This is a genomic window from Streptomyces sp. NPDC059917 (assembly GCF_042730635.1).
Lineage (GTDB): Bacteria > Actinomycetota > Actinomycetes > Streptomycetales > Streptomycetaceae > Streptomyces.
This window is the reverse complement of record NZ_JBHWLC010000012.1, coordinates 57,672-115,204: the sequence shown is the minus strand read 5'-3', so window position 1 is coordinate 115,204 and position 57,533 is coordinate 57,672. Positions and strand designations below refer to the sequence as shown.

The window sequence follows — 57,533 nt, the reverse complement described above, 5'->3', positions numbered from 1 at the left end:
CGCGCCTGCGAACCGGCCGTGCTGACGTACGCCGCCTCGGGGCGGGAGTTCCAGCGTGCGGTGGGGACCCGCAGGCTCCCGCTCGCCCGGGGGCAGGCCCTGGTCTGCGTGCCCGCGGGTCTCGACATGGCCGAGGACGAGGTGCTGGCGGTGCACGACGCGTACTACCCGCGGGCGGTCCTGTTCGGGGAGTTCGACACCCGCGCCTTCGAGCCGCCGCTGCCCGAGGGCACTCCGGCCGAGGTGCTGGGGCTGCTGGGCGCGCGCGAGCCCGGGGGGAGCCCGGTGGCCGTCGTCCACCTCGTCTGCCACGGTACGGCCGGCGCGGACCCGGGCTCCTCGGTGCTCGAACTGGGCCGTCCCGCGGGCGCCGCTCCGGAGGCCGGTCGGCTGTCCGTGACGCAGCTGCTCGACACCCCGGCCGGTCCGAGCGTCGACGCACGGCCGCTGGTCGTCCTCAGCGCCTGCGAGACCGACCTGAGCACCCGCGACCACGACGAGGCGCTGACCGTCACCACCGCGTTCGTACACGACCTGGCGGCGGACGCCGTGGGCTCGCGCTGGAAGGTCAGCGACGACGCCTCGGCCGTGCTGATGACCGTGTTCCACCACCACGTGGCGGCCGGGCTGGCCCCGCCCGACGCCCTGCGGGCGGCGCAGCGCTGGATGCTGGCCCCGGCCCCGGTCCGGCCCCCCGTACCGGGCCTGACCGCACACCTGCGGCGGACGGCGGCCCGGCCGGAACTGTCCGGCCCGGCCTTCTGGGGCGCCTTCATCCACCAGGGGAACCCGGCCCCCCGCCCGGGCGGGCCGCAGGAGCAAGCGGAAGGAGAACCAGCCGCATGACACCCGACGCCTTCGTCGCCCTGCTCGACGAGCACTGGCCGCGGATCCTCTCGGCGCTCGAACCGGCCGACCGGGAGGAACTGGCCGCCCTCCTGCAGGGCCTGGCCGACGCCGTGGACCCGCAGGCCGTACAGGCCTCGCTGCGCCGCATGCGGCGGCTGCTGCGCGTCCTGCCCGACGAGCACGCCGTGACCGCGGCCCTGCGGGACGGGGTCCGCTTCGTCGGCGCTCCGGCCGCCGCGCGGGTGGACCGCGTACCGGTGCTGGCCCTGCTGGCGACGCTGCGCGGTGCGCCGGATCCGCACCCGGTGCGCACCCGGCTGCTGGCGGCCCCCGCCCTGGCCGCCGGCGAGATCGCGGCCGCGCCCGGCGATCCCGGGCTGATCCGGCTGCGCCACCCGGAACTCGGCGACCGCTACCCGCGGTTCCAGTTCGCGTCGGGCACCACCCGGCCGCTGCCCGTGGTGGGCCTGATCAACCGCCTGCTCATGGCCGACCGGGACCCCTGGGGCGCGGCCGACTGGTGGCTGGGCGAGAACCGCTGGCTGCGCGGGGTACCGGCCGAGCTGCTGGGCTCCGTACCCGACGAGGAACTGACCCGGGCCGCGCGCGAACTGGTGGAGGGCGACGAATGACCCGCCAGATCCCGCCCACCGGAGTGCCGATGGAACCGCTGACGCGCACCCTCCCGGCGGGCACCCGCCTGTGGCGGCTGCACCTGGAGCGCTACGAGGCCGCCGCGTTCAACCCGAAGCTCGCCCACGAGTTCTTCCGCGGCAGCCGGTTCGACGCCACGGAGAAGGACCCGTACCCCTACCTCTACGCCGCCCTGGATCCGGTGACCGCGCTGTCCGAAGTGCTGCTGCGCTCCCTCGAGTTCGACGACGCCTCGGGCGTCCGCCTCGTGCCCTGGGCGCAGGCGTCCCGTTACCGCCTGTCGGTGCTGCGCACGACCACGGAACTGTCCCTGGTCGACCTCACCACCGCCGAGGGCCTGGCCTCGGTCTGGCAGGACACCTGGCTGGTGGACTGCGAGGAGGAGGACTACGCCAAGACCCGCTACTGGGCCCGGCTGATCCGGCAGCACTGCGCACCGGCGGACGGCCTGCTGTGGCAGTCCAAGCGCTGCCGCCCCCGCGCCGCCCTCCAGCTGTTCGGCGACCGCCGCGCGGGCGGCCCGCTCGTCACCGAACCCGACACGGCCCTGCGCCTGGACTCGGCGGACGGCGTGCGCGAGGTGAACGCCCTGCTGGAGCCGCTGCGCGCCCGCATCTCGGTACCGGAGGGCTGAGGCGTGGTGAGGATCAGGCCCGGCGGCCCAGTTGGACCGTGCAGCTGACCCGGGGACCCAGGCGCAGCCGGTCCCCGTCGGTCAGCGGGTAGGGCCGACCGGCCATCAGGTCGTTCCCGTTCAGCCGGGTGCCGTTGACCGCGCCCGGCAGTTCCTCGGTGACGGTCGCGGACCCGTCCGGCGCGACGGCCACCTCCGCGTGGCGTCCCGAGACGGTGCGGTGGTGGGCGAGCGCGGCGGCGGTGTCCGGCGCCCAGTTCGGGTCACGGCCCAGCCCGGCCGCCGTACCGGGCACGACGGTCACGGTCAGCGGGACCTCCAGGAAGCGCAGTACGGCGGGCAGGGCGGCCGAGGGGGCGTGCGGCCGCGGTTCCACCACGACCGGACCCGCGACGGGAGGGGTCCGCACCGGGATGATCGGCGACACCTCTTCCCAGTCGTCCCCGTCGTCGTCCCACGCGTCCTCCCCGTCAGCGGAGCCGGGTCGGCTCATCCTTCTCCCGCCAGGGTCTCGATGTCGATCTCCACCTGTCCGTCCTCGCTCTCGCGGACCCCGCGCACCCGCACCGTCGCCCCCGCGCCCGCCCCGGGCCGGTCGAACAACGCGCAGGCCAGCGGGTTGAGCAGGTGCGTCTCCAGCACCATCCCCACGCCCCGGCCGCCGTTCCACAGGTCCCGGGTGCAGTACGTGGCCAGCTGGGCCCGGGCCTCGGGCGCGAGCTCCAGGCGCAGGCCGTGTTCGGCGGCCAACTGGCGCCGGATGTTGCCGATCTGGAGGTCGAGGATCCGACCGGCCGTCTCCTCGGTGATGAAGCCGAACACCACGACGTTGCCGCCGATGCGGTTCATCAGCTCGGGTCGGCCCACGACCGCCTCGAAGTGGTGCTTGACGTTCTTCTTCACCTGCCGCGCCAGTTCCCGGTAGGGGGTGCCGGGTTCGACGATCCACTTCCGCTCCTCGGTCACCGGATCCGTCCGCTGGACCCCGAGGTTCGAGGTGAAGATCAGGACGCACTCGCTGAAGTACGTCGTGACTCCTTGGCCGTCGGTGAGGCGCCCGTCCTCCAGCACCTGGAGGAACTTGTCCAGGACGCCCTTGTCCGCCTTGTCGATCTCGTCGAAGAGGATCACCCGGAACGGGTTCGCGCGCACCGCCGTGGTCAGTTCGCCGCCCGCCTCGAAGCCGACGTATCCGGGCGGCGCTCCGACGAGCCGGTCGGCGGAGTGCGCCGCGGAGAACTCGCTCATGTCGAAGCGCAGGTAGGCCTGGTCGCTGTCGAAGAGCACCGCGGCGACCGCTTTGGCCAGCTCGGTCTTGCCCGTGCCGGTCGGTCCGGCGAAGAACAGGGTGCCGCGGGGGCGGTGTCCGGGGGTGCTCGCCTGGGCTCCGGACAGGCCGAGCGCAGCCCGCTTGAGGATGGCGAGCGTCATCGAGACGGCCGCTTCCTGGCCCAGGACCCGGGCGGGGATCTGCCGCTCCCCCGCGCTGATCCGTTGCCGGATCTCCTCGCGCCGCCACGGGTTCTTCTCCACGCCGAGCCGGTAGACGCGCACCGCGTCGGGCATCGCCGTGAACGGCATGCGGCGGGCCAGCGCCAGGCGGGAGCTCTCCCGCATCGCCCGCAGGCTCAGACCGGCGGCGGCCCGTGCGAAGGCGTCGGCGGCCGAGGCATCCCGCTGCCCGCTCTCCCCGGGGCCCTCCCCCGTACCGAGGCCCTCTACCGCGGCCTCGGCGTGCTCCCGCTCCAACAGCACCGCCATGCGGCGCCGTTCGTCGGCGTCGGGCTCGGGGACGGCGATGGTGCGGATCCGTTCGCTGCCGGAGACCAGCCAGTTCGGCAGGTCCCGTTCGCCGTCGGCGAGCCAGATGATCGGGTTGAACAGCTCGGGCCCGGTGGGGGCGGCGGTGCGCAGCGCGGTGAGCGGGTTCGGGGGGACGAGCGGGGCCGAGTCGGCCAGTTTGAGGCAGGCGACGAAGAAGTCCCGCTCCGCCTCGGTGAGTCGGCCCGGGTCGGCCGTCAGCCGTGCGGCGTGGTCGATGATCAGGGCGACCCGCAGCGGAGCCGGGTCGGTCCCGCCGTTCGACGCCGCTTTGCGCCGGTCGGCCCAGCCCGTCACGAGCTCCTGCAGGAGCGGTACGGCTTCCTGGAGTTGCGGCGGCCGGTGCGGGCGGCCGATCCGGGCCAGGGTGTCCGGTCCGCTCTCCGTCAGGAGGTGCTCGACCAGTTCCTGCTCCGTCGCCTTGAGCACCCAGAAACCCGAGATCTGGTCGTAGGCGACGAGCGCCTGGTAGCCCTGCCCGCGCAGGGAGTTCCACAGCATCTCGAACAGGGTGACGTGGCGGTCGCCCCTGGGCCTGCGCACCAGGTACTGGTCCCGGATGTTGCCGTGCAGGACGTACTGCGCGTGCACGCTGAGCGTGCCGGTCAGCTCCTCGACGAACAGCGGACCGCTCTGCTGCGGCGCGGCCGTCTTGACCATGCGGTCGGGGGTGGCCATCAGCCCGTCCTCCTGCGGTCGTCGCTCACGGATCGTGCCTTGGGCCCCGCGGGGCGGTGGGTCGCGGTCCCGGGTGCGGTCGTGCGCTCGCGCTCGTGCTCGCGGTCCTCGGGGTCCGCCATCTCCAGGACGACCGCGCCGTCGCCGCCCCGCACCCCGGGGACGGCCGATCCGCTCTCCGTGAAGGACACCGGCAGGTCGAGGCCCCACCGGCGCCCCGCCTCCCGCAGTTCCTCCAGGTGACCGCGCGCCTCGTGGCAACGCCGGGCGTCCAGGGCCAGGTCCGCGGGGCCGCGCGGGCCGGGGTGCTCCTCGTACATGGTGACCAGTTCGGTCCTGCCCTCGCGCACGGTGACCCGCAGCCAGTGGCCGGGCCACCAGCCGGCCGGGGTCAGGTCGAAGCACGCCGGTGCCTCGGCGCCGCCGCTCGCTCCGGCGTCGGCGGCCGCCGGGTCGGCGAACCGGGCGACGGCCCGGCGGAGCAGTTCCCGGGTGTAGCGGTCCTCCAGGTCCGTGAGCCGTCGCGTCACCTGCCGGTCCACCGCGCGCTGCTCGTCCGGGGTCAACGGCCGTCCCTGTTCGAGGGCCTTGCGCAGCAGGGCGATCTCCTCGGCGGCCGGGGTCAGCTCCGGTTCGCCCGGCGGTGCCTCGGTGAGGAGGAAGTCGAGTTGGACGGCTGCCTTCTCCTGCGCGGCGATCCGGTCGCGCACCGCGCGGTTGGCGTCCGTCACGAAGCGGCGCGCCTCCCGCAGGTGGCTGCGGGCCTTGGCGGGCCGCTCCGCGGCGCATTCGACGGCGTGCCGTACGGCGGCCACGGCCAGCTCGGCGTCCTTGGCATCGGCGCCCGGCTCCAGCAGGGCCAGCAGTTCGGCCCCCGATTCCTCGGCCTGCGTCCGGCCCAGCCCTTCGGCCCCGGGCGGCTGGGGCAAGGCGGCGGGCCCGGCTGCCGTCGGGTCCGCCTCGTGGGCTCGTACGGCGGCCTCGCGGCGGGCCAGCATGCGGCGGCGCCAGTCCTCGTCGTCCGGCGCGTTCGCGGCGTGCGTCGCCTGTTCCATGGTCCAGGACGCGTGGGCCGCCTCCGCATCGCACAACGCCTTTTCCATCACGGCGAGTTCCGCGCGCAGCTCGCCGAGTCGGGCGCCGTTGCAGTGGAGCGGCGGCGGCAGGTCCGGGAGCGGTGGCCGGGGTGTGTCGGGCAGGGCGGCGCCGGCCGTCCGGCGTATGCGGGCCAGCAGCGCGGCGCGGCGCCCGTTGGCCCGTACCGTCGCGAACACGGCCGCCTCCCACTGGGCGGTGGCGGCGGCGGCGATCCGCTGACCCCGCTCCAGGCACCGCTGCTCGTCGGCGGCCCGCACGGCTGCCGCGGCCAGTACGTGGGTGGTGACCATCGCGGCGCGTCCCACGAACAGGGCGCCGCTGAGCGCGCCCAGGGCGACGAGGGCCGGTTCCACGAGTTCCTGGAGGGCGTGGCCCGCGGCGTCGAGGGCGTGCGAGGCGGCCGCTTGGGCCCCGTCGACGGCGTGCGAGGCGCCGTGCTGGAGGAACGTGTCGTGGGGCAGGGAGCCGGCCGCGTGGTGCAGGACGTCGCTCGTTCCCGGCACGTCCGTGGCCGTGGGGAAGCCCGCCGAGGCGGGCGTCGGGTAGGCGATCGTCGGCAGGATCGCGGAGATCGAGGGGTAGGCCATGCCGTAGCTCATCGGTTCCTCCGGGTGGATGCGACGGGCGGAACGGGCGCGGCGGCCGGGTCGGCCCGCAGGCGCGCCCGGGCGTCGCGGGCGTCGCGGACGTGCCGGCGCCACTGCCACCAGCGCCGCACCGTCCACACCGTCAGGGCGGCGACGGTTGCGGCGGGCCAGGCCCAGGGGACCCGGGCGACGGCCCACAGGCCCAGTGCCCCGAGCGCGATCAGGACCGCCGCGCCCACCGCCTGGCTGCGTCGGCCGCGGGACCGGACGGCGCGGGCGGGGCGCTCGCCGGTGCGGATCAGCAGGCCCGCCAGGGACCGCGCCGGGTGGTAGGTGTGCGGGCCGATGTAGACGGCGATCCACAGCTCCAGCGCGAAGACGGCCGCGGCGGCGGGCAGCGCGAGCATCCAGGCGAGGACCACTTCCCGCTGGTCGGCCCGGCCGAGCAGGTCGGCCAGCCCGATGACGAAGGTCCACGGCGCGGTGACCGTGGTCGCCCCCAGCAGGGCCCAGCCCAGGGTCGGCGGCCGGTCGAGCCGCCGCAGGAACTCGGTGCGGGCGCCCAGCTCCTGGGCGAGGAGCCGGTCCAGTTCGCGGCGGCGCAGCTGTTCCTGCCGGTCATCGGCCTCCTGCCGGGCGAGCCCGGACAGCAGGAGGGCCGCCAGCAGCCGCAGCGGGTTCTCGTGGTCGGCGCGCAGCGCGCGGTACCACGGGGGCGGGGCGCCCCCGCCCCGCCGGTCCCAGACCGTGGCGCGCAGCAGCCGCCCGCTCATGCGCTCCGGTTCGCGGGCCAGGCGCAGCAGCCGGGCGTCCAGGTCCCCGGCGCGGTACAGCAGCCTCCCCGCGGCCCTCCGGTCGCTCGGGCCCCCGCGGAGGAACAGGTCCGCGGTCGCCTCCCGCCAGTTCTCCCGGTAGTACTGCCAGCGCCGCTGTACGTCGTCGAGCCCTTCGCCGCCGGGGCGGGCGCTCAGCAGGGGCAGCAGCGGGTGACGGACCAGGGCCGCCACCAGCTCCCGGCTGTGGTCGTCGCCCTTTGCCGCGTCCTTCTCCAGTTGCGCGATGCCGCCGGTGTCCAGCGGGACCCCGTGCCAGGAGGCGAGCCGCAGCGGACCCATCCAGTTGAGCAGGCGCAGGACGGTCGGCGGGTCCGGGGATTGGGCGAGCAGACCGCGCAGTGCGTTCAGCTCCTCGGTGTCCTGCGGGGACCGGCCGGGCCCGGCGGCGAACTGGCCGAGCCAGGCCACCAGCCGGTCGCGCCCGCGCCGGGTGCGCAGCAGCGCCTCGGCGGCGGGCCACTGGACGTCGAAGTGGCGGGCCAGTTCCTCGGTACTGGCGATCTCGCGGCCCTGGAAGGCGAAGGGTTCGACGGCGGGGCGCGGCGGCAGGTCCTCGGGCGCGGCGCCGGTGGTGCGCGGGGCCACCGGCGGGGAGTCGCCGTCGAGCCAGCGGGCCACCTGGTCGGCGCCCCAGCGGTGTTCGGGGGCGCGGGTGAGCAGGCCGTGGCAGAGCATCAGCAGCCGCGGGTCGCTCACCAGCGGGACTTCGGGGTCGTGGGTGGCGATCTCCGCGAGCGTCTCCTCGACACCGCGGAAGTCGATGGGGTGACGTCCTCCGGCGAGTTCGGCCACGATCATCCCCATGGACCACCAGTCGGCGGCGGGCGTGACGCTCTGGCGGTGCGTGATCGCCTCGGGGGCCAGGTAGTGGGCCTTGCCCTGCCAGGCCCGGCGGCGCGGGGAGTCCTCGTCCGTGCCGGTGTGCACGGCCGCGCCGAAGTCGATGAGGACCAGGTCGAGGCGGTCCTCGTTCTGGGTGCGCACCACGATGTTGTCCGGGGTGACGTCGCGATGGACGACGTCGTGCTCGTGGGCGGCGCACAGCGCCTCGTGCAGCTGGGCGACCACCGTGCGGACCAGGGGCGCGGGCAGGGCGCCGGGATGGTGTTCGTGGTACTGCACCAGTGTCGTCTCGCCGTAGGAGGGGAGCAGCTCGTACGGGTGGCCGTCGGCGCTCCCGTGCTCCAGGACGCGTACGACGTGGCGGCCGAGGTCTCCGCTCAGCACCCGGCGCACCTCGGGGTCGGGCGCGAACGCCCGGTGGTACCACTTCAGGACCAGCGACACCGCGGGATCCCGGTGGCGGGCCTCCCGGTCCTTGACCCGGGCGACGACCGCCTGGGACGGGCGCTGGACATCGCTGAGGACCTCGGTGAGGTCGAGTCGTTCGCTCAGCGAGGCGGGTACGCGGTCGAGTCCGCGGCGTGTTTCCTCGGGTCCGGAGGCGAAATCCTCGTGGAATCCCTCGGGGTCCACTTCCGTGGGCGGCAGCGTCGTCATGACGTCCGACTCCCCTCCAGAGAGCGAGTGCATAAATGCACGATATTTTCTGGAGCATTTGCGACATCCGACCCGAAGGGCCTCGATGCGAAGGCTCCCGATTCACCCAGTCCGGATTTATCGATTCCGGATTCACGGGCCTCCGGATCGAAGGGATTCCCTCGACCCGCCCCTCTCGTCCGACCGGCGCCGGACAATGAGAACCGATCGTTCCGGGCCATTCCCGGTACGGGCCGCTCCCCCGTCCGGCAACCGCGATTATCGTGTCGGCCATGAGCCCGCAGACCCCCGCGTCCGCGCCCGACCAGCGGTCCCCCACCGCCCCGGCAGACGCCGAACCGCCCTCCCACACCGACCTGGCGGAGGAACTGCGCGCCCTGCGCCGACCCGGCCTCGCCGCGCTCAGACGCATCCGGCCGCAGGCGCTGGGGCGGACCGCCGCCGCGGCCGGGTTCGCGGACGGGGCCGCGGACGAGGCCGCGGGCATCGAGGCCCTGCTCCAGGCCGCCGTACGACGGCTCTCCGCCGCACCCGGCCCGGCGTCCGAGGACGCCGACGCCCGGCGCGCCGATCCCCTGGGGCGGGCCGCCGCCCACACCTTCGGGCTGCTCCCCGGCCGACGCGGCGCCCCGGCCCAGGACCGCCGCAAGGCCGCGGCCGCCGTGTACGGCGTCACGCCGGAGCGGTTCCGCCGGGGCCAGGAGCAGGAGGTCATAGCCGAACTCGCGGGCGCCGCACTCGCGTTGGCCCGGGAGGCCGCGGCCGGACCGCCGCGCACCGAGGGCCCCGGCGCGCTGCCCGATCCGCCCGCCCGCGCGGCCGGGCCGGTCCTGCCCGCGGCCGCGCCGCGGCGCATCACCGTGCACGTGTCCTCCGTGGAACTGCTGCGGGACATCGACATCCTGGTGTCCTCCGAGAACACGCACATGGAGATGTCCAAGACCTTCCGCCCCACCGTCTCGGGCGCGCTGCGCCGGGCCGCCGCGGTGCGCAACGCGGGCGGGGAGATCACCGACGACGTGCTCACCAGGGAACTCGGCGACTGGATGCGCGCCCACGGCCGCACCGGCCTGCCGGTGCGGCCCGGGATCGTCGTCCCCACCTCCTCGGGCGCCCTCGCGGAGCGCGGGGTCCGCCGCATCTACCACGCGGCCGTCGTCCGGCCCCTGGGCAACGACGTCCGCTACCAGGTGGATCCGCAGACGCTGGCCGACGCCGTCGCGGCCGTCTTCGCGCGGGCCAACGCCGAACGCGACGCCTACGACCCGCCCCTGGCCTCGATCTGCTTCCCCCTGCTCGGCGCCGGCCAGGGCGGCCTTCCCCCCGTAAAGGCCGCCCGGTGGCTGCGCTGGGCCGTTCAGGAGGAGCTGAGCCGACACCCCGGCTGGACGGTGCACTTCGTCGCCCGCAGGCCCGAGGTCGCCCGGCTCCTCACGGACGCCAGCTCCGCCCCCTGAGTCGCAGCCCATTTTCCTCCAACCACCTTTCGTAGAAGAGCAGTTCCCCCCGGGCCGGCACGCCCAGGAGATGGGCGGCCGGGGTGTCACCGGGCTCCCGCCCCGGCTCCACCACGACCTGGACGGCCCGGCCCGTCGACCGCCGCCCCAGGTGGGGCGCGTACCGCTCCCGGCCCAGCGCGGTGCGCGGGAGCAGCCGCTGGTTCGCCGAACCGCGCCAGACGAGCCCGGTCGGCTCGGCGATCCGGAACCTCCCCGCGACCACCGCGTCCGCGTGCCGCAGCGCCCGTAGCCTGGGCGGGTCCCACTCCTCCTGTTCGTAGCCCGTGTAGACGAGGAAGTCGGGACGCGCCCCCTCCCGCTCCCCCGGGACACCCGCCGCCTCGCCGCGCAGCCGGTCCGCCCCGGCCAGGAACTCCGCCAGGGCCGGGGCCTGTTCCAGCGGCTCCCCACCGCTGACGGTCAGGCCCTGCGCGCCGCGCTCCAGCGCGTCGCGCCACAGGTCGAGCAGCTCGCGCACCGACGATCCGGTGCCGCCCCCCGGTGCCCAGGTGTGCCGCGACATGCACCCCGCGCAGGCCAGCGGGCAGCCCTGCAACCAGACCCCGAGACGTCGGCCGGGGCCGAGCGTCTCCAGCGGGAAATGCGTCCCGCTGATTTCGATGCGCACCGCACCCTCCCCCGGTGGACGGGAATCGAGTATCAACGGAATTACCCGCCCACCGCAAACCCTCGCCGCGAATAATCCGGTCGTTTTCCGGGTGACAACCAGTCGACTTCGGGTGGCGCACACCGGCGGCCCGGAACCCATCGAATTACGGCACTCTTTCTGCTTTCCTTCGGATACCCTCCTGCATCCGGAGCGAGGGCAGCGGAGAAGGGGGAATCCGTCACCATGATCGCCACGGACCAGATCCGAGGACCCGCGCGCCGGGCCCGGCTCGGGCGGGCAACCGCCTACCGGGCCCGGCGCCACGGCCGGCTCGACGCACCCGGCCTGCGCCCCCTCCTGCCGACGCTGCCTCCACCGGAACCCGGCGCGCTGCTGGAACTCCCGGACATCGTGACCCCGTTCGTGATGGAGGCCCAGGCGGGGGCCCTGCGCGCGGTCGGCCAGTTACGGTCGCGCCTGCTGCGCGACAAGCGGCGGTTGATCATCGCGATCCACGCGGAGTCGGTGCGCGTGGTGACCCAGTACGACGTGCGGGCCGAGCCGTCACCGGCCGCGCTCGCCCGCTACGGCGAGACGGTCGGGGGGTGGCGGGCCGACGCCGAGCTGTGCCGGGCCCGGGCCGCCGCCCTCACCCACGAGGCCAACCAGCGGCTGGCCTGCTACTGGGACGCGGTGTGGCTGACCGTCCAGACCGCGCGGGCCGAGGAGCGCCGACTGGCCGCGCAGGCACGGCGCGCACGAGAGCGGACCCGGACGCCGGGGGCGCCCCCGCCCGGGCCGACCGCGGGCCCGGCACCGGCAGGGGCACCAGCAGCAGCGGGGGAAGCGGGCGAAGCGGCCCGGCCGCACTTCACCCCCCGGCCCGCGCACTGGCTGCCGGGCCGCGTCACGCTCGACGCCACCTGGCAGGACGTGGACGCGTGGCTGCTCACCGGGGGCACCCCGGCACCGGCCCCGGCGGCGCACGCACGCACCCACGCCGTCGCCCGTGCGCTGGAGATCCTCGACACGCAGCCCAGGAGGGACGGGGCGCCCGCCCCGACCGGACACCGGCCGCGCCCGGCCGCCGACCAGCAGGAGGGAACCCGATGACGGCCCACCACGCGCGGCCGCGGTCGCGCCCGCTGCGCGCCGCCCTGCCGCTGGCCGCCCTCACGCTGGGCGCCCTGCTCGGCGCGGTCGGCTGCTCCGGCGAGAAGCCCGCCAAGGTCAGCACGCCGTGCGCGGTCGTCCTGGACGGCTCGGGCTCCGGCTCGCCGAAGGACGGCTTCGACGCGAAGGCCAAACTCGACGCGACGATCGTGCCGTTCATGAAGAAGCAGGGCTGCGCCACGATGGCCTTCGCGCCGATCACCCGCTCGTCGAAGGCCTCCCGCTGCCGGGTCAACGACGTCGACCTCGACCCCGCGGCCGAGAGCACCGACGACGTGGCGGCCGTCAGGCAGGAGGCCATGGCCCGGGCCGTGGTCGGCGCCCGCACGATGCTCAAGTGCGCGCAGGAGACCGAGAGCGGATCCGACGTCCTCGGCGGCATCGCGCGCGCCGCCGAGGCGATCCCTCCGGGCGGCGCTCGCGCGGCCCTGCTCGTGGTCAGCGACTTCGAACAGGCGGACCCGGAGTTCTACCTGGACTCCAAGACCATCACCACCCCCGAGGCCCGTACGGGCGCCGTCGAGAAGCTGGTCGGCCCCCGCGGGGTGCCGGAGCTCTCCCGCATGGACATCTACCCCGTCGGCTACGGCATGAGCCACGAGGCCAAGCCCAGCGAGTACGAACCGTTCGACGCCTTCTGGACGGAGATCCTGGAGAGGAGGGCCAAGGCCCGTGTCCACGACGACTACCGGCGCTGATCCCGGCCCCACACCCCGACGGGCCCGATTCGCCCGCCCCTTCCGGCGGCGGCCCGACGCGGCGGCGGGCGCCGCCCGGGGCGCCGCGGCGCCCACCCGGTCGCAGCGACGGCCCTACGTCGTCGAGGACCCGGACCAGCGCCGGTTGCTGAGCGAGGCCCGGCGCCGCGGCGCCAAGGTGGCCAAGGCGGGCGTGCTGGACCCGTGGGTCCTGGCCAGCGGGGACCGGGTGCCCTACTTCGCCCAGTTGGCCGCCGTGCGCGACCTCGTGCGCAGTCGGCTGCGCGCGGCCGCGGCGGAGGAGGCGGCCCGGGCGCGCTCCGAGGAGGCGAACGCCGTCTCGGCCGCCGCCGGTTACGAGCAGGAGGTGCGCAGGATCGAGGGGCAGCTGGCCGAGAGCGAGCGCTGGCTGAACAGGAACCGGTCCCAACTGGACCGGCTCGCCGCCCGGTCCGTGCGCTGGGAGCACTTCCGGGACGGTGTCCGGGAACAGTTGGAGGAACGCTGGCTGCGCGCCCGCTTCGGCGACCTCGATGCCGACCTCGACCTCGATCCGGACCGGGCCGAGGGTGCGGACGGCCGCGCGCGCGGGGACGCGGACGCGCCGGGCGCCGGGGCGCGCGGCGCCGGGTCCCGCAAGCCGGGGACGGTCCCCGGGGACGGGGCGGTCGGGGCGGACGACGGCCGGGAAGGACCGGACGCGCCGTCCCCCGGTCCCGAGGACGAGGACTGGCAGTCCGTGGATCCGAGTCCGACGGCCGGCCGGGCGGCCGCCGCCGACTCCGGCCGCGACCCGGCCGATCCGCGGCCGACGTACCGACTGGTGGACCAGGAACTGCGGGGCGAGAAGGCCCTCTTGTGGGAGGGGCTGTCCGGGCGGCCCGGTCTGCGGCGCTGGATGGTGTGGGCGCTGCTGCTGGTCATCGCGGCCGTGGAGGTGCCGATCTACTGGATCGCCTTCCAGCCCTTCCACGGGGCGGGCAGCACGGAGTCGGACGCCCTGTCGGGCACCCTGGCCGTCTCGGCGGCCATCGTCATGGTGGTCATCCCCCACCTCGCCGGGCGCGCCCTGCGCAGCCGTTCCGGCACCGCCTCGGCGCGGGGCGTCGGGGTGCCCGCGGTCGCCCTGCTCGCGGTGTGGGGATTCTCCACCTGGGCCCTCGGCCACCTGCGGTCCAAGCTGGTCTTCCGGCACCGCGTTCCGCAGCCGCTCTCCCCGGACCTCGAAGGCGTCGCCGGAATCGGGGACCTGCGGCCGACTCCGACGCTCGTGGACAGCCTGCACCTCGAACCGACCACCGTGACTTGGATGTTCGTCGCCCTGCTGCTGCTCTCGGGAGGCATCGGCCTGCTGCTCGGGCTGTTGCGGGAACACCCGTACCTCGACTCCTACCGCTCCCACGTGGAGCTGCGCGACCGCCTGCTGCACGCGAGGGAGGCCGCCACCGCGGCCGCGGGGCGGGCGCGGGCGCTGGAGTCGACGGCCGACGCACGCGCCGAGCTGCGCGGCCACGCCCTCAACGCCCGGCTGCGGTCCACGACCGAGCTCTACGAGGCCGCGGCGCACGCGTTCCTCCAGGAGGTGATGGAGAAGGCGGCCGATCCCGCGGTCACCGAGTCCGCCATGCGCCTCTCGTCGCGCACCTGGCCCCTGCTGCCCGCCCCGCCCGCCGGGCCCTGAGCCGACGGGCCCGGAGCACGCCGCGAGCCGTATCGGTTCCCTCCGATACGGCTCGCGGCGTCGCGGCGGAGCGCCACCCGCCCCGCGGCTCGCAGGGCCGCGCAGCGTAGTCTCCGGGCACCAGGATCCGGAGCGTTCCCGGTCCCGCACCGCTCCCTCACCCGCGACCGGAGGAAGACCTGATGAGTCGGGCCCTGCGACAGGCCGACGCCCTCTTCGACCTGGGGCGCCACGAGCAGGCCGCCGCACTCGCCGCCCGGCACCTCGCCGGCTCCCCCGACGACCCCACCGCGCTCACGCTGCTCGCCCGCTGCCGGCACCGGCTCGGCGACGACCAGGAGGCGCTCGCCGCCGTCGAGCACGCCCTGCGCGTCGCACCCGACTCGGTGAGCGCCTGGCTGCTGCGCACCCACGTCCTGCTCGCCCTCCAGCACCACGCGCGGGCCGAGGAATCCGCCCGGCGGGCCGTCGAACTCGCCCCGCAGCTCTGGGCGAGCCACTACACCCTCGGCAGCGTCCTGGACCGCGGCGCCCGCAGGAAGCACCGGCGGGCCGCACACGCGTCGGCCCGTACGGCCGTCGCGCTCGCCCCCGAGGAGAGCGACGCGCACGTCCTCCTCGGCCTGACCGCCCACCACACCCGCGACTTCCGCGTCGCCCGGCAGGCCTACGAGACGGCGCTGCGCCTCGATCCGGACAACAGCACGGCCCACAACAACCTCGCGCTGCTCCTGCTGCACCGCCGCTGGCTCCGTCCCGGCTCGTGGACCCGGGCCGCCCGGGGGTTCGTCCGGTCCGCCGCCCTCGACCGGGACGACCGCCACGGCCGCTTCAACCTGGAGCGGATGGCCTGGGGAACGCTCATGGGCTCCCGCTGGGTGGCCTTCGCCGGATCGATCGCGGTGGCACTGGGCTCGGCCCACCTGCGTGCGGGCGCCACCGGCGCCGACGCCCTCGCCACCTTCCTGACGTGCGCGGCCTTGCTCGTCGGCGGCTGGGGAGGCTGGCTGTGGTGGCAGGCCCGCCGGGTCCCGCCCGACCTGCGCCGCACCCTGCTGCTGGTGGCGCGCGGTTGTCGGCCGGTCGTCGGGATGACGGTCCCCCTCGTGCTGCTCGTCGTCCACGCGGCCGTGGCGCTGGCGCTGTGGCGCAGCGCGCTCTTCAGCGCGTTCGCGATTCCGCTGTCCTTCTTCGTGGTCGTCACGTCCGTGGCGGGCAGCACCGCCCTCCGCCAGCGCGCGCCCAAGGGGTAGGCGGGGGCACCGCCCGCGCCGACTCGCTCCGGGATCGGCCCGCTCGGTAGCGTGGCCCTTCGCCGCACGGGGTTCCCGTGCGTCCGGCCGGTCCGCGCGGGGACCGCCGACGGAGAGCGAGGAGGCTGCGATGAGTGAACCGACGAAGCCCGAGGTCGACGTTCCGCAGGGGGCCGCCCCCACGGAACTGACCGTCCGGGACCTGGTCGTCGGCGACGGCGCCGAGGTGAAGCCGGGGATGGTGGTCAGGGTCCACTACGTCGGGGTGACCTTCGAGTCCGGCAAGGAGTTCGACGCCTCCTGGGACCGGGGCGAGCCGTACAAGTTCGCCCTGGGCGGCGGCAAGGTCATCAAGGGCTGGGACCGGGGGGTGAAGGGCATGCGGGTCGGCGGTCGGCGCGAGATCATCGTTCCCCCGCGCCTCGGCTACGGCAAGCAGTCGCCCTCGCCGTTGATCCCGCCGGGCTCGACCCTGGTCTTCGTGGTGGACCTGATCGACTCGTATTCCGCCGCGGGCGGGTGGAGCGCCTCCCGCTGACCCGGGCCGCTCCCGCAGTGGAGCGGACTCAGGCTTCGTCGGGCACGGTGTCGCCGGCGGTCGCGGCGGCCTTCCGGCGGCGGTAGACCAGCGCCGCGCACACCGCGAGGAGGAGGACGGCCACGGCGGACACCCCGAGGGCCGTCCGCTCGGCGAAGAGCCTTCCCAGTGCCGCGAGTACGCCGATCCCCGCGGTCGCGTAGATCAGCGACCAGGCCGCTCCGCCCACGAAGAGGGCGGGGAGATAGCGGGACAGCGGCATGCGCATGGTGCCCGCGATGAAGTTGGCGGCGGTCTGGAATCCGACGGTCAGGAAGGAGACGGCCACCACCGGCGCGCCCCACCGCTGGATCGCCCGCTCGGCGCGCTGGAACTTCGCCGAGGAGGTCCGCCCGGCGAACCTGCTCCGGCGGGCACCGGCCGCGGCGAGCCGCCCGACGGCGAAGGTCCCGCCGGCGCGGAGCAGCACGATGACGTAGAGGGCTCCGGCGGTGAGCGCGATCTTATCCACGACGCCTCTTCGCGGGCTCCGCACCGGCCCGGTCACCGTCTCGCACCTGCACCTGCACCTTGTCCCTGCCCGTTCCGTCCCATCGGGCTGCCACCGGCGCACCGGAACCCGAACCTACATGCCCGCGCATCAGGCAAGGCAACCCTAACCGAAGGGGTGCGGCGCGTACCCCGTCAGGGGCGTTCCAGCATCCGACGGCGCAGGCTGTCGTAGATGGGCTCGCTCTCCCAGCGGTCCGCGCTCACGTGCGCGGCGAAGCACGCGGTGAGGAGCGGGAGGGCGAGCGAGCCGGCGTTCGTCATCTCCGCGACCAGGACGACGCCCGTGAGCGGGGCCCGTACGACCCCCGTGAACAGGGCGGCCATCCCCACCACCGCGAACGCCACCGGGCTCACCGCGTCGGCGGGCAGCAGCGGGGAGACGAGGGCCTCGGCCAGCGTCCCCCACAGTGCGCCCAGGGCCAGCAGCGGGGCGAAGAGCCCGCCGGGCGTCGCCGCCGCGTAGCTCAGGGGGCCCGCCACGAACCGGACGGCCAGGTAGGCCAGCAGCGCCGCCACCGTCATGCCGCCGCCCGCCAGCAGGCGCTCGCTCAGCGGATCGCCACCGCCCGCCAGCAGGGGGTCGACGGCCATCAGCGCTCCGACGACGGCCCCGATGGCAGCGGCCCGTGCCGTGAGCGGCACCCGGGTCAGGCGGTCGCACGCGGCCAGCGTCCCGACGACCAGCGCGCTGTAGGCGGCTCCCAGCGCCCCCGCCGTCACGCCGAAGACCAGGAACACCCCGAGCATCCACACCGGCGGGGCCACGAGGTCCGGCACCGGGAACGCGGCGCCGTCGCCCACGATGAACCGCGAGCAGGCCACCGCGCTGACGGTGCCGACGAGCGTCAGCAGCACCAGGCGCGGCCTGATCGAGCGGGTCACCTCCTCGCAGACGAACAGCAACCCGCCCAGCGGGGCCGTGAACGCCGCCGCCAGACCGGCTCCGCCGAGCGCGGTGTACAGCAGGCGGGCGTCCTCGGGGTCCAGTCGGGCCCGGCGGCCGGCCACGGACCCGATCGCCGCGCCCATGTGGACGACCGGCCCCTCGCGCCCCAGGACCAGGCCCGAGCCGATCGCGACCAGACCGCCGAAGAACTTGGCCGGCAGCAGCCACAGCGGGTGGGCCTCGGACTCGCGGCGCCACACCGCCTCCACGTGCTGGATCCCGCTGCCCGCCGCGTGCGGAACGCGCTGGGCGATCGCGCACGCCAGCGCCGCCCCCAGCGCGGTGAGCGCCACCGGTACGAGGACGCCCGCGGGGCCCGGACCGGCGGCTTCCAGGATCGAGGCGCGCAGGTCCTCTGCGTGCGCGAGGCACCAGCGGAAGCCGCCGCCGACCAGGCCGACCAGGGAACCGGCCGCCGCCGCCACCGCGAAGGCCCGGCCGGTGTGACGGCGGGTGGGACGGGCAAGGGACATGGAGCCTCCACCGAGCCGCACGAGGACGTCCGCCGAGCCTGCGTGCCGCGCCCGGCCGTGGCGGGGCGCCTCGCCGTGGCGGGGCCCGCGCCGACCCGACCGGGCGAGCGGACGGGCCTCCTCGACCGGTCGCTCAGCCCTCGCTCAGCCCTCGCTCAGTGGGCGCTCAGCCGAGCGGCCGGTCGGATCGGACACCGGCGTCGACGAGCGCGGCGAGACCGTCGAGGACGCGTGCGAGGCCGAATGCGTAGGCGTGCTCGGGGCTGTAGGCGCCGCCCTGCGCGGCGCCCGCGGCGGAGCCGACGCGCGAGGCGAGCGGGTAGGCGCGCTCGTCGAGGACGCGCGCGAGCAGGGGGGCGTGGGCGGCCCACCACTGCTCGTCGTCCATCGCGCTGTCCCGCCGCGCCGCGCGGGCGTCCGCGGCCGTGCGGGCCCAGCCCTGCACGAAGCCGAGCAGGTAGGTCAGCGCCGCGTCCATGGTGACGTCGGCCAGCCCCAGGCCGTCCAGTGCCGACAGCTCGTGCTCGTACTTGGCCATCTGGCCGGGGCCCAGCGGGGGGCGGGCCGTGGAGGCGGTGGCCGCCCACGGGTGGGACTCGAACAGCTGCCGGTTCGCCCCGGCGACGGCCGACAGCCGTTCCCGCCACGGTCGGCCCGAGGTGTCCGTGCGGGGCATGCGGGCGTATGCCGCGTCGAGCATGAGGTCGAGCAGCTCCTCCTTGCCCGGCACGTAGGTGTACAGCGTCATCGCGGCCACGCCGAGCGCCTTCGCCACGCTGCGCATGGTCACCGCCGCGAGTCCCTCGGCGTCGGCGAGGGCGGTCGCCGCGGACACGACGGCGTCGACGGTCAGCCTCTGGCGGGGGCCGCGCCGGGAGACCGTCGCCTCGTCGCGCCAGAGCAGTTGCAGCGTGCGGGCCGGGTCGCCGGCGCCGGTGCGTTCAGTGGTCACGCGCAAAAGTACCTCGCGCTCGGACTTCGTACGTCGTACAGTGTACGGAGTACGAAGAAAAGGGGTGCCGGTCCGGCCGCACCCCTCCCCCTGCCGCGCCACTTCCGCCCCAAGGAGCATCGATGAAGATCACCTCTTCGGCCGTCTCGCTGAACGTCGACGACGTCGCGGCGTCCAGCGCCTTCCTGGCCGCGCACTTCGGATTCCACGAGGAGATGGCGGCCGACGGCTTCGCGTCCCTGACCCGCGAGGACGTCGGCATGAACGTCATCTTCCTGCGCCGCGGCCTGCCGTCACTGCCCGCGGACCAGCGCGACGACCGCGCCCGGGGCATGATCCTGGCCTTCGTCGTCGACGACCTCGAAGGCGAGTTGGCCCGCCTGCGCGCCGAGGGCGTCACCATCACCATGCCGCTGACCGAGGAGGAGTGGGGGGAGCGCGCCTTCCAGGTCCGGGACCCCAACGGCGTCATCGTCCAGCTCGTCGACTGGAACGCGGGCGCCCCGAACGGTTCGGCGGGCTGAGCGCACTACGCGGGGGCGGCGACCGCGGCGGCGCGGACCTCGGCCAGGGACCGGCGCTGGACGCCACCGGCGTCGAAGTTGTCGGGTGACAGCCACGACTCCAGGACCCGCTTGTTGGCGGGCCACTCGCCGTCGATGACGGAGAACCAGGCGGTGTCGCGGTTGCGCCCCTTGTAGACGACGGCCTGGCGGAAGACGCCCTCGAAGGTGAACCCCAGGCGCTGCGCCGTCGTGCGCGACGGCGCGTTGAGGCTGTCGCACTTCCACTCGTAGCGTCGGTAGCCGAGCTCGTCGAAGACGTACCGCATGGCCAGGAACTGGGCCTCGGTCGAGAGCGGGCTGCGCTTCATCAGCGGCGAGAACATCACGCTGCCGACTTCGACGACGCCCATCTCCGGGTCCTGTCGCATCAGCGCGAGCGTGCCGACCGCCGTGCCCCGGTCGAGGTCGATCACCGCGTAGTGCCTGGGGTCGCTCGAGGCCGCCGCCTCCTCGGTGTGGCGCCGGAAGCCCTGCGCGTCCTGGAACGACCCGGTGAACATGTACGTCCAGTCCCGGTCGTCCGGAGCGCTGGAGTAGGCCGCGAAGAGGTCGGCCGCGTGCCGGTCCGCGTCGAGCGGCTCCAGCCGGCAGTACGCGCCGTCGAGGGTCACCGCGGCGGGCAGCGGGCGCCGGGATCCGTCGGACACCGGCTCGCCGATGGGCTGGTCGAACTCATTGTTGCGGAAGGTCACGTCTTCTCCTGGCCTGGGCGTTTCCCGCCAGCGTACGGAACCCGCGCACCCGCGGGCCGCCTCCGCGACCGGCCCGGAGGGCTCAGTCCAGTTCCAGCGCGCCCACCGTCTGGCCCCCGCTCTTCTCGCCGGTCGGCCGGAAGCCGAGCCCGAGGTAGAAGCCCCCGGGACCGTCCGCCCCGGCGTGCCAGGTGGTCGTCAGTCGCGTACCGCCGCGGCGCCGGATCTCGGCCGCCACGGACTCCACCGCGAAGCGCCCGTAGCCGCGGCCCTGCTTCCCGTCCGCGATGTTCAGGCGCCAGAGCCCGGAGCGGAAGTCGACCCCCTCGCCGGTCCAGTCGATGTCGAAGAAGGCCATGAGGAAGCCGACGATCTCGTCGCCGTCGTGGACGAGCCGGGGCCAGGCGACGCCGGGGTGCACGTACGCCTCGGCGATCGACTTCACCACGGGGGACACCAGGTGCTCCTGGTCGGGACGGACCTTCAGCTCGACGGCGGCGTCGAAGTTGTCGGGGGTGAGTTCTCGCAGGTGCAGTGGGCTCATGGCCGCACCCTAGCCAACCGTCCCGGGGTGCTCGGCGGGTGCGGGGGGTCGACCGCTGGGATAGTGGGAGCCAGTGGCCCTGACGTTCTTCGACACCGGACGCGTGGCGCGCGATCTCTATGCCGCCGCGAGCCAGAAGGCTGGGCCCGAGGGGGTGGGGGCCGGGATCTCGCAGGTGCTCCGCCCGATCATCGCGCACGACGCGCTCAGCGTGGTGGCCACCGATCCCGCGACGGGACTGGGCCTCGGCTGCTTCAGTTTCTGGCACCAGTACGAGCCCGCGCTGGTCACCGCACTGGTCATGCACCGCTACCTGGACGGCGATCCGTACCGACCGGCCGCGCTGGCCGGGCTGCGGACCCCGGCCGCCGTCGTGGGTCCGGCCGGTGACGCTCCGCACGACCCGTGGATCGGCCGGGTCCTCGCCGAGCACGGGGCCGGCTCCGAGCTCCGGCTGCTCATCGAGGACGTCCACGGCGTGTGGGGCTCCCTCGCGCTGCTGCGCTGCGCGGGCGCCTGCCCCTTCGACCAGGACGACGTCCAGCGGGCGGTGCGGCTGCGGCCCGCGCTGGTGGCGGCCCTGCGGCGGTACGCCACCGCGGGCCCGCTCTGCCCCACCGCCGCCCCGCTCGCCGCCGGAGTGGTCACGGTCGGCAGCGACCACCGGATCAAGGCGATCAGCCCGCAGGCGAAGGAGTGGCTGGGCCGGCTCCGGAGCGGGGACACCATCCCGGACTGGGTCACCGAACCGTTCCTCGTCGCCCTCTCCCTCGCCGCACGGGCCCGCGCCCGGGACCCCGACGCGTGGACACCGCTGGTCTGCACGCCACCGGCCGTCTGCGGCCGATGGCTGACGTTCCTCGGCGAACCGCTCGACGAGGAGGGAGCCGGTGACGTCGCCCTCGTCGTGCAGGGGACCGTCGCCGACCTCGTCCTCCCGTCGTTCTGCGCCTGGTACGGCATCACGCCCCGCGAACGCGACACCCTGGGCGCGCTGCGCACCGGGGAAGCCGTCAAACAGATCGCGCGGCACCTGGGGCTCTCCCCGTACACCGTCAACGACCACCTCAAGGCCCTCTTCCGCAAGACGGGCGCGGGTGGCCGCGACGAACTCATCGCCGCGTTGACCCGCTGATCCCCGGCCCGTCCATCCCTGATGTCAGGGGGTCGCGGCGGCGGCGCCCCGGCCCACCATGGAAGCCGTGGAAGGAGGATCCCCGCTCCGGGGCTCCTCCCCCTCCCCTCCTTCCCAGGAGTCATCATGACGAAAATCAACTTCAACGAGCCCTCGCGGGGCGAAACCGCGAGCGGTGACACCACCTTCTCCGTGAGCAACCGCGGATCCGGTCAGGCACTGGCGGGCGAGAGCTTCCAGGGCGAGGGCATCCGCGGGGTGAGCCACTCCGAACACGGGGCGGTCGTCGGCATCAACGACAAGACCAACGGCCGTGGAGACGCCGCGTGGTTCGAGAGCAGCGCGGGCGAGGGCTGCCACGGAGTGAGCCACTCGCTGGGCTCGGCCGGGGTCGTCGGCATCAACGACAACCCCGACCCGGGCAGCGGCGCGGGCGTGTACGGCGAGAGCAAGACCTTCGAAGGCGTACGCGGCGTGTCGCACAGCTACGACCACGGTGCCGTGGTCGGCGTGAACCTCTCGCGCGGGATGGCCGGTTACTTCGACGGCAACGTCCACGTGACCGGCCGCATCACCCATCCCGGAGCCGACTACGCCGAAGCCCTCACCGTCGCCGCCCCGGCGGCGGTCGGTCCGGGCATGGTCATGGTCCTCGACGACGGAGGTCGGATCACGCCCTGCTCCCGGGCGTACGACGACCGCGTCGCCGGGATCGTCTCCGGAGCCGGCGGAGTCCAGCCGGCGATGGTGCTCGACGACCACGAGGGCGCGGCGCCCATCGCCCTGATGGGCAAGCTGTGGGTACGGGCCGACGCGTCGCAGGCACCCATCCGCTGCGGGGACCTGCTCACCACCTCGGCGACCACCGGTCACGCGTGCCGGGTCACCGACCGGGAGCGGGCCTTCGGCGCCGTCGTGGGCAAGGCGCTGACCGATCTGCCGTCCGGGCGCGGCATGGTCCGCGTCCTGGTGAGCGCGAGCTGACCGGCCCCGACCCGCTGGTCACGCGGTACCGGTCCGGGCTCCCCCGCCCGGGCCGGTACCGCGTGCGCCGACCGGACCCGGGGCACCGAACCAACGGGCCGCGGCCCGCTCGAAGTCCGCCGGATCGGGGTGGCGGTCACCGGACCAGGCGACCACGCCGTCGGGCCGCACCAGCACGGCACCCGACCCGAGGTCGTCGCGCGCCGCCCCGGACGCGTACCGGATCCGGTCCGCCCAGGCCGTCGCCGAAGCGTGCAGGGGTCCGTCCGCGCCGAAGTCGAGCACGACGCCCCGACCGTCCTCCATGAGGTCGCCGAGCCGGGTGCCGTCCGCCAGGGCGAAGTCCGGGGCGCTGCGGCCGACCAACGGATCCTCGCCGCCGAGGTCGTAGCGGATCCAGGCTCCCGACAGCCTCTCGAACACGTGGGTCGCTCCGTCCCGGGTGGCGATGAGGTCGCGGACCACCGCCTGGATCGCCTGGGCGAAGGGGTCCGGCCGCATGGTCGCCACTTGGGCGCGCGACCAGTCGAGGACCGCCGCACCGATGGGATGGCGCTCCTCGGCGTAGGTGTCGAGCAGCCCGTCGGGCGCGTGCCCCCGCACGGTCGCGCCGAGTTTCCACCCCAGGTTCACGGCGTCGCCGATGCCGGTGTTCAACCCCTGGCCGCCGAGGGGGGAATGGATGTGGGCGGCGTCGCCCGCGAGGAGCACGCGGCCCCGGCGGTAGGCCGTCGCCTGCATCGCCCGGTCGGTGAAGGACGAGGCGATGTGGACCTCGTCGACGCTCACGTCGGTACCGGACACGCGGCGCAGGACCTCCTGGAGGTGCTCGCGGGTCGGCGGCCGGGAGCGGTCGAAGGCGCCGCCGTCGAAGTCCATCATGGCGAAGTACCCGGCGCCGGGCAGGCGGATGTACATGCCGGTCGGCGTCAGGTTGAATCCCGGCCTGATCCGCTCCGGATCCGCGAGATCGGCCAACATGGTGTATCCGGTGAACTGGGGCTCGGTGCCGACGAATTCGAAGCCCGCGAGCCTGCGCACCGTACTGCGTCCGCCGTCGCAGCCGACGAGCCAGCGCGCCTCGTGGTCGTCCTCACCGGCGCGGGCGACCACGCCGTCGCCGTTCTGGGAGACGCCCGAGACCGTGACGCCGCGCCGGATCTCCACACCGAGCTTGGCCGCCCGCGCGGACAGCACCGTCTCGACCGCTTCGAGGTCCGTCGCCAAGGATTCGTGTGCCGGGCTGGGGAGCCGGAACGGCAGGGCCCCGGCATCGATCAGGGAACCGTCGAGCATCACACCGGCGAAGTGGCCGCCGAACCGGGGGCGGGGCGGCTCGCCCGCTGCGGGGGCCCTGCCGAACATCTCCTCGGTGCCCGAGGCCGACCGTAACGCCTCCAGCATTCCGCGCCGGTAGAACGCCTCGACCGACGAGGCGGACAGCCCGCGCCTGCCGAGGGGGGCCGTCCTGAACGGCGAGCCGGTCTCCGCCTCCCGTTCGAGCACCATCACGGAACAGCCCGCGAGAGCGAGCTCGCAGGCGAGGGCCAGACCGACCGGACCGGCTCCCACTATCACCACGTCATACACGAGAGATCTCCTCCTGGAGCGCCGGGCCGGACGGGTGTCCGGCCGGACCTCTCCAAGGTGTCAACTCCCGCCGACATCCCTCCGACAGCCCCGACAGCCCACCGACACCGCCGCGTCGGCCGACGGGCGGGCGCGGGGGGTCGGGCCGGTCACTGGGCGTCGAACCTGCGGCGGACGTAGGTGAGGTCCTGGAGGAGGGCGGCCGCGGTGACGCGGGTGGCTCCGCGGGGGCGGGAGGGGGCGGGCAGGGGGAGGGAGCCGGTCTCGGCCCATTCGAGGCGGCCGTCGGGGGCGATGTAGGCCCTGGTCCGGCCCCGGTTGTCCGGGTGCAGGCAGTAGGGGATGTCCAGGTATCCCTTGCGGAAGGCCAGCAGCAGGGCGCGGCCCATGTCGGGGTCCAGGTTCAGGACCGCGTGGACGAGCGTCGCCGCCTCCTGGTACGTCGCGGAGTCCGCGGGCTCGTCCCTCCCGGGCGGGGAGACTCGGGCGGAGGCCCAGGAGGCGTACTCCAGGGCGCGCACGTTCTCCTCGATCGTGGGGATGCGCCGGGACTCGGCGGTCGTCTTGACGATCAGGCGCTGGGCACCCGCGGCGGTGGCCAGCTCCGCCGCGTCGCCGAGGATGCGGTAGGCACCGGCGTGCGTCTCGGGGTAGACGCCCATGTAGGCGTAGACGACGACGTGCCAGTCGTCGACGGGCAGCAGCTCGCCGCACAGTCGGCGCAGGGCCACGATGGCCTCGTGGTCCTGCTCCCGGTTCGTCTGCTGGGCGTAGCTGACGGAGACGCTGCGGATGCCGTGCTGGGCGAAGAAGAGGGCCTCCAGCACGCTGATGGCCACGAGTTGGCCGGGGGGGCACAGCTGGCCGAGCATGCAACCGCCGAAGGTCTCCAGGTGCGGTTGCAGGCCGGTGTCGCGCAGCCGCGCGAAGAGGTCGCAGCTCTTTTCCCAGTTGCGGACGGACTCGGACAACGGGGTCCGGCCGTAGGGCAGGCAGTAGGAGACGGGGCCGCCCTCCGAGGCTTCCAACCCGGCGGCGAGCAGGGCGCGGAAGATGTCGAGCGGATTGGCCGATCCGTGTCGGACCTGTACCGGGAAGTCGTCGCCCCGGATGCCCGCCAGCACCCCGCTGGTGGTGTCGACGGAGTGGCTCACCAAGGGGTAGCCGTTGAGGTCGGTCCCCTCGCGCAGCGCGCTCTCCGCGGCGGCCAGGTGCCCCACCCGGGTGTGGGCGTCGATCGTGATCGTGCCGACGCTGCACCCGGCGACCCCGCGCGTCGCGGCCAGCCCGGTGCGCATGGCCGCCGGGTCGCTGAAGCCCATCCTGGGCTGTACGACGAGCTGCTCGCGCGCCGCGGCGGCCTGGACGAACGCCCCGAAGCCCACTGCCTGCCGCTCGCTCACCGGGCGCTCTGGACCAGGTCCAGGTCCGGTTCCGCCAGGGGCAGCGAGGCGGCGAAGAGCCGCAGGGCGGACGCCGGGTCGGTGTCGTCGTGGAAGACCTCGTCGAAGCCCGCCGCCCGCAGTTGCTGCGCGCTGGCCCCGTCGGCTCCCTTCACCCCGAGCTTCCCGCCGATCACGATCGGCGTGTCGGCCAGCGCGGGGACGGCCCGCAGCTTCTCGATGACCCGCATCCCGTCCTGGGCCCCGTGGCCGTTGACGCTGCTCACCACCACGAAGGCGGGGCGGATCTCGACGCACCGTTCCACCAGCACCTCGTCGGGTACGCAGGGGCCGAGGTTCACCACGGCGTATCCCATCTCCTCCAGCAGCAGCTGGATGAAGACGAGGTTCCAGGTGTGGGAGTCCGAGGCCACCGTCGTCACGATGACCGTCTGCCTGGCGCGCGTCCGCTGGTCAGCCACTGGGCTCGGCCACCTTCCGATAGGTACGTACGTGCTCGATGCGGGATACGGAGAGCACCTCCGCGCCCCGTACGACCGCCTCGCCGGGGGCGGGCCTGCCCAGGAACATCAGCAGGCTGGCGGTGGGCCCGTAGGCGCCGGTGTTGGGGATGGCGACCAGGTCGCCGGGGGCCAGTCCGGCCGGGAGCTCGATCTCCCGGCCGAGGATGTCGCCGGGCGTGCACAGCGGTCCGGCGAGGGACGCGCGCTGGGTGTCCCGCTCGTCGGGGGTCGGCCGCACCGACACCGGCAGGATGCGTCCGATGCCCGACATCCCGCCGAAGGTGTTGATGCCGGCGTCGAGGACGACGAAGGTCCGTCCCCGGCTGACCTTGACGTTGCTGACCGAGGCCAGCAGGGTGCCGCAGTCGCCCACGAGGTAGCGGCCCGATTCGACGGCCAGCCGGGGGGCGCCCTCGCGCCAGCGCGGGAAGTGCGCGTCGAGGGCGGATTCCAGCTCCGCGCGCAGGCCGGGGTAGGCCGCCCGCTCGCCGTGCTGCCCGTAGGGGACGGAGAAGCCGCCGCCGATGTCGAGCAGCCGCAGCGGGATGCCCAGTTGGCGTTCGATGTGCGCGGCCAGCTCGATGGTGTGCAGGAACTCGCCGATCAGCGCCGCCTCGTCGGCCGCGTTGCTCTGGGAGAAGAGGTGCAGGCCCGCGATGGTGGTGCCCGGCACGGCGAGCAGTCGGGGCGCCAGCTCCTCGATCGTCTCGCTGTCGATGCCGAACTGGGTGGGCTTGCCCGTCATCCTGACGCCGCTGGCCGCGCTGGCCGTGGCGCTGTTGATCCGCAGCAGGCAGTCGGCGACGGTCCCCTGGTCCCGTGCGGCCGCGCCGATGTGCTCCAGGTCGGTGAGCGATTCGGCCGAGAAGAGGCGCACGCCGAGGCCGATCGCCTCGCACAGTTCGCCCGGGGTCTTGCCGGGGCCGGTGTAGAGGACGTCCTCGGGGGCGTGCCCGGCCTCCAGGGCGGCGGCCAGTTCTCCGGTCGAGCTGATCTCGGCCCGGCAGCCGCGCCCGTCGGGCCCGCGCAGGGCCCGTACGAGCTCCGGGTGCGGGTTGGCCTTGAGGGCGTAGAAGACCTCGCACCCGTCGGGCAGCCAGCCGACGAGGTCGCGGCGGGCGGCGTCGAGCCGGTCCATGTCGTAGACGTACAGCGGGGTGCCGTGGGTCCGCGCCAGTTCGTCGAACGGGGTGTCGGTGCTCATTCGGCCCCTCCCTGGAGCAGGGCCGTCAGTGCGGCGCGGGAGTTCTTGCCGTGCGGGGTGAGGGGGAACTCGGCCAGGACGCGGCAGGTCGTGGGCACCTTCGGCAGTTCGAGGCGCTTGGTGAGTTCGGCGGTGACCTCGTGGGCCTGGAGGTCGCTCTCGACGAACAGCGCGAGTCCGTGCCCGTCGCCGGGCGGCAGGACGGCCGCGGCGCGCACGCCGGGGATGTCCATGGCGGCGCTCTCGATCTCGACGGTGCTCATGCGGAAGCCCTTGTGCTTGAACATGTCGTCGCGGCGGCCGTTGAAGTAGAGGTAGCCGTCGGCGTCGAGGTGTCCGTAGTCGCCGGTGTGCAGCAGCGGTTCGCCGCTGTGCCGGTCGCGGCGGAAGGACCTGGCGGTGTCCTCGGGGTTGCGCCAGTAGCCGGCCATCACGTGGGGACCCGCGGCGACGATCTCGCCGATCTCCCCGGCGGGAACGGGATCCCCGTCGGCGTCCAGGATCATCACCCGGGTGCCCGGCAGCGGCAGGCCGACGGATTCGGGACGTTCCCGGTCCTCCCCGGGGGGCATGATCGTGATGCGCTTGGCCTCGGTCTGGCCGTACTGCCGCACCACGCTCGCGCCGGGGAAGTGCCGGCGCAGGGCGTCGATGGTGGCCTGGGGCAGGGCGGCGCCGGTGTTGGTGAACATGCGTACGGTGGCCACCGGTTCGGTGTCGCGGCCGGCCAGCCGGGTGATCATGCCGGCGAGCGAGGGGACGATCGGGACGACGGTCACCCCGGTCTCGCGCATGCGCTTGAGGAGGACGAAGTCGGACTCGCCGTCGGCCAGGACGATCTGGCAGCGCGCGATGCACGTCATCAGGACCTTGAAGAGGCCGTAGTCCCACGACATGGGGAAGCGGCAGAAGACGACGTCGTCCGACCGGTAGCCCAGCCCCTCGGTCAGGGCGCGGGAGGCGAAGGCCACCTGCGACTGCGGGCACATGACCGCCTTCGGGGCCGCGGTGCTCCCGGAGGTGTAGATCAGGACGGCCAGGTCGTCGGCGCGCACGGGATCCGGCTCCGCGTGGGCGTCGTCCGCGTGGGCCCCTTCGGCCTTGGGCCACACGTCGGCCAGGTCGTGCACGGGGGCGGCGCTGATCCGGCGCAGCACCGCGGCCCTCGGGGCGTCGGTGATGACGAGGGCGGGCTCCGCGTTGCCGAGGACCGACGTGAGGTGGAACTCCTTCATGGCCGGGTTCAGCGGGACGAAGACGGCGCCCGCGCGCGAGGTGCCGTAGAACATGGCGGCCAGTTCGCGGCTGCTGTCCAGCTGGACCAGGACGCGGTCCCCGCGGCCGATGCCCTGGCCCCGCAGCCAGGCGGCGAACCCCCGGCTCGCCGCGTCGAGTTCGCGGTAGGTCCAGGTGCCGGTGGCGTCCCGGATCGCCGCGGATCCGGGCACCTCGGCGACTGCGGCGTCCAGCAGCGAGTGGATGGTGTGGCTCGTGGCCTGGCTGTTCAAGCTCTCTTCCCCGTTCACCTTGCGTGGGTGGTGGTCGTGACGAGCAGGTCCCGCAGGGCGCTGCGGTCCACCTTCCCGTTGGCGTTCAGTGGCAGGTCCGTCAGGACGGTCAGCGCCGCGGGGACCATGTACTCGGGCAGTCGGGCGCGCAGCGTCGCGAGCACGTCCGCCGCGTCGACGCCCTCCCCCGTGCAGGCGGCCTCCAGCCGCGTCTCGCCGCGGCGGCCCGGAAGGACCAGCGCGACGGCGTCCGCGACCAGCGGGTGGGCGCGCAGTTCGCTCTCCACCTCGCCGAGTTCGAGGCGGTAGCCGCGCACCTTGACCTGGTGGTCGAGGCGCCCCAGGTGGACGAGGCCGTCCTCGCCGTGGCGGACCCGGTCCCCCGTGCGGTACCAGAGGTCCGCGCCGGGCCGCTGCGACGGGTCGGCGAGGACCGCGCGGTCGTCCCCGGCCCCGTAGCGGTAGAAGCGTGCGGTGTTGTCGGCGGGGGCGAGGTAGCCGGGGAAGCGCTGGACGCCGCGCACGCAGAGCTCGCCCTCGTCGGCGGGGCGGCCGTCCTCGTCGACGACGAGCTGCTCCAGACCGGGCAGCAGGTCCCCGATCGGTACGGTGCCGCCCGCGGGCAGTCGCTGGTCCGCTGCGTCGGGGAGTCTGAACTGGGTGCAGCTCAGGGTCAGTTCGGTCGGGCCGTACAGGTTCTCCAGCACGCTGGCGGGTGCGGCCGCCTGCCAGGCCGCGGCCTGGGCCGTGGTCAGCGGCTCGCCGCAGAAGAGGCTCCAGCGCAGCGTGGGCATGCTGTCGGGGCCCAGCCCGCGCAGCCGCTGGGCGAGCGAGATCACCGAGGGGACGGAGAACCAGTGGGTGATGCGTTCCCGGGCCACGAAGCGGGTGGGGGCCATGAGGTCGCCCCGACCGGGCACGACGAGGGTGGCCCCGGCCCCCCAGGCCGCGAACAGGTCGAAGACGGAGAGGTCGAAGGTGAGGTCGAAGGTCTGGGAGAGCCGGTCGCCGACGCCGATGCCGTAGCGGTCGATCACGTGGTCCAGGTAGGCGGCGATGCTGCGCTGCTGGATCGGCACGCCCTTGGGGGTGCCGGTCGACCCGGAGGTGAACAGGATGTAGCAGACGTCCTCGGGGTCGCTCCCGACCACCGGTGCGGGCGTCGCGCGCTCCGTCGGGTCCGTCGGGTCCCCGCCCGGCGCGCCGACCTCGGGGGCCACCACCGGGACGGGCAGGGCGACGTCGGCGTACTGCGGCTGCGCGAGCACGCAGTCCAGCTCGGCCGTCGCCACGACGGTCGCGGTGCGGGACGCGGGGAAGTCCGGGTGGAGCGGCACCACGGTGGCGCCGAGCCGCTGGACGGCGAGGTATCCGGCGTACGCGGTCGTGCTGCGCAGGGCGAGCAGGCCCACCCGGCGCGGCACCCGGCCACCGGCGGCGCTCACCAGCGCGCCGGCCAGCCGTCCCGCGACGGCCTCCAGCTCGGCGTAGGTGAGGCGGGCGCCGTCGATGTCGAGGGCCACGGCGTCGGGGTGCCGTCGGGCCGTCGCGGCGAACCGCCCGTACAGTCCGCGGTCAGACGTCACGGTCCGCTCCTCCTCGCTGCGCGCCGACGTGCTGCGGCTCCGCCGCGCCCGCCGCCTCCAGCTGCTCGACCATGGCGATGACCTGGGCGAACGCCTTCTCGACCGCGCCCGCGCGGAACCGGCCGCGCTCGGCCGAGGCGATGCCGAAGCGCACGGCCTGCGGCAGGGCGCCCCAGGCGGCGGACGCCTCCTGGGCGCCGGGCACGGACGCCAGGCGGAAGCGCTGGTGCCGGGCGGCGGTCCAGATGTCGTCGGCGTGGCGCGCCAGCTCGTCGGGGTCGGCGCAGACCCGTTCGGCGACGAGGCGCAGCGCGGGCAGCAGGCCGTGCACCCAGGTGCCCTCGGGGGCGTCGGGGCGCGCGGCCGCGTGGAGTTCGAGCCAGCGGTACCCGGTGTACGGGGGCAGGGCCACCTCCTCGCCGAGGGCGTGCCGGTCGCGGCTGACGGCCTGCGGCGCGGCGTGGCCGAGCGGGGTCAGGGCGGCGCGCAGTTCCCGGTCGTCGAGGATCCCCGCGTAGGGCGTCTGGCTGCCGTGCGGGGTGAGCGCCTCGAAGGCGTCGCCGACGGACCATCGCCCTTCGGCGTGCCGGCTCACGACGATCCAGTGCGGTGTCTCGACCGTCTCGTACATCGGCGACCAGGGCAGGTGGCGGGTGTTGCCGACCGCGAGGACGCGGCCGTGGAGCGCCGCCTCCGCGTCGAGTGCGGTGCGCGCCGCGTCCCAGTCCGGCGCACCCCGGTAGGCGAGGCCGCGTCCCCGGTCGTCGATGTCGACGCGCGCGTGGTGCGAGAACGCCAGCCCGCCGTCCGGGGAGTCGGTGCGCACCGACAGCCGGACGGAGCGCGCGAGCCTGTCCTTGATGTCGGGCGTGCCGGGTTCGAGGTAGGCGACCAGGCTCGCGGTGTAACAGCTCAGCTCCGCCCGGTCCGGCGTCGATGCTGGGGTCTCACTCACGCGGTTCTCCTGGTGCTGTCGTTCGTGGGTCTGGTCCGGAAGGCGCCGTGAAGGCGCAGCTCAGCGGGATCGGCGAGCGGTCCCGCAGGGCCACCCACCGGTGGGGGCCCCAGGCGCCGCGGTGGGCGTACGGGGCGACGTCGGCGGACCAGACGCCGCCCGCGAGCCCCGTCCCCGCGCTCTTGAGGAGGGCTTCCCGTACCGTCCACATCCAGGCCAGCTCCGTGGCCCGCGGGCCCACGGGCAGCAGGGCCAGCTCCTCGGCGCGGTCCTTGGCGCTGTGGCGCAGCATGGCCGGGTGCACGGTGGTGGGCGGGTACTGCACGTCCACGCCGACCGCGTGGTCGAGTCCGACGCAGGCGGCGACGGCGTCCGCGTCGTGGCTGACGCTGATGCCGATGCGGGGCCACTGCGGCAGGTGCGGCCGACCCTGCGGCGTGTACGCGACGGCGGCCTCGCGGGCTTCGGGGAAGTGCGCGGCCAGGAGCCGGCGCAGTGCCCGCCTGCCCGCGAGGTACTCCGCGTACCGCCAGTCGGGCATGGCCGGGTCCCGCACGAGGTCCTGCTCGGTGAGGCCGCGCCGGTCCGCGGCGGGGGCGCCGCCGATCTCCAGGGTGACCCGGATGCCGGGCGCGGCCTCGGTGTCCAGGCGGGTGTGCTCCTGGAGGGTGGTCGGGGCGTTCACGGCGTCAGCCCGGCCAGTACCTGGTCGAGCCGCTCGGCCGTGGTGTCGAGGACGACTTCGGTGGCGCCGCCGCCGATGCCGAACACGGCTGCTTCCGCGCGCAGTTGCTGGATCCCGCCGCGGCCGAAGCCGTCCGCTCCCCACAGCTGGCCGCATTCGCCCAGTACGCGTTCCACGGTGGTGCCCGAGAGCGCCTTGAGGACCGCGGCGGCGGTGGCGTCCCGGTCCGTGGCGATCCGTTCGTGGGACCGCATCCACAGTGCGTGCAGGGCGCTGACCTGTACGGCGCAGGCCGCGAGGCGCTGGCGCACGGACGGCGAGTTCCGCAGCGGGACGCCGTCGAGCATCCGTCCGCCCAGGTGGTGGGCCGTGTCGCCGATGACCCGGCGGCACAGCTCGATCGCCCAGGCCGCCGAGGCCAGGCGTTCGACGGCGAGGTGCCGGGCGAACAGGGCGAGCCCCCGACCGGGGCGGCCGAGGAGGTGCGTGCGGGGCAGGGTGACGTCGGTGAGGTGGACGTCACCGACGCCGGAGCCCTGGAACAGGTCGGTGTCCGCGGGACGCACGGTGACACCGGGGGCGTCGAGCGGGACCAGGACCCACGTGAAGCTGGTGAAGTGGCGGCCGGGCCGGTGCCGGGCGAGGACCAGGGCGTGGTCGGCGGTCAGGGCGGAGGTGACCCACCGCTTGACCCCGCTGACGACCAGGTCGCCGCCCTGGTCGCCCAGGTCCACGGTCGTCCCCAGCGCGGCCAGGTCGGACCCGGCGGCCGCCGCGTCGGTGGCGGCGAGCGCGAGCAGCGCCTCGCCCTCCAGGGCGGCGCGCAGCACCTCCCGGGTGACCGGGGTGGCCGCCGCGTCGGTGAGCAGCGGTATCGCCGTGGCCAGTTGGACCAGGAGGGCGAGGACGGTGCCCTGCGGGCCGTTCGCGTCGGCGTCGGCGAGCAGCCGTCGCAGCAGGAGCGGATCGAGGTGGCCGGTGGGCTCCTTCCCGTACAGCTCGCGGAGCGTGCCGCGGGCGGCGAGGGTCGCGAGGACCTCCCGTGCGCCTGCCGGCCCGGTGGGCAGTTCAGGCAAGGGTGACCTCCGGGTCGAGCAGGGCGAGCCTGCCGTCGGCGAGGTGCAGCCGGTCGTTGTTGTAGTTGAGCGCCGCCGACCGCAGGTCGCGCAGGGCCCGTTCGAGGCCGGTGGGCGAGCCCTTGAGGTAGCCGTGGCGCAGGCCGACCGCGTCGACGAGGTCCTCGATGGTGCGGTGGCACTCCTCGGAGGCGGTGATCTTGAGGGCGTTGATCAGCATCTGGTACTTGGGGCGCGACAGGTCGTCGCCCTCCTCGGCCGCGCGGGCCAGGGTGGCGGCGGTGTGCCGGAGCAGCGCGTGCACGGTGTCCAGGCGCCGGCGGGCGGTGGAGAGCCGGGTCAGCAGCAGCTCGGAGTCGAGGTTGGTGCTCTTGCGTCCGGCGGGGCTGCGCAGCAGGCGCAGCACGCGCGAGAGGGCGCCCGCGGCCGTACCGAGCCAGCTCGCCGCCCAGCCGAGGTGGGCCAGCGGGCCGAAGGTGTCCAGCACGATCTTGCGGAACTGGCCGTGCTCGCCGATGACCTGGTGCTCCGGCAGCTGGCCGGTCAGCCGCATGGCCACGCTGTGGCTGGCCCGCATGCCGAGCGGGTCCCAGTCGCCGGAGACCTCGATGTCGAGCTGGTCTCGGTGGGCGTAGACGAGGGAGACCTCGTGCGGGGAGCGGGCGGTGGGGCTGAGCATGGTGATCAGGAAGCCGTCCGCGTGGGCGCCGCCCGTCACGATGGGCGCGAAGCGGTCGATGACCAGTCGGCCCGGCTCGGCGGTGAGCTCCGAGGTGGACGTCAGCAGGTGGCCGCCCTTGCCGGCCTCGGTGGTCACCGAGGCCAGGTACAGCCGCCCGGCGGCGATCTGCGGGAGCAGTTCCTCCGCGAGCCGGGGGCTCGCGTGGCGGACGATGCCGGCGACCTGCTGGCAGTGCATGGTGAAGATCATCGCCACGGACATGTCGACCCGGCCCAGGGCGATGCCCGCGTCCAGGACCTGGTCCACGCCGCCGCCCATGCCGCCGTGGGCGGTGGGCACCGTGAGGCCGAGCAGCCCGGTGTCGCGCAGCGCGTCGAGGACGGCGGTCGGGAAGGCGGCGGCCTCGTCGCAGGGGCCGGCCTCCTTCTGCGCCACGTCGCAGACGCGGCGCAGCGCCTCGGTCAGGGCCTGGCCGTCGAAGTCGCTCATGCCGACTCCGCCGCACCCGCGGGCATCGCGCCGAGGGCCGCGTTCCACAGGCTGCCCGCGGTGGTGAAGGTCTCCTCGGTGAGGGCCTCGTCGGGCAGCTCCACGCCGAAGGTGTCCTCGAGCGCGAACATCAGCTCGATGGCCTGCATGGAATCGAGCCCCAGCTCCCGCAGCTGCGTGTCGGGAGTGATCTCCTGGTCACCGAGAAAGGGGAGGAAGGGCTTGAGCATCTCGGCAAAGCGGGCATCCATGGGGATCAATTCCTTTTCGTGGTGGGGTCGTTCTTTGCGTCGCCGAGCGCGCGCCGTACCAGCGCGGACAGGCTCTCGATGTGCTGGAGGTTCTCGGGCACCAGATCGGCCGGCTCGAACTCCACGGCGAACCGGTCTTCGAGGGTCTCCACGATCTCGACCATGCGGAGGGAATTGAATTCCGGATGCACCGTCAGCACATCGGATTCCAGGGCCCCTTCCGCGATGCCGAGCACCGAGGAGACCGTCTCCCGCACCGCGCCGCGCACCGCGAAGGCCGCGGTGTCCGCGTGCAGCGCCTGCGCCGCCCGCTCCCACAGGCCGCCGGGCTCGGCGCGGCCGCGGTCGACCCGCCGGAAGGCCAGGTAGGCGTGTTCGACGAGGGCGTCCCAGACGCCGAGGTGCGCCGCCACGTCCTCGCCGAGCGGCTGCCCGACGCGTTCGGCGGCGTACAGCGCGTGCAGCCTCCTGGCGCGGGCCAGCAGCCAGGTCTCCAGCGTGAAGGCTTCGAGCGCCGCCCGCCGGTCGGGGTGTTCGGCGTAGCCGCGCAGGTACTCCGCCGCCGTGACCGGGCCCGGAGCGTAGCCGGGCTCGGGCGGCGGCGGGAGCGCCCGGGGGGCGAAGCGCACGCTCTCGGCGCCTTCCGGGAGGGTCGCGATCAGCGCGGCGAAGTCGGTCCGGGAGTAGCCGCGCCGCAGCGGCCGGGCCGGGCCCCACTGAGTGTCGTTGTGATAGGCGTCGCTGACGACGAGGCCGTCGCCGTCCGGCTCGACCAGGAAGCTGTGTTCCACGTGCTTGGTGCCGTGGTAGGGCACCCACGGCAGGTGGTGGGCGTCGGCGACCACGTAGAGCGGGGCGTCGACCTCCACCGGGGAGCCGGGCGCGTGCCGGCGGCGTTCGACCACGGCGAGGCCGAGCAGCCGCGCGGCGTCGTCCAGGTGCTGGTCGAGCGTGGGCTCGACGGTCGGCAGGCCGGTGGGCGAGCCCTGCGGGGCCGGACGCGGCGCGAAGCGGAGCGCCGCGCCGAGGCGCAGGTGGGTGGCCGCGCCGTGGTGCCGGTCGGCGAGCAGGGCCAGGTTGGCCTGCAAGCAGTCCAGCCGGTCCGCGTGGGCGGGGAAGTCGCTCACCGGGACCCGGCTTCCTCGGCGGCGGCATCGGCCGCCAGGGCGATGAGGTCGTCGACGGTCTTGTACGAGCGGCCCGCGAAGAGGTCGTCCGGGAGGCCGGCGCTGAGCTCGTCCTCCAGCCGCGTGAGGATGCCGAGCAGCGCCATGGACGAGATCTTGAGGAGCTCGCCGTCCAGCGGTTCCGCGTCGGCCAGTTCGGACGGCTGGAGGGAGAGGCCGCGCTCGGCGATGACCACGCGCTTGACTTCCCCGGCGATGCTGTCCCGGTCGGGATTCACTTCTCGATCGACCTTCCGTCGTATGTGCTCGCCCCGATCGTGAGGGCAGTGCGGGGGGGGTGGTCCGGCGGAGCCGTACCGTTCAGCGCGCCGGCGCGGCGCGCGTCGTGCCGATGTGCTCGGAGATCAGTCGGATGACCTCCGGCGCCTGCGAGTTGAGGTAGAAGTGGCCACCGGGGAACACGGTCTTCGTGAACGGTCCCGTGGTGTGCTCGGACCAGGAACTCGCCTCGTCGTCGGTCACCTGCGGGTCGATGTCACCGATGAGGGCGAGCACCGGGCAGGTCAGCGGCGGACCGGGCCGGTACACGTACCGCTCCACCACCCGGTGGTCGCCCCGGATGGCCGGCAGGATCATCCGGAGCAGTTCCTCGTCCTCCAGCAGCCGGTTGTCGGTGCCCTCCAGCTGCCGGATCTCGTCCATCAGCCCGCGGTCGTCGCGCAGGTGCACGAGGTCCTGCTGCGGGCGGGTGCGGGAGGGGGCGCGGCGGCCGGAGGCGATGACCCCGAGCGGTACCGTGCCCGCGTCCTCCAGGAGCCGGGCGACCTCGAAGGCCACCATGGCGCCCATGCTGTGCCCGAAGAGGGTGACGGGCCGGTCCAGCCAGGGGGTCAGCGCTTCGACCACTCCGTGGGCGAGTTCCTCGATGGAGTCGGCGCACGGTTCGTGGCGCCGGTCCTGGCGCCCCGGGTACTGGATGGACAGGACGTCGGTCTCCGGCGACATCGCCCGGGCGACGGGCAGGAAGAAGGACGCGGAGCCGCCCGCGTGCGGGAGGCACACGAGCCGCGTCGGCGCGTCGGGGGCCGGGGCGTACCGGTGGATCCAGGCGCCGGTGTCCACGTTCACCACGCCGGCAGTTCCCCGATGGTGAGCACGGTGGCGGAGCAGACCCAGCCCGGACCCTGAGAGGTCATCAGGACGTGGTCGCCGGGCACCAGCTCGCCGGTGCGCACGGCGTGCTCCAGGGTGATGAAGATGTCGGCGCCGCCGGCGTGGCCGACCGAGCTGCCGTACTCCCAGACCAGTCGGTCCATGGGAATGCCGAGGGGGCGCATGAGCGCGTGCTCGGTCATCCTCTTGTCCACGTTGATGGAGATGACCTTCGAAATCTCCTCGCTGGTCAGACCCGCGTCGACAATGGCCTCGTTGATGATTCCGAGGTCGAATTTACCGAACTTCTCGAAGAGCTCGGCAAATCCCATGACATTGTCGACGAAATACTGCGAGCGCTCGCCCATGTTGAAATACTTGCGGTCGCTGCCGTCGGGCGGCAGAAGCGATTCCTCGCCACGGTGCCACTGCTCCAGGCTGTGCAGCGTGCCGGAAGCCAGGGAGCGCACCTCGGCGAATCCGCCGCGCCCGTTGACGACCGCGGCGACGGCGCCGTCGGAGAAGATGGAGGAGGTGCCGAAATCGCCCCACCGGTTGATCAGCGGAGTGCTGAAGTTCGTCGCGGTGGTGATCAGCACGTTGTTCCGCTTGGCCACGCCGGTGATCTGGCCGATGGCCGCCTCCAGGCTGCCGAGCATGCTGTTGCAGCCCTGCTGCACGTCGAGCGAGGGAATCTCCCCGGCGCCCAGCTCGCGCAGCACGTAGGCCGGCGCGTAAGCCCCTTCCGGCACCTGGTAGTAGACGCTGCCGTGGACGTGGTAGTCGATCGCCTCCAGGTGCGCCGACGAGCGCGTGACGGCGCTCCGGGCGGCGAGGACGGCCATGTCGGCGGCCGGTACGTCGCCCGCCACGTGCGTGCCCTTGAGGCCCGCCGCGGCGAACTCTCCGCGCGCGTAATCGCTCGCACCCTCGGCCTCGGCGGAGGCCACCCATTCCGGAAGGTGCACCCCGAGCGAATCGATAAAGACACCATTTATTTTCATGACGAAAACCTCCCCTGTCTCCCCGCTTCTACAACGTCCACCTAAATCGAGAGTGGATCATCCTGTCAAGCCGACTTGACATACGGGGGCCATACAGTGTTGACGTGACCTTCGTCACGGCGAAATTGCGACAGTCTTTCCGCTATCCATATAGCATTGCGGATTTCTACTGAAGGAGGATCGATGACCCCCCATATTGACCCCGGCGCCGAGGTCGACGTAAACGCGACGGTGGGCGACAGCGCGACCGTCTGGGGCCTGGCCCACATCCGGGAGGACGCGGTGGTGGGCCCCGGCTGCACCATCGGCCGCGGCGCCTACATCGGCCCCGGAGCGACGCTCGGGGCCGACTGCAAGGTCCAGAACTACGCCCTGATCTACGAGCCGGCCCGGATCGAGGACGGCGTGTTCATCGGCCCCGCCGCGGTGCTCACCAACGACCCGCACCCGCGCGCCCTCACCCCCGACGGTGCGGCCAAGGGGCCGCAGGACTGGACGCCGGTCGGGGTGACCGTCCGCCACGGCGCCTCGATCGGCGCACGGGCCGTGTGCGTCGCCCCGGTGACGATCGGGCGCTGGGCCCTGGTCGCGGCCGGATCCGTGGTGACCCGCGACGTGCCGGACCACGCCCTGGTGGCCGGCTCGCCCGCCCGCCGGATCAAGTGGGTGGGGCGGGCCGGCGTGGCCCTGCGGGACGCGGGCGAGGGCCGCTTCCACTGCCCGGTCACGGGCGAGACGTACACCGAGGTCGCCCCCGAGGTACTGCGCCCCGACGCCGACCCCGCGTGATCCGGGCGGGGCCGCGGCCCCGTCAGGACAACGAGTTCAGGCAGGCCAGGAGCGTACGGGCCTGCACGCTGACGTAGTGGTCGTGCCGCAGCAGCGCGTTCAGCTGCGGCACGCTGAACCACGCGAAGTCCGGCGGCAGGTGGTCCGGCAGGGCGTCGTCCGCCTCGACGACGAGGTGGCGGGAGACCGCGTTCAGGAACCGTCCGCCCTCCTCCGACAGGACCGCGTCGTAACGGACCCTGCCCGGATCGGCGTTCAGGACGTAGTCCAGCAGGGGCGGCCGGTCGGCGGGGTCGTAGTTCTCCGGCACGCACTGCACGGTCGGGCCCAGCTCGACCGCGCTGCGGAAGCCGGGTTCGGCGCGGGCCCGCATCAGCACGTGCGGCACGCCGCCGACCTCGCGCACCACCGAGGCGACCACGCCCGAACCGCTCGGGGCGAAGAGCGGCTGGTGCCAGCCGCTCACCTCCCGGTTGCCGGCCCGGACGGACACGGCCACCACGCTGAAGTAGCGGCCGTCCTCGCGGGCGATCTCCGTCGCGCTCCGGTGCCAGCCCCGCGCCTGCGTCTCGCGCAGCGGGACCCGGGAGACCTCGATCTCGCGCTCGCTGCGCTGCCCGGTGAGCCAGCCCAGCAGCTCGGCGGTCGGCGTCAGGGCGCCGTCCGCCTGCTCGGCGGCGGGCAGGTGCGGAGCCAGGCAGGCCAGCACCGTGCGGGAGTCCATGTTGACCACGTTGTCCCGCGCCAGCAGGTCGTTCAGCTGTCCCAGGGTGAGCCAGCAGAAGTCGTCGGCCAGGGGGACCTCGGTCTCCGGGGCGACCTCCACGACCATGTTGCGGTTGCGCTTGCGGTAGAACCACGCGCCGTGCTCGGACTGCAGCACGTCGGTGATCACCCGGCCGCGCCCCGCCCCGGCGAAGTACTCCAGGTAGCGCACGGGCGCGCCGCGGTGGACGCCCGTGAAGTTGCTCCGCGTGGCCTGCACGGTGGGCGACAGCTGGAGCAGGTTCGGGTTGCCCGGCTCCATCTTCGCCTGCATCAGGAAGTGCGGCACCCCGCCGAAGTCCTTGACCAGGATGCCGAGGATGCCGATCTCCGGCTGCCGGATGATGGGTTGGTGCCACGCGCTCACCGGCCCGTCGGCGGACCGTACCGCCAGACCCTCGACGCTGAAGAACCGTCCGCTGCGGTGCACCAGGTTGCCCGTGGCGTCGTCGAAGCTCCAGCCCTCCGCGGCCGCGAAGGGGACCCGCTCGACCCGGAAGGGATGCGCCGCACGGCGCTCCTCCAGCCAGGCGTCGAACGCGTCCAGTGACAACTGGACTCCCTGCCGGGCCCGTTGCGAAGCCGCCAGGCGGCCGGGCAGGGCCGCGTCCTCGCAGCTGCGCAGCCCGCCGGGGTGGGTCAGGAGCGCCGTCATGCCCGCGCTCCCGGATCCGCCGCGGCCGCGCTCCACCGCTCCGGGTGGTCCCGGTACCACGCGACGGTGTCGGCGAGGCCCCGCGCGAAGTCGACGGCGGGCGCGTAGCCGAGTTCCTCGCGGATCTTGCTGTCGTCCAGGGAGTAGCGCAGGTCGTGGCCCTTGCGGTCGGTGACCCGGCGCACGCTCTCCCAGGTGGCACCGCACAGGTCGAGCAGCAGCTCGGTCATCTGGCGGTTGGACAGCTCGCCGCCGCTGCCGATGTTGTAGACCTCGCCGCCGCGGCCCTTGGTGAGGACCAGCTGCAGCGCCTCGCAGTGGTCGCCGACGTGCAGCCATTCGCGGACGTTGGAGCCGTCCCCGTACAGCGGCACGCTCTCCCCGGCGAGCAGCCGGCTGACGAACAGCGGGATCAGCTTCTCAACGTGCTGGTAGGGCCCGTAGTTGTTGGAGCAGCGCGTGACGGACACGTCGAGGCCGTGGGTGCGCGCGTAGGCGCGGGCCATCAGGTCGCTGCTCGCCTTGGAGGCGGCGTACGGGGAGTTGGGGGCCAGCGGCCACTCCTCGGTCCACGAGCCGCTGGGGATCGAGCCGTACACCTCGTCGGTGGACACGTGCACCACCCGCTCGACTCCGGTGCGCAGGCACGCCTCCAGCAGGTTCTGCGTGCCGACGACGTTCGTGCGGACGAAGACGGACGGGTCCTCGATGGAGCGGTCCACGTGCGACTCGGCCGCGAAGTGCAGCACGGCGTCGTGTCCGGGCAGCAGGTCCCGCAGCAGGTCCTGGTCGCAGACGTCGCCCTCGACGAACGTCAACCGCTCGTGCCGGGCGGGGAGGTTGGTCCGGTCTCCGGCGTAGGTCAGCTTGTCCAGGACGGTGACGTGGGCGTCCTCGTACCCGGCGTAGCCGCCGTCGAGCAGGGTGCGCACGTAACAGGACCCGATGAAGCCGGCGCCGCCGGTCACCAGGAGCTTCACGCGGCCACCTCCACGCTCGCGTGGTCCCCGACGATCAGTCGGTGGGAGCCGTCGGCGCTCGCCGCCGTGACGCTGGCCTCCCGGCCGATGACCGAGCCGCGGATGGACCGGACGCCCTCGACGCTCGCACGGGCCAGCACGATCGTGTCGCTGACCTCGGTCCCGCGCAGCAGGCAGTCCTCGCCGATGGAGGTGTGCGGGCCGATGGAGCTGCCCTCGATCAGGGCCCCGGCGCCGACGACCGCGGGGCCGATGATCTGCGAGCGGACGATGCGGGCGCCCGCCTCGACCACGACCGCGCCGATCAGCTCGCTCTCCGCGTCGACCTCGCCGTCGACGCAGGGCTTGATCCCGTCGAGGAGTTCGCGGTTGCAGGCCAGGACGTCGTCGATGCGACCGGCGTCCTTCCAGTAGCCGGTGTAGGTGCGCGCCTGTACGTCGGCGCCGCTCTCCACCAGCCATTGGATGGCGTCGGTGATCTCCAGCTCGCCGCGGGCGCTGGCGCCGATGGCCGCCACGGCCTCGTGGATGGCGGGGGTGAAGAAGTAGACGCCGACGAGCGCCAGGTCGCTGGCCGGGTCCTCGGGCTTCTCGACCAGGCGCAGCACGCGCCCGTCCTCGTCGACCTCGGCGACGCCGAAGGCGCGCGGGTCGGCCACCTGGTGCACCACCAGTTGTGCGGTGGGGCGCCGGGCGCGGAACTCGCGGGCCATCTCGACGACGCCGTTGGTGAGGACGTTGTCGCCGAGGTACATGACGAAGTCGTCGTCGCCCAGGAAGTCGCGGGCGATGGCGACGCAGTGGGCGAGGCCGAGCGGCTCGTCCTGCTGGATGTAGGTGAGTCGCACGCCCAGCTCGGCGCCGTCGCCGAGGACCGCGGCGATCTTCTCGGGGCGTTCGCCGACCACGATGCCGATCTCGGTGACGTCGAGGGCCTTGAGCGCCTCGATGACGTGCACCAGGACGGGCTTGTTGGCGAGCGGGATCAGTTGCTTGGGCAGGGAGTGGCTGAACGGGCGCAGCCGCAGCCCCATGCCGCCGGACAGTACCAGCGCTTTCACCGGTGACTCCTTCTCAGAGGGTCGTGAGGACGTCGCGCAGGGCACCGATGACGGTGCTCTGGAGGTCCGCGGGCAGCGACGGGTACATGGGCAGCGAGAAGATCTCCCCGGCCAGTTCCTCGGTGACCGGCAGGGACCCCTTGGCGTACCCGAGGTGCTCGAAGCCGGTCATGGTGTGCACCGGCCAGGGGTAGCTGATGTTGAGCGAGACGTCGTGCTCGTTCTTGAGGCGCTCGATGATCTCGTCGCGACGGGGGTGGCGGACCACGTACACGTAGTAGACGTGGTCGTTCCCGGGGTTGACCTTGGGCAGCAGCAGGCCGCCCGGGCCGGTGAGGTCGGCGAGCTCCTCCTCGTAGCGGCGGGCGATGGCGCGGCGCCCCTCGACGTAGTCCTCCAGGCGGGTGAGCTTGCGCCGCAGGATCTCGGCCTGCACCTCGTCCAGCCGGCTGTTGTGGCCGGGGGTCTGGACGACGTAGTAGACCTTGTCCATGCCGTAGTAGCGCAGCCGCCGCATGGCGAGGTCGACGTCGTCGTCGTTGGTGAGGACCGCGCCGCCGTCGCCGTAGGCCCCCAGGACCTTCGTCGGGTAGAAGGAGAAGGCCGCGGCGTCGCCCATCGATCCGGCGATCCGGCCGTGGTGGCGGGCGCCGTGCGCCTGCGCGCAGTCCTCGACGAGGGCGAGGCCGTGCTCGGCGGCGAGGGCCTCCAGGGGCGCCATGTCCACGCACTGGCCGTACAGGTGCACCGGCAGGAGGGCCTTGGTGCGGGGGGTGATGGCGGCGGCGACCTGGTCGGTGTCCATCAGGAAGTCGTCGGCCCGGACGTCGACGAAGACGGGGGTGGCGCCGACGCCGTCGATGGCGAGCACGGTCGGGGCGGCCGTGTTGGACACGGTGATCACCTCGTCGCCGGGGCCCACACCGACCGCCTGGAGGGCGAGCTTGATGGCGTTGGTGCCGTTGTCCACGCCGGTGCAGTGGCGGACGCCGTGGAGCGCGGCGAACTCCTCCTCGAAGCCGCGGACGCTCGCGCCGAGCACCAGCTGGCCCGAGTCGAAGACGGTCTCGACCGCGTCGAGGATGTCCTTGCGTTCCTGGTGGTATTCCGGCAGGTAGTCCCAGACGTACGTGGTCATGGGTGGGTCAGCCTCCAAGGCGTGGTGAATGGGGGGTGCGGGAGCAGCGCGGTCGGAGCGCCCGGTCAGAGCGCCCGGTCGCCCCAGGACTCGATGACGTCGCAGGCCGTCTCGACGCCCCGGTCGGCGCGCACGCGCTCACCGATCGCGGCGGCCCGCTGGGCCACGCCGGGGTCGCCGATCACGGTGTCGACGGCCTGGCGCAGCTTCTCCGCGGTCATCTTCTGGAAGGGCACCGGCGGTGCGGAGAGGCCCAGTTCGGCGATCCGGTCCGCCCAGTAGGGGCCGTCGGCCCAGCAGGGCACGGTCACGTGCGGAACGCCGGCGCGCAGCACGTCGGCCGTCGTGCCGAACGAGGCGCCGTGGATGACGGCGGCCACCTTCGGGAAGAGCCAGCCGTAGTCGACCTCCTGCACGCGGAACACGTCGTCGGACCCGGTGCCCTCCGGTCCGCCGACCACGATCAGCCGCCGCCCGGCGTGCCGCACCGCGTCGCGCACCAGGGCGAAGGTCTCCTCGCCGTACACCGGCCAGGCGCTGCCGAGGGCGAGCACCAGCGGCTTCGTACCGGCGTCGATGAAGTCGGCCAGACCGGCCGGGGGTTCCTGGTCGGGGCGCTCCCGGACCCAGTAGCCGGTGACGTGCGCGTGCGCGGGCCAGTCGGCCGGCGGGGGCATGAAGGCCGGGCTGTAGGGATAGAGGATGGGCTGCTCGACGCCGAGCCGACCGACGGGCGACTTCTTCACCGGCGCCAGGCCCTGGCGGGCGCGGAGCTTGTTGACCGCGGGGCGCTGCCAGGCCCATTCCATCTGCGCGGACAGGGTGTGGGTGAGCTTGGTGTACGCCGGACCCAGCGGCAGGTCCGGCGTCTTGTACGCGCGGAACTCGCGGGTCTCGGTGATCGGCCACCAGGAGACGGTGCCCCACGGGAGCCCGGGCCCGGCGTAGCCGGCGCCGCGCGGGATCAGCGAGGTGAGCAGGAAGTCGGCGCCCTCCGCGGCCTCCTGCATCTTCTCCAGGGAGTTCGTCACCTCGTCCATCGTGGGACGCTCCATGGCCATCGCCGTACGGATCGACGACGGGCTCTTGCGGATCGCCTTGATGACGGCGGGGGCCGCGAAGTAGTCGGCGCTGTTGCCGGGGATCTCCCGGAACTCCAGCCCGGCCTCTTCCACCATCGGCTTGAAGTCCACGGACGTGGCCACGGACACGTCGTGCCCGCGCCCGCGCATCCCGATCCCCAGCGCCACGAAGGGATGGACGTCGCCTCGCGTCCCGAACGTCTGCAATGAAACCTTCATCGGACCCTCTGCAAGTTCTTTTGGTACCACTGGACTGTGTCGGCTATGCCGCTCTTCAACGACCTCGGAGTGAAATCGACGACGCTGTGGAATCTTTCGAGGTCGAGCGCGCGACGTGCGGCTCCCACCGGTTTGTCCAGATCGAATCGGACGCCGTTCGTGCGCCCGGTCGCCGCGGCCAGAAGATGGGCCAGATCGCGGATCGAAATAGATTCCGGAGTACCGATGTTGAGCGTCTTGTGCTCCGCGGACTGAACCATACACAAGATCGCGCGCACGAGATCGTTGACGTGTATGAAGGTCCGGGTCTGACTTCCGTCGCCCCAGATCTCGACGTCCTCACCGGACGCCAACTTCATGAGCATGTTCGGAATGACGTGATTGGTGGTCGTACCGAAATCGTCCCGCGGACCGTACACATTGGTGGGGCGGGGCGTGTAGATGCGCATTCCGAATTGCTCGCGGTGGAGGTCCGCGGCGATTTCGGTGAACATCTTGGACATCCGGTAGCCGTTGGGCGAGAACTCCATGTGCCGGCGGTGGTCGTCCTCTTCCCGCATCGGCTCTTCGCTCTCGTACGAGTAGATCTCGGCCGAGCTGATGAGCACCACGTCCTGCGTCTTGCAGTGCCGGGCCATCTGCAGCACGTTGGAGACCATGCGGACGTTCTCGTCGAACATCCGGCCCGAGTGCTCCAGCAGGAACTCCATGTTGCCGTCGAGGGTGGCGCAGTTGATGACGGCGTCGACGTGCGGCACCGTCTCGGCGGCGGCCAGCAGCGCGTCGTAGTCGAGGATGTCGACGCACACGGTCGACAGGGCCTCGGTAGCGGGTAACTCGGCCCGCACCTCCGGCCTGTCGGTGCGGTACAGGCACAGGACGCGCGCGCCCCGACCGAGCAGCTCCTCGACGACGTGCGAGCCCACGAAACCGAGTCCGCCGGTGACCATGACGGTGCGGTCGGCCCAGTAGTCCGGTGTCATGTCAGCGGCGGGCAAGGTACGCCTCGACCTCGTCGGCGGCGCGGGTCGCCCCGCCGGCCGCACGGACCCGCTCCGCCATGTCGGCCACCCGCTGCCGGATCTCCGGGTCCTCGGCCGCCGTGAGCACGGCCGCGCGCAGGGCCTCGGGGGTGACCTCCTGCCGGGCGATCCGGACGCCGATGCCCAGCTCGGCGATCCGGCGGGCGTTGAAGTCGAGCTCCACCGACTGCGCGACGGCCACCAGGGGCGTGCCGGCGGCCAGCGACTCCATCGTGCTGCGGATGCCCGCGTGCGTCACGAAGACGTCGGCGTGCTCCAGCACGGCGAGCTGCGCCACCTGCCGGTGCACCTCGAAGTTGGCGGGCAGGTCACCGAGGTCCGCCGGGTCGACGTGGTCGCCGGTCGCCATCACCACGTGCCAGGGCAGGTCCGCGAACGCCTCGGCGCACGCGCGGTAGAAGTCCGGGCGCTCGTTGAAGAGCGTGCCGAGCGCGATCAGCAGCACGGGGGCACCGCCCTGCGGCGGGGTCCACGTCGGCCGGGTCGCGGGGGCGGCGAGGCCGGGGCCGACGAAGACGTAGCGGTCGTCGAAGGTCTCGGCGGCGGGCTGGAAGTCCGCGGCGACGCAGACCAGGTTGAGGTCCTCCGACGCGGCGAGGAAGTCACCGGGGCCCGGGGCGGGCAGGCCGTGTCCGGCCCGGAACTCGACGAGCTTCATGCCGAATTCGACCAGCGCCGGGTGCTGCGGGTCGATGGCGGGGAATTCCTCCGACAGCGCCTGGATCACGGAGAAGTGCTCGTTCGACGCGAGCAGCGGAATGATCTGCGCGGCCGGCGTCTCCCACTTCTCGGCGAGGGCCCGAGCGCCGAAGTTCATGAGCGTGTCGTACAGCACGAGATCGGGCAGGTCCGCGGCGAGTTCGCCCTCGGCGGCGGTCGCGACCGCGATGTTCTCCCGGAGGAGCTGGAGCGGACCCTTCACCATTTCTTCGGCCGTCATCTCCGCCGGCACGCTGCGGTTGGCGGGCCAGACCGATTCGTACGTGACGGCCTTGGCGCCGGCCGCCGAAACCGCTCCGGAGAACTGCTCCGTCGTGATGTACGTGATCCGGTGTCCTCGTCCCACCAGGTCGGCGACCACCGCGAGGGTGGGGTTCACGTGTCCTTGGTAGGGGGCGCCGAGTACGGCTATGTGCTTCTTCAAGGGAATGGCTCCAGTTCACCGCACGAATGCGCCGTTGCGCGAGCGTGCGAATCCGCGATCAAAGATCAGAGGTCGAATAGCAGAGGTCGAATATCAGAGGTCAGAGGTCGGGGATCGACGGCCGAGGACCGACGACGGAACCGACTTCTCGTACTGCCGGCCGGTGTCGAAACGAACCCTCAGGCCATTTCGTCGAGCCATGCCTCGACGACGCGCGCCGTGGCTTCCGCGTGCTCTTCCACGATGCCGAAGTGGTCGCTCGCCACTTCCCTGGCGGTGTGCTCCAGCTTCCAGTCGATGTGCAGCACGTGCGCCTGCTCCGGGTCGCCGGAGGCGGTCCACATCGGCTCGGTGGCACGGACGAGCAGGGTGGGCGTCTTGATGGGCTCGGGGCGCCAGGCGCCGAGAATCCGGTGGTATCCGCCCATGGCACTCAGGCGGGTGTCGTTCATGATGCCGCCGCCCAGCTTCGCCTCGCGGTCGAAGACCACGCCCAGCATCGCCACGCCGACGTCGTTGTTGACCTCGTCGTCGTCGGGCCAGGGCACGTCCAGCAGGACCAACGCCGCGGGTGCGGCGCCGATGTCCTCCAGGTGCGCGGTGACGGCGTGGGCGATCTGACCGCCGGCGGAGTGGCCCACGAGCACGAACGGATCGTCCCCGGCCGCCCGCACCAGTGCCTGCGCGTGGAGTTCGACGAGCGCCGCCATGTCGGCCGGGATGCTCTCGCCCTCCAGGTATCCGGGCTGCGGTACGACCGTCACGTCGCGCCGGTCACGGAAGTGCTCGGCGAAGCGGGTGTACTGCTGGGGACCCGCGGTCGCCACCACGGCGGGGAGGCAGAACAGCGTGGGCCGCGCCGGTCCGACGGCCAGCCGCACGGGCTCCGGCAGGTGCTCGGCGGCCGACCCGCTGTCGAAGGCGGCCCGAAGGCTCGACGCCGCCATGATCAGCTCGTTGCCCGCCGTGTGCTGCCCGTCGGCATGGGCCTGGCGGAACATCGCCTCGATGCCTCCGGCCGGCGCCGGGGCCCCCGTACCGGAGGTCGCCGGGCCGCCGGAGGGGTCGGACGCGTCGGGGGCGGTCAGCACCTTCTGCAGGTGGGCGACCACCGACGTGGGCTTCGTGTACTCGAAGAGGAACCCGGTCGGCAGGCGCAGCCCGGTGCGCGCACCGAGCCGGTTGCGCAGGTCCACCGACATCAGCGAGTTGAAGCCCTGCTCGAAGAACCCCCGGTGGAGGTCCACGGTCTCGGGCCCGGGGTGCCCCAGCACCACGGCCGTCTCGGCGCGCACCAGGTCCGACAGCAGCTGGGTCCGGTCCGCGTCGGCGAGCCCGATCAGCCGCCGCCGCAGGTCCGATCCACCGGCGGTGCCGGTCGCACCGGCCGATGCGGCGGTCCGCCGGGGCCCGCTCCGACGCACGGCGGGCCGCCCGGACCCCTCCTGCGGGGCCACGGCGTCACCACCGGGCCGGGCGGCGTCCGGCGGGGTCAGCGCGAGCGCCTCGACCGAGGCCACGGGGGCACCGGTCGCATCGGCCAAGGCGATCGAGTACGCGCCGTGTCGGCCGGTGGCCGTGATCCGCACCCGCAGCCTGGCGGCGCCGACGGCGTGCAGCGACACGCCCTGCCAGGAGGAGGGGACCCACGGTCCGTCCGCGCCCGTGTCGTCCCCCGCGCCCGCGAGGAACCGAGCGGCGTCCAGAGCGGCGTCGAACAGGGCCGGGTGCAGACCGTAACGGGCCGCCTCCCCTTGCTGCTCGTCCGCTCCGGGCAGGCTCACCTCGGCGAACACGTCACCGTCCGCCCCCTGCCAGAGGGCGTCCAGCTCCTCGTTCCGCACCGCCACGGCTCCTGCCGGCGGCCAGGACACCAGGTCCCAGTCCGGCGCCGAACCGTCGCCGGTCGCCAGCACGCCCGTGGCGTGGCACACCCACGGGGCGTCGGCCGATCCGGCCTCGGTCCGCGAATGGACGCTGAACTTGCGGCGCCCCGTCCAGTCCGGCTCCGCGGCCCGTACCCGGAGCTGGACACCACCCTGCGCGGGCAGTACCAGGGGTGCCGGGAGCGTCAGCTCGTCGACCACGTCGCAGCCGACCTCGTCACCGGCCCGCAGCGCCATCTCCACGAACGCCGTCGCGGGCAGCAGCACCGCGGCACCCTCCGCGCCCTGTGCGGGCAGCCACGTGTGCGCCTGCGCCGAGAGCCGTCCGGTGAGCACGATCCCGTCCGAGCCGGGCAGCTCGATCGCGGCGCCGAGGAAGGGGTGGTCGGCGGGCAGCAGGCCCACCGAGGCCATGTCACCGGTGACCGCGCCTCCGGCGTCGAGCCAGTACCGGCGCCGCTGGAACGCGTACGTCGGCAGCTCGACCCGGGCCGCACCCGTTCCCTCGAATACCTGCGACCAGTCGACGTCCACGCCCTGGACCCACACTTCGGCCAGCGAGGCATAGAACCGGTCCAGGCCACCGTCATTACGGCGCAAGGTGCCCGCCACGATCGCGGACTCGGCCTGGTCCTGAATGCTCATCGTCAGCACGGGATGCGCGCTGACCTCGACGAACGTGCCGTGCCCCTGCGCGACCAGATCCTCGATCGCACCCTGGAAACGGACCGTCTGGCGCAGGTTCCGATACCAATAGCCCGCATCCAGACCCGACGTGTCCAGCCAATCACCCTCCACCGTGGAGAAGAACGGCACCCGCGCGGCCACCGGCCGCACCGCCGCCAACACCTCGGCCAGCTCACCCTCGATCCGCTCCACGTGCGAGGTGTGCGACGCGTAATCCACCGCAACCCGGCGCGCCCGAACACCCTCCGCCTCGCACTCGGCCTGGAGCTCGTCCAACGCCTCCGGGTCACCAGCCACCACGACCGAGGTCGGACCATTCAGCGCCGCGACCTCAAGCCGCCCCGCCCAACGCACCAGACGGGACTCCACCTCCGCCAGCGGCAACGCCACCGACATCATCCCGCCCAGACCCGCCAGACTGCCCGCAATGGCCTGCGACCGCAGCGCCACCACCCGAGCACCATCCACCAGCGACAAACCACCCGCGACACACGCCGCAGCGATCTCACCCTGCGAATGACCCACCACAGCAGACGGCTTCACACCGAACGACTGCCACAGAGCGGCGAGGGACACCATCACGGCCCACGAGACCGGCTGGACCACATCCACCCGATCCAACGACGGCGCACCCTCACGCCCGCGCACCACCGACTCCAGATCCCAGTCCACGAACTCAGCCAACGCACGACCACACTCGGCCATCCGCTCCGCGAACACCGGCGAGGAATCCAGCAGATCCACCGCCATACCAGCCCACTGCGAACCCTGACCCGGGAACACGAACACCACCCGGCCACCGGACCCCGAAACCACACCCTCCACCAGACCCGAAGCCGGCAGACCCTCACTCAACGCACCCACACCAGAGGCGAGTTCACTCAACGCACCGCCGATCACCACGGCGCGGTTCTCGAACTCCGCACGCCCGGCAGCCAACGACCACCCCACGTCCACCGGCGACAGACCCGCACCACCGGCCCCGACGAGCGACGCCAGCCGTCCGGCCTGATCCCGCACGGCCTCGGTGCCACGGCCGGAGACCACCCACGGCACCGCCACCGGTGCCACGGGATCGGCAACCTCAACTTCAATCTCGGCCTCAGGGGCCTGCTCAAGAATCACGTGCGCGTTCGTACCGCTCACACCGAACGACGACACACCCGCACGACGCACCTGGTCAGCAGCACCGGGCACCCACTCGCGCGCCTCCGTCAGCAGCTCGACCGCACCCGCCGACCAATCCACCTTCGACGAGCGCTCACCCACGTGCAGCGACTCCGGCATGATCCCGTGCCGCAGCGCCTGGACCATCTTGATCACACCGGCCACACCCGCGGCGGCCTGCGTGTGACCGATGTTCGACTTCAACGAACCGAGGTACAGGGGCCGTTCGGCCGGGCGGTCCTGGCCGTAGGTCGCCAGCAGGGCCTGCGCCTCGATGGGGTCGCCCAGCGTCGTTGCCGTACCGTGCGCCTCGACCACGTCGACATCGGCCGCGGACACACCCGCACTCGCCAACGCGGCCCGGATCACCCGCTGCTGCGACGGACCGTTCGGCGCCGTCAGGCCGTTGCTCGCACCGTCCTGGTTCACCGCGGAACCACGGACGACCGCCAACACGGGGTGACCGTTGCGCCGGGCGTCCGACAGCCGCTCCAGCAGCACCATGCCGGCGCCTTCGCCCCAGCCCGTGCCGTTCGCGTCGTCGGAGAAGGGTCGGCAGCGGCCGTCCGACGAGAGGGCCCGCTGGCGGCTGAACTCCACGAACAGGCCCGGGGTGGACATGACCGTGACGCCGCCCGCCAGTGCGAGGGTGCACTCCCCCGCACGCAGCGCCTGGGCGGCCAGGTGCAGGGTGACCAGGGAGGAGGAACAGGCGGTGTCCACCGACACCGCCGGGCCTTCGAGGCCGAAGGTGTACGAGAGGCGGCCCGAGACCACGCTGGCGGAGATTCCGGTGGCGAGGTAGCCGTCGGACTCGTTGGGTGAGCGGAACAGCAGGGCGCTGTAGTCCTGGCCGTTCGTTCCGGCGAAGACGCCGGTCCGGCTGCCGCGCAGCGTGGACGGGTCGATGCCGGCCCGTTCGATCGCCTCCCACGAGGTCTCCAGGAGCAGCCGCTGCTGCGGGTCCATGGCGAGGGCCTCGCGCGGTGCGATGCCGAAGAACCCGGGGTCGAAGTCGGCCACGCCCTCCAGGAAGGAGCCCTCCCGGACGTAGCTCTTGCCGATGCGGTCGGGATCGGGGTCGAACAGGGTCGCCATGTCCCAGCCCCGGTCCTGCGGGAACTCGGTCACCGCGTCGCCACCGGAGGCCAACAACTGCCAGAGTTCCTCGGGGGAGTTCGCGCCGCCGGGGAAGCGGCAGCCCATCCCGACGATGACGATCGGGTCGTCGTCCGTCGCGGCGACCGGCGCCGACACGGTCCCGTCCGCGGCCCGCCCGGCACCGGCGTCGCCGTCCGCCCCGCCGGGGAGTTCGGCGCTCAGGTGCTGCGCGAGTGCGGTGGGCGTCGCGTAGTCGAAGACCAGCGTGGCCGAGAGTGCGAGACCGGTCGTGGCGGCGAGGTGGTTGCGCAGCTCGACGGCGGTCAGGGAGTCGAATCCGACGTCCTTGAAGGGCCGGTGGGCGTCGACGGCCTGGGCCGAGGCGTAGCCGAGCACCGTCGCCGCGCTGTCGCGCACCAGGTCGAGCAGGTGCTTGTGCCGGTCGGCCGGAGCCAGTCCGGTCAGCTGGTGGGCGAGGGCGTCCGCCGGGGTTCCCATGCGGGTGCCCGCCGTGGCGGTGCCCCTGGTCACCTCGCGCCGGACCGGGACCGGCACCAGGCTGCGCAGCAGGGCGGGGGTCTGGCCGGTGTCGCGCAGCGCGGCCAGGTCGAGGCGTACGGGGACGAGTGTCGGCCGCGCGCCGACGAGGCCCGCGTCGAACAGGGCCAGACCCTGCTCGGCGGAGATGGGCAGGATGCCGAGGCGTGCCATGCGGGTCAGGTCGGTGTCGCCGAGCCGTCCGCCCATGCCGCCGAGCTCGGGTCCCCACAGCCCCCAGGCCATGGAGACCGCGGGCAGTCCGAGGGTGTGGCGGTGTGCGGCCAGGGCGTCGAGGAAGGCGTTGGCCGCCGCGTAGTTGCCCTGACCGGCGCCGCCGAAGGGCGAGGCGGCCGCGGAGAAGAGCACGAAGGCGCGCAGGTCCAGCCCGGCCGTCAGTTCGTGGAGGTGCCAGGCCGCGTCGACCTTGGGCCGCAGCACCGCGTGCCACTGCCCCTCGTCCATGGTGGCGACCACCGCGTCGTCGACGATGCCGGCGGTGTGGACGACGCCGACGAGTCGGTCACCGAGCGCGTCCACGACGTCCGCCATGGCCTCGCGGTCGGCGACGTCGGCGGCGACCATCCGTACGGAGACGCCCAGCGCGGCCAGTTCGTCGGCCCACTGCTCGTCCCGGCCGGAGCGGGACACCAGCACCAGCTCGGTCACGCCGTGGGCGTCGACGAGGTGCCGGGTCACCAGGCGACCCAGTCCCCCGGTCGCGCCGGTCACCAGCACCGCCCCGGCGGCGAGGTCCAGGTCGGTGGCGGGCAGGGCGGGCACCACGGCGCGGCGCAGGCGGGGGAAGTGGGCACGCCCCTCGCGGACCGCGATCCGCGGCTCGTCCGACCCTGCTGCCGCCAGGCCCGTACGGAGCGTCTCCTGGTCGAGCCGGTCGGCTTCCAGCAGGACGAGGCGTCCCGGGTTCTCCGACTGGGCGGAGCGCACGAGGCCGCGGATCGACTCGGCCACGAGCTCGGCGTCCGTTCCCGGCGACGTCGCGGTGGCCACGATCAGTCGGGACGACGCCGCCTTCGGATCGGCCAGCCACTGCTGGAGGACCTCCAGGACGTGCTGCCCGACGGCGTGCACCCGCTCGGGCACGGAGCCGTCCGGATCGCCGGTCCCGGGTTCGAAGACGACGACGGGCGGTACCGCCCGACCGTCCGCCAGGTCGGCGTACGCGCAGCGCTCGTCCACGGCCGTTGCCGGGCCGCTCGCGGCGGGTACCCATTCGACCTCGAACAGGGCGTCGCGGCCGTAGGGGCGGTCGGTGGGCAGTGCCTGCGGGGTGAAGGTGCGCAGGGTGACGGCGCCGACGTCGAGCACCGGAGCACCGGTGTCGTCCGCGGCGCTGATGGCCACGGTGTCGGTGCCCTTGGGCGTGAGCCGTACGCGCAGCGAACTCGCGCCCTTCGCGTACGACCGTACGGTGGACCACGCGTGCGCCAGGCAGCTCGTGTCGGGGTCGAGGGCTGCGGAGAGGTCGGGGACGAGGCCGAGCCGCACGGTCAGCCGCAGTGCCGTCTCCAGGACCGCCGGGTGGACCCCGTACCGGTCGGAGTCGGCGCCGTCGGCGGACTCGGGCAGGCACAGGTCCGCGTACGCCCCGCCCTCGGACTCCCACACCGCCCGTACTCCGGGAAGCGTGAGGTCCGTCCTTTCGACGGCGTTCCGCGGCGGCCAGGACGTGAGGTCCGAGGCGGTGCGCGCCTCGCTCTCGTCCCACGCGCCGTCCCGGACGGCGAGCGTGGCGGTGGCGTGCTCGGTCCAGGCGTGCCGGTCGGTTCCGGTGCCCGCGCCGGGGTCGGTGTCGGTGTCGGCTTCCGTGGTGATCCGGGAGTGGACCCGTACCGGTCGCCGCCCGTCGGCGTCGGGGGCGTCCACGCTCAGCTGGAGGGTCGTGCTCCCCGCCGCCGGGAAGGTGATCGGTGCCGAGATGTCGAGCGCGTCGACGACCGGGGCGTGCACGTGCTCGCCCACGTGGGTGAGCACGTCGGCGAGCGCCGATCCGGGAAGTACGACGACGTCACCGATGCGGTGGTCCGCCAGCCACGGGTGCGTCTTGAGCGACAGCCGGGCGGTGTAGATGACCCCGTCCCGTCCCGCGACGTCCACGGCCGCCCCGAGCAGGGGGTGGTCGGCGGAGGTCAGGCCGACGGAGGTCACGTCGCCCCCGCTCCGCGGGTCGTTCTCCAGCCAGTAGCGCTGGCGTTGGAAGGGATAGGTCGGCAGGTCCACCCGGGACGCGCCGGTGCCCGCGAAGGCCTGGGTCCAGTCGACGGCGACGCCGTGCGTCCACGCACGCGCCACTCCGGTGACGAACGAGAGTTCCTCGCCTCGGCCCGAGCGCATCACGGGGAGGAAGACGCCGTCCGGCACACACTCCGCTCCCATCGCGCTCAGCACCCCCTCAGGACCCAACTCGACGAATACGGAGACGCCTTGAGTCCTGAGCGCCCGGGCGCCGTCGGCGAAGCGGACCGCTCCGCGCACGTGGCGCACCCAGTACTCCGGCGAACCCAACTCATCCGGCGTCGCCACCGTACCCGTCACGTTCGAGACCACGGGTATCCGAGCGGGCCCGTATGTCAGACTCGCCGCGACCTCGCGGAACTCCTCCAACATGGCGTCCATGCGCGGCGAATGGAACGCGTGCGACACCACCAGGCGCTTCGTCTTACGACCCTGGGCCTTGAGCGCCGCCGCCACCTCCAGCACCGCATCCTCGTCACCGGACAGCACCACCGACGACGGGCCGTTCACCGCAGCGATCGAGACCCGCTCCGCGTAATCGGCCAGCAGCTCGACGACATCGGCTTCCGACGCCTGCACCGCCACCATCGCGCCACCCGCGGGCAACGCCTGCATCAGACGACCGCGCGCGGCCACCAACCGGGCCGCGTCCTCCAACGACCACACACCCGCCACACACGCCGCGACCAACTCACCGATCGAGTGCCCGCCCACGAACTCCGGCCGCACGCCCCACGACTCGATCAGCCGGAACAGCGCCCACTCGACGGCGAACAGACCCGCCTGCGTGAACACCGTCTCATCGAGCGCGCCCTCAGCACCGCCCTCACCGAAGACGACCTCACGCACCCCACCCCGCACATGACCGGACAGCTCCCGGTCCAACACCCCACACACCTCGTCGAACGCCCCGGCGAACACCGGGAATCGCGCGTACAACTCCCGCCCCATACCGACCCGCTGCGAACCCTGACCCGAGAACAACACGGCCACCCGACCGCCACCCGCCACCGAGCCCGGACCCACCACCACACCCGGGACCGACTCACCGTGCGCCAACGCGGCCGCGCCGGCGACCAGTTCCTCGCGCCCGCCACCGATCACCACGGCGCGGTTCTCGAATTCGGCGCGCCCGGCCGCCAGCGACCAGCCCACGTCCACCGGGGACAGCGCCGCGTCGCCCTCGACCCGTGACGACAGCCCCGCCGCCTGCCCGCGCAGCCCCTCGGCCCCGCGCCCGGAGAGCACCCACGGCACGACCGCCGCAGCCGTGACCGGCGACGCCACCTCGGGCGCGGCTTCGAGCTCCGGGGCCTGCTCGATGATGACGTGGGCGTTCGTACCGCTCACGCCGAAGGAGGACACGCCCGCACGACGCGGACGCCCCTCGACCGCCGGCCACTCCCGCGCCTCGGCGAGGACCTCGACCGCACCCGCGGACCAGTCCACCTCGGACGACGGTTCGCCGACGTGCAGCGACTGCGGCAGGACGCCGTGCCGCATGGCCAGCACCATCTTGATGACGCCGCCCACTCCGGCGGCGGCCGCGGAGTGACCGATGTTGGACTTCAGCGAGCCGAGCCACAGGGGCCGGTCGGCGGGGCGGTCCTGGCCGTAGGTCGCGAGCAGTGCCTGCGCCTCGATGGGGTCGCCCAGCGTCGTGCCGGTGCCGTGCGCCTCCACCGCGTCCACGTCCGCCGCGGAGACCCGGGCGTCGGCCAGGGCCGCGCGGATCACGCGCTGCTGCGAGGGACCGTTCGGCGCGGTCAGACCGTTGCTCGCACCGTCTTGGTTCACCGCGGAACCACGCACGACCGCCAGCACGGGGTGACCGTTGCGCCGGGCGTCCGACAGCCGCTCCAGCACCAGGACTCCGGCGCCCTCGCCCCACGCCGTGCCGTCCGCGTCGTCGGAGAACGGTCGGCAGCGCCCGCTCGGCGACAGGGCGCCCTGGCGACTGAACTCCACGAACGCGCCGGGGGTGGTCATCAGGGTCACGCCGCCGGCGAGCGCGAGCGTGCACTCGTCGTTGCGGAGGGACTGGGCGGCCAGGTGCAGGGTCACCAGGGACGAGGAGCAGGCCGTGTCCACGGTCACCGCGGGGCCTTCGAGGCCCAGGAAGTACGAGACCCGGCCGGACAGCACCGCTCCGGACCTGCCGGTGCCCAGGTAGCCCTCGAGCCCCTCGGGGGTCTGCCGCAACAGGGCGCCGTAGTCGGAGCCGTTCGTACCGGCGAAGACGCCGGTACGACTCCCCTTGAGCGACTGCGGCGAGATGCCCGCCCGCTCCAGGGCCTCCCAGGACGTCTCCAGCAGCAACCGGTGCTGGGGGTCCATCGCCAGTGCCTCGCGCGGCGAGATGCCGAAGAAGCCGGGGTCGAAGTCGGTGACGCCCTCCAGGAAGGCGCCCTCGCGCACGTAGGTCTTCCCGTGGCGCGTGGGATCCGGGTCGTACAGGTCCTCGTCCCAGCCACGGTCGGTGGGGAACCCGGAGACGGCGTCGGTGCCGGAGTCCAGCAGGGACCACAGTCCCTCGGGGGACGTCACGCCCCCGGGGAAACGGCAGCCGATGGCGACGATGGCAATGGGCTCCCGAGAAGCCGCCGCGATCCGACGGTTCTCCTTGCGGAGGCGTTCGGTTTCTTTCAGCGACGTGCGCAGCGCTTCAAGAATCTTCTCAGGAGACGTATTACTCATTGCCAACTCCACGCAGGTACAGGCGTTCAGGAACGTTTGAGGCGATTCGAAGAATTCATGGATCAGACATCAGAATTTTCGAAGGCGATTCGGAGCAGGGCTTCCGCATCCATCGAGTCGATCGACTCCTCGTCGACCGGTCCCTGCTCGCCCTCACC

At 73.4% G+C, this 57,533-nt stretch carries 47 protein-coding genes (2 of these 47 cut by a window edge); 13 read left to right on the top strand and 34 right to left on the bottom strand.

Annotated elements, in window-relative coordinates; translation table 11 throughout:
• The 3 genes in view from ACFWAR_RS10190 to ACFWAR_RS10180 are tightly spaced (each overlapping or abutting the next) and all read left to right on the top strand, a layout consistent with a single transcriptional unit that may run on beyond the window.
• A protein-coding gene (locus ACFWAR_RS10190) for a CHAT domain-containing protein (RefSeq protein WP_385775100.1) crosses the window boundary here: on the top strand, positions 1-846 show its 3' end. The gene continues 2,709 nt to the left of window position 1, outside the view; the window shows 846 of its 3,555 coding nt (coding positions 2,710-3,555); its start codon lies off the left edge, out of view; the stop codon is at positions 844-846.
• Positions 843-1,481, top strand: a complete 639-nt coding sequence (locus tag ACFWAR_RS10185; RefSeq protein WP_385775098.1) for a hypothetical protein — start codon at positions 843-845, stop codon at positions 1,479-1,481. The genes ACFWAR_RS10190 and ACFWAR_RS10185 overlap by 4 nt, the downstream gene beginning before the upstream one ends.
• On the top strand, positions 1,478-2,137 hold the full coding sequence (locus tag ACFWAR_RS10180) for an RES family NAD+ phosphorylase (RefSeq protein WP_385775096.1): 660 nt from the start codon (positions 1,478-1,480) through the stop codon (positions 2,135-2,137). The genes ACFWAR_RS10185 and ACFWAR_RS10180 overlap by 4 nt, the downstream gene beginning before the upstream one ends.
• A gap of 13 nt (positions 2,138-2,150) precedes the next feature.
• On the opposite strand, the gene ACFWAR_RS10175 is transcribed toward ACFWAR_RS10180, so the two are convergent.
• Genes ACFWAR_RS10175 through ACFWAR_RS10160 form a run of 4 tightly spaced genes read right to left on the bottom strand, consistent with a single transcriptional unit; the run spans position 2,151 to position 8,657 of the window.
• On the bottom strand, positions 2,151-2,630 hold the full coding sequence (locus ACFWAR_RS10175; RefSeq protein WP_385775094.1) for an FHA domain-containing protein: 480 nt from the start codon (positions 2,628-2,630) through the stop codon (positions 2,151-2,153).
• Positions 2,627-4,636 carry an AAA family ATPase gene (locus ACFWAR_RS10170; RefSeq protein ID WP_385775092.1) on the bottom strand — a complete coding sequence of 670 codons (2,010 nt, stop codon included), beginning with the start codon at positions 4,634-4,636 and terminating at the stop codon, positions 2,627-2,629. Before ACFWAR_RS10170 ends, ACFWAR_RS10175 begins: the two co-directional genes overlap by 4 nt.
• Entirely contained in the window at positions 4,636-6,333 is a 1,698-nt protein-coding gene (locus ACFWAR_RS10165; protein WP_385775090.1) for a hypothetical protein, read from the bottom strand. Before ACFWAR_RS10165 ends, ACFWAR_RS10170 begins: the two co-directional genes overlap by 1 nt.
• Positions 6,330-8,657, bottom strand: coding sequence for a protein kinase (locus ACFWAR_RS10160; protein WP_385775088.1), 2,328 nt, complete (start codon positions 8,655-8,657; stop codon positions 6,330-6,332). The genes ACFWAR_RS10165 and ACFWAR_RS10160 overlap by 4 nt, the downstream gene beginning before the upstream one ends.
• 272 nt (positions 8,658-8,929) lie before the next feature.
• On the opposite strand from ACFWAR_RS10160, the gene ACFWAR_RS10155 reads away from it, so the two are divergent.
• Complete coding sequence (locus tag ACFWAR_RS10155; protein ID WP_385775086.1) at positions 8,930-10,114, top strand: macro domain-containing protein; 1,185 nt, start codon at positions 8,930-8,932, stop codon at positions 10,112-10,114.
• Here ACFWAR_RS10155 and ACFWAR_RS10150 read toward each other — a convergent pair.
• Positions 10,089-10,784: a 4Fe-4S single cluster domain-containing protein gene (locus tag ACFWAR_RS10150; RefSeq protein WP_385775084.1), complete on the bottom strand. Its 696-nt coding sequence runs from the start codon at positions 10,782-10,784 to the stop codon at positions 10,089-10,091. The two genes, ACFWAR_RS10155 and ACFWAR_RS10150, sit on opposite strands and share 26 nt — an antisense overlap.
• A 225-nt stretch (positions 10,785-11,009) precedes the next feature.
• Here ACFWAR_RS10150 and ACFWAR_RS10145 point away from each other — a divergent pair, with 225 nt between their 5' ends.
• The 5 genes from ACFWAR_RS10145 to ACFWAR_RS10125 all read left to right on the top strand — a co-directional run bounded on the left by ACFWAR_RS10145 (position 11,010) and on the right by ACFWAR_RS10125 (position 16,109).
• On the top strand, positions 11,010-11,879 hold the full coding sequence (locus ACFWAR_RS10145) for a hypothetical protein (protein WP_385775082.1): 870 nt from the start codon (positions 11,010-11,012) through the stop codon (positions 11,877-11,879).
• A complete protein-coding gene (locus ACFWAR_RS10140; RefSeq protein WP_385775080.1) occupies positions 11,876-12,637 on the top strand; it encodes a hypothetical protein in 762 nt (253 codons plus the stop codon). Before ACFWAR_RS10145 ends, ACFWAR_RS10140 begins: the two co-directional genes overlap by 4 nt.
• Positions 12,612-14,318, top strand: a complete 1,707-nt coding sequence (locus ACFWAR_RS10135; protein ID WP_385775078.1) for a hypothetical protein — start codon at positions 12,612-12,614, stop codon at positions 14,316-14,318. The genes ACFWAR_RS10140 and ACFWAR_RS10135 overlap by 26 nt, the downstream gene beginning before the upstream one ends.
• A gap of 182 nt (positions 14,319-14,500) precedes the next feature.
• Positions 14,501-15,571, top strand: a complete 1,071-nt coding sequence (locus ACFWAR_RS10130) for a tetratricopeptide repeat protein (protein ID WP_385775076.1) — start codon at positions 14,501-14,503, stop codon at positions 15,569-15,571.
• Between the two features lie 130 nt (positions 15,572-15,701).
• Positions 15,702-16,109: an FKBP-type peptidyl-prolyl cis-trans isomerase gene (locus ACFWAR_RS10125; RefSeq protein WP_385775074.1), complete on the top strand. Its 408-nt coding sequence runs from the start codon at positions 15,702-15,704 to the stop codon at positions 16,107-16,109.
• Between the two features lie 28 nt (positions 16,110-16,137).
• Here the strand turns inward: ACFWAR_RS10125 and ACFWAR_RS10120 are convergent, their stop codons facing one another.
• The 3 genes from ACFWAR_RS10120 to ACFWAR_RS10110 all read right to left on the bottom strand — a co-directional run bounded on the left by ACFWAR_RS10120 (position 16,138) and on the right by ACFWAR_RS10110 (position 19,032).
• Positions 16,138-16,620 carry a DedA family protein gene (locus tag ACFWAR_RS10120; protein WP_385775072.1) on the bottom strand — a complete coding sequence of 161 codons (483 nt, stop codon included), beginning with the start codon at positions 16,618-16,620 and terminating at the stop codon, positions 16,138-16,140.
• Positions 16,621-16,793: 173 nt separating this feature from the next.
• The gene (locus tag ACFWAR_RS10115; protein WP_385775069.1) at positions 16,794-18,080 is read right to left on the bottom strand and encodes a ClC family H(+)/Cl(-) exchange transporter; all 1,287 of its coding nucleotides are present in this window, start codon (positions 18,078-18,080) and stop codon (positions 16,794-16,796) included.
• A 166-nt stretch (positions 18,081-18,246) separates the two neighbouring features.
• A complete protein-coding gene (locus ACFWAR_RS10110; protein WP_385775067.1) occupies positions 18,247-19,032 on the bottom strand; it encodes a TetR/AcrR family transcriptional regulator in 786 nt (261 codons plus the stop codon).
• A 122-nt stretch (positions 19,033-19,154) separates the two neighbouring features.
• Here ACFWAR_RS10110 and ACFWAR_RS10105 point away from each other — a divergent pair, with 122 nt between their 5' ends.
• Complete coding sequence (locus ACFWAR_RS10105; RefSeq protein WP_385775065.1) at positions 19,155-19,556, top strand: VOC family protein; 402 nt, start codon at positions 19,155-19,157, stop codon at positions 19,554-19,556.
• A gap of 5 nt (positions 19,557-19,561) precedes the next feature.
• Here the strand turns inward: ACFWAR_RS10105 and ACFWAR_RS10100 are convergent, their stop codons facing one another.
• Together ACFWAR_RS10100 and ACFWAR_RS10095 are read right to left on the bottom strand one after the other, a co-directional pair.
• Positions 19,562-20,290, bottom strand: coding sequence for a GNAT family N-acetyltransferase (locus ACFWAR_RS10100; RefSeq protein ID WP_385775063.1), 729 nt, complete (start codon positions 20,288-20,290; stop codon positions 19,562-19,564).
• An 82-nt stretch (positions 20,291-20,372) separates the two neighbouring features.
• Positions 20,373-20,834 carry a GNAT family N-acetyltransferase gene (locus ACFWAR_RS10095; protein ID WP_385775061.1) on the bottom strand — a complete coding sequence of 154 codons (462 nt, stop codon included), beginning with the start codon at positions 20,832-20,834 and terminating at the stop codon, positions 20,373-20,375.
• A gap of 73 nt (positions 20,835-20,907) precedes the next feature.
• On the opposite strand from ACFWAR_RS10095, the gene ACFWAR_RS10090 reads away from it, so the two are divergent.
• Positions 20,908-21,969 (top strand): helix-turn-helix transcriptional regulator, encoded by a 1,062-nt coding sequence (locus tag ACFWAR_RS10090; protein WP_385775059.1) that lies wholly within the window; start codon positions 20,908-20,910, stop codon positions 21,967-21,969.
• Between the two features lie 126 nt (positions 21,970-22,095).
• Entirely contained in the window at positions 22,096-22,953 is an 858-nt protein-coding gene (locus ACFWAR_RS10085; protein ID WP_385775057.1) for a hypothetical protein, read from the top strand.
• A gap of 18 nt (positions 22,954-22,971) precedes the next feature.
• Here the strand turns inward: ACFWAR_RS10085 and ACFWAR_RS10080 are convergent, their stop codons facing one another.
• From ACFWAR_RS10080 to ACFWAR_RS10010, 15 genes are all read right to left on the bottom strand, one after another.
• Entirely contained in the window at positions 22,972-24,543 is a 1,572-nt protein-coding gene (locus ACFWAR_RS10080) for an FAD-dependent oxidoreductase (RefSeq protein WP_385775055.1), read from the bottom strand.
• Between the two features lie 149 nt (positions 24,544-24,692).
• A complete protein-coding gene (locus tag ACFWAR_RS10075; RefSeq protein ID WP_385775053.1) occupies positions 24,693-25,946 on the bottom strand; it encodes a methylaspartate mutase in 1,254 nt (417 codons plus the stop codon).
• Positions 25,943-26,407, bottom strand: coding sequence for a cobalamin B12-binding domain-containing protein (locus ACFWAR_RS10070; RefSeq protein WP_385775051.1), 465 nt, complete (start codon positions 26,405-26,407; stop codon positions 25,943-25,945). Before ACFWAR_RS10070 ends, ACFWAR_RS10075 begins: the two co-directional genes overlap by 4 nt.
• The gene (locus ACFWAR_RS10065; protein WP_385775049.1) at positions 26,400-27,653 is read right to left on the bottom strand and encodes a type III PLP-dependent enzyme; all 1,254 of its coding nucleotides are present in this window, start codon (positions 27,651-27,653) and stop codon (positions 26,400-26,402) included. Before ACFWAR_RS10065 ends, ACFWAR_RS10070 begins: the two co-directional genes overlap by 8 nt.
• Positions 27,650-29,179, bottom strand: coding sequence for an AMP-binding protein (locus ACFWAR_RS10060; protein WP_385775047.1), 1,530 nt, complete (start codon positions 29,177-29,179; stop codon positions 27,650-27,652). The genes ACFWAR_RS10065 and ACFWAR_RS10060 overlap by 4 nt, the downstream gene beginning before the upstream one ends.
• On the bottom strand, positions 29,176-30,747 hold the full coding sequence (locus ACFWAR_RS10055) for an amino acid adenylation domain-containing protein (protein ID WP_385775045.1): 1,572 nt from the start codon (positions 30,745-30,747) through the stop codon (positions 29,176-29,178). Before ACFWAR_RS10055 ends, ACFWAR_RS10060 begins: the two co-directional genes overlap by 4 nt.
• A complete protein-coding gene (locus tag ACFWAR_RS10050; protein WP_385775043.1) occupies positions 30,737-31,702 on the bottom strand; it encodes a hypothetical protein in 966 nt (321 codons plus the stop codon). The genes ACFWAR_RS10055 and ACFWAR_RS10050 overlap by 11 nt, the downstream gene beginning before the upstream one ends.
• Positions 31,695-32,387 carry a 4'-phosphopantetheinyl transferase family protein gene (locus ACFWAR_RS10045; protein WP_385775041.1) on the bottom strand — a complete coding sequence of 231 codons (693 nt, stop codon included), beginning with the start codon at positions 32,385-32,387 and terminating at the stop codon, positions 31,695-31,697. The genes ACFWAR_RS10050 and ACFWAR_RS10045 overlap by 8 nt, the downstream gene beginning before the upstream one ends.
• A complete protein-coding gene (locus tag ACFWAR_RS10040; RefSeq protein ID WP_385775039.1) occupies positions 32,384-33,463 on the bottom strand; it encodes an acyl-CoA dehydrogenase family protein in 1,080 nt (359 codons plus the stop codon). The genes ACFWAR_RS10045 and ACFWAR_RS10040 overlap by 4 nt, the downstream gene beginning before the upstream one ends.
• Positions 33,456-34,634: an acyl-CoA dehydrogenase family protein gene (locus ACFWAR_RS10035; protein WP_385775037.1), complete on the bottom strand. Its 1,179-nt coding sequence runs from the start codon at positions 34,632-34,634 to the stop codon at positions 33,456-33,458. The genes ACFWAR_RS10040 and ACFWAR_RS10035 overlap by 8 nt, the downstream gene beginning before the upstream one ends.
• Positions 34,631-34,885, bottom strand: coding sequence for an acyl carrier protein (locus ACFWAR_RS10030; RefSeq protein ID WP_385775034.1), 255 nt, complete (start codon positions 34,883-34,885; stop codon positions 34,631-34,633). Before ACFWAR_RS10030 ends, ACFWAR_RS10035 begins: the two co-directional genes overlap by 4 nt.
• Positions 34,886-34,890: 5 nt before the next feature.
• Positions 34,891-36,012, bottom strand: coding sequence for an acyl carrier protein (locus ACFWAR_RS10025; protein WP_385775032.1), 1,122 nt, complete (start codon positions 36,010-36,012; stop codon positions 34,891-34,893).
• Positions 36,009-36,290 carry an acyl carrier protein gene (locus ACFWAR_RS10020; RefSeq protein WP_385775030.1) on the bottom strand — a complete coding sequence of 94 codons (282 nt, stop codon included), beginning with the start codon at positions 36,288-36,290 and terminating at the stop codon, positions 36,009-36,011. The genes ACFWAR_RS10025 and ACFWAR_RS10020 overlap by 4 nt, the downstream gene beginning before the upstream one ends.
• A gap of 82 nt (positions 36,291-36,372) precedes the next feature.
• Complete coding sequence (locus ACFWAR_RS10015; protein ID WP_385775028.1) at positions 36,373-37,143, bottom strand: thioesterase II family protein; 771 nt, start codon at positions 37,141-37,143, stop codon at positions 36,373-36,375.
• A complete protein-coding gene (locus tag ACFWAR_RS10010) occupies positions 37,137-38,114 on the bottom strand; it encodes a 3-oxoacyl-ACP synthase III family protein (protein ID WP_385775026.1) in 978 nt (325 codons plus the stop codon). The genes ACFWAR_RS10015 and ACFWAR_RS10010 overlap by 7 nt, the downstream gene beginning before the upstream one ends.
• 237 nt (positions 38,115-38,351) lie before the next feature.
• Here ACFWAR_RS10010 and ACFWAR_RS10005 point away from each other — a divergent pair, with 237 nt between their 5' ends.
• The gene (locus ACFWAR_RS10005; protein ID WP_385775024.1) at positions 38,352-38,957 is read left to right on the top strand and encodes an acyltransferase; all 606 of its coding nucleotides are present in this window, start codon (positions 38,352-38,354) and stop codon (positions 38,955-38,957) included.
• Positions 38,958-38,979: 22 nt separating this feature from the next.
• On the opposite strand, the gene ACFWAR_RS10000 is transcribed toward ACFWAR_RS10005, so the two are convergent.
• The 9 genes from ACFWAR_RS10000 to ACFWAR_RS09960 form a co-directional block, all read right to left on the bottom strand.
• Positions 38,980-40,377: an NDP-hexose 2,3-dehydratase family protein gene (locus ACFWAR_RS10000; RefSeq protein WP_385775022.1), complete on the bottom strand. Its 1,398-nt coding sequence runs from the start codon at positions 40,375-40,377 to the stop codon at positions 38,980-38,982.
• Positions 40,374-41,357 carry a dTDP-glucose 4,6-dehydratase gene (gene rfbB / locus ACFWAR_RS09995; RefSeq protein WP_385775020.1) on the bottom strand — a complete coding sequence of 328 codons (984 nt, stop codon included), beginning with the start codon at positions 41,355-41,357 and terminating at the stop codon, positions 40,374-40,376. The genes ACFWAR_RS10000 and rfbB overlap by 4 nt, the downstream gene beginning before the upstream one ends.
• Entirely contained in the window at positions 41,354-42,418 is a 1,065-nt protein-coding gene (locus ACFWAR_RS09990) for a glucose-1-phosphate thymidylyltransferase (RefSeq protein ID WP_385775018.1), read from the bottom strand. The genes rfbB and ACFWAR_RS09990 overlap by 4 nt, the downstream gene beginning before the upstream one ends.
• A gap of 13 nt (positions 42,419-42,431) precedes the next feature.
• On the bottom strand, positions 42,432-43,556 hold the full coding sequence (locus tag ACFWAR_RS09985) for a DegT/DnrJ/EryC1/StrS family aminotransferase (protein ID WP_385775016.1): 1,125 nt from the start codon (positions 43,554-43,556) through the stop codon (positions 42,432-42,434).
• 65 nt (positions 43,557-43,621) lie between these two features.
• Positions 43,622-44,857: a glycosyltransferase gene (locus tag ACFWAR_RS09980; protein ID WP_385775014.1), complete on the bottom strand. Its 1,236-nt coding sequence runs from the start codon at positions 44,855-44,857 to the stop codon at positions 43,622-43,624.
• On the bottom strand, positions 44,854-45,840 hold the full coding sequence (locus ACFWAR_RS09975; protein ID WP_385775012.1) for an NAD-dependent epimerase/dehydratase family protein: 987 nt from the start codon (positions 45,838-45,840) through the stop codon (positions 44,854-44,856). Before ACFWAR_RS09975 ends, ACFWAR_RS09980 begins: the two co-directional genes overlap by 4 nt.
• A gap of 1 nt (position 45,841) precedes the next feature.
• Positions 45,842-47,044: a macrolide family glycosyltransferase gene (locus ACFWAR_RS09970; RefSeq protein ID WP_385775010.1), complete on the bottom strand. Its 1,203-nt coding sequence runs from the start codon at positions 47,042-47,044 to the stop codon at positions 45,842-45,844.
• A 179-nt stretch (positions 47,045-47,223) separates the two neighbouring features.
• Complete coding sequence (locus ACFWAR_RS09965) at positions 47,224-57,375, bottom strand: SDR family NAD(P)-dependent oxidoreductase (protein WP_385775008.1); 10,152 nt, start codon at positions 57,373-57,375, stop codon at positions 47,224-47,226.
• A gap of 62 nt (positions 57,376-57,437) precedes the next feature.
• Positions 57,438-57,533 carry the 3' end of a type I polyketide synthase gene (locus ACFWAR_RS09960; protein ID WP_385775006.1) on the bottom strand. Its footprint extends 4,827 nt past the window's final position, so the window shows 96 of its 4,923 coding nt (coding positions 4,828-4,923); its start codon lies off the right edge, out of view; its stop codon occupies positions 57,438-57,440.

Coding starts and splice junctions, on each gene's coding strand:
- ACFWAR_RS09985 (WP_385775016.1), bottom strand. CDS start 43,556: ATGACCACGTACGTCTGGGACTACCTGCCGGAATACCACCAGGAACGC.
- ACFWAR_RS10180 (WP_385775096.1), top strand. CDS start 1,478: ATGACCCGCCAGATCCCGCCCACCGGAGTGCCGATGGAACCGCTGACG.
- ACFWAR_RS10030 (WP_385775034.1), bottom strand. CDS start 34,885: ATGGATGCCCGCTTTGCCGAGATGCTCAAGCCCTTCCTCCCCTTTCTC.
- ACFWAR_RS09980 (WP_385775014.1), bottom strand. CDS start 44,857: ATGAAGGTTTCATTGCAGACGTTCGGGACGCGAGGCGACGTCCATCCC.
- ACFWAR_RS10115 (WP_385775069.1), bottom strand. CDS start 18,080: ATGTCCCTTGCCCGTCCCACCCGCCGTCACACCGGCCGGGCCTTCGCG.
- ACFWAR_RS10095 (WP_385775061.1), bottom strand. CDS start 20,834: ATGAGCCCACTGCACCTGCGAGAACTCACCCCCGACAACTTCGACGCC.
- ACFWAR_RS10175 (WP_385775094.1), bottom strand. CDS start 2,630: ATGAGCCGACCCGGCTCCGCTGACGGGGAGGACGCGTGGGACGACGAC.
- ACFWAR_RS10185 (WP_385775098.1), top strand. CDS start 843: ATGACACCCGACGCCTTCGTCGCCCTGCTCGACGAGCACTGGCCGCGG.
- ACFWAR_RS10085 (WP_385775057.1), top strand. CDS start 22,096: ATGACGAAAATCAACTTCAACGAGCCCTCGCGGGGCGAAACCGCGAGC.
- ACFWAR_RS10155 (WP_385775086.1), top strand. CDS start 8,930: ATGAGCCCGCAGACCCCCGCGTCCGCGCCCGACCAGCGGTCCCCCACC.
- ACFWAR_RS10005 (WP_385775024.1), top strand. CDS start 38,352: ATGACCCCCCATATTGACCCCGGCGCCGAGGTCGACGTAAACGCGACG.
- ACFWAR_RS10105 (WP_385775065.1), top strand. CDS start 19,155: ATGAAGATCACCTCTTCGGCCGTCTCGCTGAACGTCGACGACGTCGCG.
- ACFWAR_RS09975 (WP_385775012.1), bottom strand. CDS start 45,840: ATGACACCGGACTACTGGGCCGACCGCACCGTCATGGTCACCGGCGGA.
- ACFWAR_RS10065 (WP_385775049.1), bottom strand. CDS start 27,653: ATGAGCACCGACACCCCGTTCGACGAACTGGCGCGGACCCACGGCACC.
- ACFWAR_RS10160 (WP_385775088.1), bottom strand. CDS start 8,657: ATGACGACGCTGCCGCCCACGGAAGTGGACCCCGAGGGATTCCACGAG.
- ACFWAR_RS10035 (WP_385775037.1), bottom strand. CDS start 34,634: ATGAGCGACTTCGACGGCCAGGCCCTGACCGAGGCGCTGCGCCGCGTC.
- ACFWAR_RS10170 (WP_385775092.1), bottom strand. CDS start 4,636: ATGGCCACCCCCGACCGCATGGTCAAGACGGCCGCGCCGCAGCAGAGC.
- ACFWAR_RS10130 (WP_385775076.1), top strand. CDS start 14,501: ATGAGTCGGGCCCTGCGACAGGCCGACGCCCTCTTCGACCTGGGGCGC.
- ACFWAR_RS10165 (WP_385775090.1), bottom strand. CDS start 6,333: ATGAGCTACGGCATGGCCTACCCCTCGATCTCCGCGATCCTGCCGACG.
- ACFWAR_RS10000 (WP_385775022.1), bottom strand. CDS start 40,377: ATGACGGCGCTCCTGACCCACCCCGGCGGGCTGCGCAGCTGCGAGGAC.
- ACFWAR_RS10140 (WP_385775080.1), top strand. CDS start 11,876: ATGACGGCCCACCACGCGCGGCCGCGGTCGCGCCCGCTGCGCGCCGCC.
- ACFWAR_RS10145 (WP_385775082.1), top strand. CDS start 11,010: ATGATCGCCACGGACCAGATCCGAGGACCCGCGCGCCGGGCCCGGCTC.
- ACFWAR_RS09965 (WP_385775008.1), bottom strand. CDS start 57,375: ATGAGTAATACGTCTCCTGAGAAGATTCTTGAAGCGCTGCGCACGTCG.
- ACFWAR_RS10125 (WP_385775074.1), top strand. CDS start 15,702: ATGAGTGAACCGACGAAGCCCGAGGTCGACGTTCCGCAGGGGGCCGCC.